Source organism: Tabrizicola caldifontis, from assembly GCF_004762095.1.
Classification (GTDB): Bacteria; Pseudomonadota; Alphaproteobacteria; order Rhodobacterales; family Rhodobacteraceae; genus Tabrizicola; species Tabrizicola caldifontis.
The window spans coordinates 1-55,086 of sequence record NZ_SIJH01000006.1 but is presented as its reverse complement, the minus strand read 5'-3'; the positions used below and the strand labels follow the sequence as shown (position 1 = coordinate 55,086).

The window sequence follows — 55,086 nt, the reverse complement described above, 5'->3', positions numbered from 1 at the left end:
GCGCCGTGAACTGATCGAGCGCGGGTCGATCTTCCAGTCCTCCTCGGACAGTGAATGCATCATCCACCTGATGGCGCGGTCGATTCAGAAGACGCTTGCCGAACGGATCAAGGATGCGCTGCGCCGGGTAGAGGGCGCGTTCAGCGTGGTCGCCATGACGCGCACCAAGTTGATCGGCGTGCGCGACCCGCTTGGCGTGCGCCCCCTGGTGCTGGGCCGGATCGGCGATAGCGGCTGGGCGCTTTCGTCCGAAACCTGCGGGCTCGACATCATCGGCGCAGAATTCGTGCGCGAGATCGAACCGGGCGAAATGGTGGTGATCGAAAACGACACTGTCCATTCCACCCGCCCCTTCGCCCCTGCCTCTCCGCGCTTCTGCATCTTCGAGAACGTCTATTTCAGCCGCCCCGACAGCATCATCGGCGGCCGTTCGGTCTATGAAACCCGCCGGCAGATCGGGGTGGAACTTGCGCGCGAGGCGCCGGTTGATGCCGATCTGGTGTGCCCGGTGCCGGATTCGGGCACGCCGGCCGCGATCGGCTTTGCCCATGAAAGCGGCATTCCCTTCGGCATGGGAATCATCCGCAACCAGTACATGGGCCGCACCTTCATCGAACCCACGGATCACATCCGCAACATGGGCGTGCGGCTGAAGCTGAACGTCAACCGCGCGCTCATCAAGGGCAAGCGGGTGATCCTGGTCGATGACAGCGTGGTGCGCGGCACGACCAGCCGCAAGATCAAGGACATGATCCTTGAGGCCGGCGCCGCCGAGGTCCATTTCCGCATCGCCTCACCCCCCACTGCCTGGCCCTGCTTCTACGGCGTGGACACGCCCGAACGGTCCAAACTCCTGGCCGCCACGATGAGCGAAGACGAGATGCGCGACTGGATCGGTGTCAACTCGCTAAAGTTCATCTCGCTCGACGGGCTTTACCGCGCTGCTGGCGAAACTGCCGGCCGCGATCCGAAAGCCCCGAAGTTCTGCGATGCCTGCTTCTCGGGCGATTACCCGATCATCCCCTCGGACAAGATCGAGGAGGGCTTCCAGATGAAAGCGGCAGAGTGAGCGGGCCTTCCCTTCCGTTCTCCATCACCGTGCCTTCCCTGTGCTGCCAACACATCGCAGCCGCAGCGCCTGAGACATGAATCGCATCCAGGGCGTGCGCAAGCGAATGAAAAGTCCGCCGTGTCCGAACCCCGGCGCCCCTTGCCCTTTCCTCTCTGCGCAAATATCCCACGGGGGTCCGGGGGTGTGAAACCCCCGGACCGACATCAGCCACAGGACCGGACATGACCCAGAAGATCGCCCTCGTCACCGGCGCCTCGCGCGGCCTCGGGTCTGCAATGGCCGAACAGCTGGCCCTGCGTGGCTGGCATGTGGTGGCGGTTGCCCGCACTGTGGGCGGCCTGGAGGATCTGGACGACAGGGTGAAGCGCGCGGGCCTGCCGGGCGCGGGCGGGCTGACCCTTGCGCCGATGGATGTGACAACCGACGATGCGATGCGCCATCTGTGCCGGTCGATCCATGACCGGTGGGGCGGGCTTGGCCTGTGGGTCCATGCCGCGATTCATGCCGCGCCTCTTGCCCCGGCGGGTCACATCGACCCGAAGGACTGGGACAAGTCCATCGCAACCAACACCCGTGCCACGGGGATGCTGATCCCTATGGTTGAACCGCTGCTGCGCGCCCATCGGGGCACGGCCCTGTTCCTTGACGATCCCCAGGCAGGAAAACCCTTCTTCGGCGCCTATGGCGCGACGAAAGCTGCCCAGATTGCCCTTGCACGCAGCTGGCAGGCCGAGACGGCGAAACACGGGCCCAGGGTCATGATCCAGACACCGGCGCCCCTGCCCACCGCCACCCGTGCCCGCTTCTTCCCGGGTGAAGACCGCGCAAGGCTCGCCGACGTCCAGGCAGAAGCCGCGCGTCTGCTCGACCTGCTCTGAGACCGGGGCTCTTCCGCCCTGACGGGCGTCATCGCCCGCGAGTAGGCCCCTCAGGGCCGAAGAGCGGCCCCTAGGGCAGCATCGATCGCCGACCACAGTGCCTCGACCGGTTCGATCCCGACCGAAAGGCGGATGAAACCCTCTGCCACTGCATCGCCCCAGCGCGCCCGGCGTTCCGCTGCCGAATGCGTGGCGCCGAAGCTGGTTGACTGAGCCAGCAACGGACAGGCCGCAAGGAAACGCTCCGCCAGCCCGGCATCGGCCAGCTCGAAGCCGATCAGAAAGCCGCCATTGGCCATCTGCCCGCCCACGGCCCAATGCGACGCATCGCCAGGCAAGCCGGGATAGCGCAGCCCCTGCACGGCCGGATGCGCCGCCAGCCGCCCGGCGATCACCGCGGCCGAGGCGCACATCCGTTCCAGCCGCAGCTCCAGCGTCTCGATCCCACGGTGAACCAGAAAGGCCTCGAACGGCCCCGGAATCGCACCCGCCATGCGCCGCCAGTCGCGCACCCGAGCCATGAGCGCGAAATCACGCCCCGCCACATGGCCGAAAAGCACATCTGAATGCCCCGCCGGGGCCTTGGTATCGGCGGCGACCACCAGATCACAGCCCAGATCCAGCGGGCGCTGCAACAGCGCCGTCATCGTGGTATTGTCGGCGATCACCCTGGCGCCTGCGGCCTTTGCCCGGGCCGCCACCTCGGCAATGTCCACCACATCCAGCCCCGGGTTCGATGGCGTCTCAAGATAGACCACCGCAGCGCCAGAGAAATCGGTCGTGGCATAATCGCGGGTGGCGATCTGCACGACCTCGATTCCCAGCGGCACCAGGAAGCCGTCGGACAGGATGCGCGTGACATAGTACCCGTCAGCGGGAATCACCAGGCGGTCCCCGACCTTGAGCGTGGCGAACAGTGCAGCCGCGATGGCCGCCATGCCGGAAGGGAATCCCGCAACCTCGGCCCCTTCCAGTATCGCAAGCTGCGCCTCGACTGCATCCCAGCTGGGGTTGCCATTGCGGCCGTAGAACTGCCCGCCAGACTGCACGGTGGGCAGATGGAAGGTGGCCGAGGCGACGATTGGCGGCACGATCGGGTCGCCCTGCCCCAGCGCCGGCTTGCGATGATGCAGAAGCCGCGCAAAGCGGGCGGCGGTGTCGTCGGTCAATGCCGTCACTCCAGCCGGGCCGGGAAGCCTGGGGCGCGCAGATCGGTGTGCAGCAGATCCTCCAGCAGTTTCGCAATCATCGGCGACTGCGCATCGCCGCCATAGGCCGCCCGGGCGGCGATGTAGGTCTGATTTGTCATGCTGGCGAGGTCGAGCGGAACACCGAATTCCTTGCCGAACTCCAGCGCAAAGCCCAGATCCTTCAGTGCCAGGTCGATATTGAAGGCGATGTCGTAGCTGCCGTTCAGGATCAGCGCGCCTTCGGTCTCGTGTACAAAGGAATTGCCGGACGAGGCCTTGATCGCATGCCAGGCCTGAGCGAGGTCAAGCCCCCCTCGCCTTGCCAGCATCAGCGCCTCGGAGGTGGCCTTCAGGTGGATGAAGGCCAGCATGTTGGTGATGACCTTGATGATCGACGCGCTGCCCAAGGGGCCCATGTGGAAGATCTTGTCGCCCATCGCCTGCATCGCGCCGTGATGCAGGTCGAACAGGTCGCGGTCGCCACCGGCCAGCATGGTGATCTTGCCCTGATGTGCCAGATGAACCCCGCCAGTCACCGGCAGTTCCATCATGCGCACCCCCGCTTCGGCAGCGATGGCGGCAAGGCGCAAGACCTCGTCTCGGCCAAGGGTGGACATCTCCACCCAGCTTGCCCCGGACTTCATGTGCGGCAGGATGTTGCGCAGCACCTTTTCCGAAACGGCCGGGGATGGCAGGCAGGTGATGACATGATCAACCGCCGCCGCCAGATCCTGAGCGCTGTCGGCCAGCGTCGCGCCTGCGGCGACAAGCGGTGCGGCAAGGGCGGGATTCAGGTCGAAGACCGTGACCTTGAATCCTGCCTTCACCAGACAGCCGGCGCATGCGGCCCCGAGATTGCCAAGGCCGATATATCCGTAATGCATGATGTCCCCGATCGGATGGGGGCGGGACCGGCCCGCCCCGTAATGGCCGGTCTCAGGCCTCGCCGTAGCCGACGATGCCCTTGACCTCACAGAAGTCGTGGATGCCCCAGTCGGCATATTCGCGTCCGTTGCCGGACTGCTTGTAGCCGCCGAAGGGGGCGAAGGTGTCCCAGTCGGGATAGTTCAGGTTTACCGTTCCGGCGCGCAACTTCCGCGCCACGGGCCTTGCTTCCTCAACCGGGCCAGCGATGTAGGCGGCAAGGCCATAGACCGTGTCATTGGCCTGGGCGATGGCGTCCTCGATGCTGTCATAGGGTTGGATCGCCAGCACCGGGCCGAAGATCTCTTCCTTCGAGATGGTCATCGAATTGACCACATCGCCAAAGACCGTGGGCCGCACGAACCAGCCGCGGTTCAGGTCGGCCGGCCGGCCGAGGCCGCCCGTGACCAGCGTGGCGCCCTCGTCGATCCCGGCCTGGATCAGGCGCTGGACCTTTTCGAACTGCAGCTTCGACACCAGCGGGCCCATCTCGGTAGCCTCGTCGCGCGGATCGCCGACCTTGATCTTGTCCGCAGCCTCCTTCGCGATCTTCAGCGCCTCTGCCTGGCGGTCACGCGGCACCAGCATCCGGGTCGGTGCGTCGCAGGACTGACCGGTGTTCGACATCACCGCAGTGACGCCGGCAGAGATGGCCTCGGCCAGATCGGCCGTGGGCAGGATGATGTTGGGCGACTTGCCGCCCAGTTCCTGGGCCACGCGCTTGACGGTAGGCGCGGCCGCCGCGGCAATCGCGGTTCCGGCGCGGGTCGAGCCAGTGAAGCTGACCATGTCCACTTCGGGATGTTCAGACATCCGCGCACCGACCTCGGGCCCCGCGCCATGAACCAGGTTGAACACCCCCGGCGGTACGCCTGCATCATGGCAGACCTGCGCAAAGAGCGTGCCCGAAAGCGGCGCGATTTCCGAAGGTTTCAGCACCATGGTGCAGCCGGCAACCAGGGCCGGGGCCACCTTGCAGGCAATCTGGTTCATCGGCCAGTTCCACGGCGTGATCAGCGAACAGACACCGATGCCTTCATGGATGATCCGCGTCGTGCCGCGGTTGTATTCCCATGCGAATTCCTCGGCCGCCTTGATCGTGCTTTCGATATGCACCTGCCCGGCCCAAGCCTGGGCATTGCGCGCCCATGTGATCGGGGCGCCCATCTCGGTGGACATGACCTGGGCGAAATCCTCGTATCGTTCGTTGTAGATCTCGAGGATGCGCTTCAACAGGGCGATGCGCTCTTTCACAGGGGTGTAGGTCCAGCCGTCAAAGGCGGCGCGGGCCGCGGCGATGGCGCGGTCGGCATCTTCGCGGTTGCCCATGGCGACTTCGCAGACGATTTCCTCGGTCGCCGGGTTTTCGACGCCCATCCGGGCCTTCGAAATGGGGTCCACCCACTGGCCATTTATATAGAATTTCAGCATGTTGGCGGGGATCATTCAGACCTCACTTGAAGTAGATGTTGAAGCGGGCGCGGATCGCGCGGTCGATCTCTGGGTCAACGCGGCAACCGGCTTTCGACAAGATATGGTTCTTCCGCGCAATGGCGGTGTCAAGCAGAAGCGGTTTGCCTGCCTCTGTCCATTCCTTGGGCGACATTCTGTTGGCCGTTTGCGGATAGATGTACTCGGTCTGCATCAGCCTCAGCGTCTGGTCCGACCCGAGGTAATGCCCGGGCCCGCCCAGACAGACCTCTTTCATCGCGTCGATGCTTGTGGTGTCAGGGGTCACGTCGATTCCCCGCACCAGCCGCATCGCCTGGCCCAGCAGGTCATCGCCCAGGATCAGGCTTTCCAGACAGAACCCCAGCAACGAGGCATGCATCCCAACCGCCTCATAGCACATGTTCAACCCCGCAAGGCCCGCCAGCGCGTTGGTGATGCCCTGCTCCCATCCGGCCTGCATGTCGGGCAGCTTCGAGTCGCTGATCCCGCTGGCTGCTCCGCCCGGAAGGCCATAGAACCGGTGCATCTGCGCGCATCCTGCCGTCAGCAGCGCCTGCTCGGCCGACCCGCCCGACATGGCGCCCGTTCTCAGATCGGAAACAAATGGCCAGGTTCCGAAGATTGCCGGCGCACCGGGCTTGATGGCGTTCACATAGACCACGCCCGCCAGGCATTCGGCCACCGCCTGCACGATGGCCAGCGCGATCGGCGCAGGTGCGGTGGCTCCGGCCTGCCCGGCCGACAGTAGCAGCATCGGCATACCCCGCCGGACACAATCTTCCATCGTGACGCAGGATTCCTCGGCGAATTTCATCGGCGGCACGACGAAGCAGTTGGAATTGCTGACAAAGGGGCGTTCAAGCCACTTCTCCTCGCCGCCCGCGACCATGTAGATCATCTCGAAACAATCGGCGACATGCGAGGGGTCGGAAAAACTGGTGCCCACATGCTTCACGGTGCCGGCCAGGCAGGCGTAAAGCGTATTCAGATCCATCTCTCGGTTATCCGCCACATCGCGGCAGACCATGGTGCGCTGGTAGAAGTTGATGTTGTCCAGGTTGTCCACCAGCCGCGCCGCATCATAAAGATCCTGCGCGGTGCTGTCCCGATACTCCAGCGTCACCGGATCGACGACATGCACCGCCGCACCTGCCGTGCCGTAATGCACGTTGCTGCCGGAAAGGTGAAGGTCGTGCCTCGGGTCTCGGGCGTAAAGCGTTATGTCGCGTGCCGCAATGGCCAGCATGTCCTCGACGAGGGCGCGGGGAAAGCGGATACGGCCATCCTCGCCCAGTATCGCGCCGGCTTCGGTCAGGATCTTCACGCCCGAGGCGGGGGCCTGACTGAGGCCGATCTGTTCCAGCGCATCCAGTGCCGCAGCGTGAATCTGCTGAACGCCCGCATCGGTCAGGGGCTTGTATTGCCCCCCGGGAAGGCCGGCACGTACGGGACGGATGTCCTCGGCCAGCGGCGCGGACCGCAGCGCCACGCGGGCCTGTCGGCCCCCGGCGCGGCGGGCGCGGGCCGGTTCGCAGGTCTCGCCCGGAAGGTCGGAGAGCTCGGTCATGCCTTTATCCTTTCAGAGTTCGGATCGTGCATCGGGACAAGCGAGGCGATGGCCTCGTGCCGCCGGCCTGCCACCTCGATTTCATAGCGCGACGACAGGATGTCGTCGTCGGTCTGGCCCTTGGCGGGCACATAGCCCATGCCGATGGCCCCGCCGAGGAAGTGGCCATAGTTGCCGCTGGTCACGGGTCCGACGATCCTGCCGTCGCGGACTATGGCCTCGTTATGGAACAGCAGGGCTTCGGGATCCTTCAGCCGGAACTGGACCATGCGCCGGTCAAGGCCCTGCTGTTCCTTGCGCAGGACCGCCTCGCGCCCGATGAAGGCGGGCTTCTTCCGACTGACGGTGAAGCCGAGGCCGGCTTCCAGGACATGATCCTCGTCGGTGATGTCGTGACCCCAGTGGCGGTAGGCCTTCTCGATCCGGCAGGAGTCGAGCGTGTGAAGGCCGCACAGCTTCAGCTCGGGCGCGGCCTCCATCAGGGTCTCGAAGACATGGGCGGTCTGGTCGGTCGGTATGTACAGCTCCCACCCCAGCTCTCCGACATATGTGACGCGGTGGGCGCGGGCGAGGCCCATGCCGATCTCGATTTCCTTTGCCATACCAAACGGATGCGCGGCATTACCGAAGTCGTTCGGAGAAACTCTGGACAGAACCTCCCGCGCCTTCGGCCCCATCAGGCACAGGACGGATTCGGCTGCCGTGACATCGGTAATCACGGCGAAATCCTCGCCCACACGGGCGCGCATCCAGGCGAGGTTGCGTTGCAGTGTGGCGCCCGGAACAACGGCAAGGAAGGCGGTCTCGGAAAGGCGGGTCACGGTAAGATCAGCCTCTATCCCCGCGCGATCATTGAGGAACATGGTATAGACGATGCGGCCTTCGGGCACATCCACCTGCGCCGAACAGATGCGGTTCAGGAAGCGGCAGGCATCGCGCCCTTCCACGCGGATCTTGCCGAAGCTGGTCATGTCGAACAGGCCCGCACCGGTGCGCACGGCCATATGTTCGGCGCGCTGGTTGTCGAACCAGTTCTGTCGCTTCCAGGAATAGCGGTATTCCCGCTCCTGCCCCGGGTTGGCGAACCAGTTGGCACGTTCCCAGCCGGCGACCTCGCCGAAGACCGCACCGCGCGCCTTCAGATGTTCGTGAATCGGGCTGCGCCGGACACCGCGAGCAGTGGCCATCTGCCGGTAGGGGAAATGGTCGGCGTAAAGCAGCCCAAGGGTTTCGCTGACCCTTTCCTTCAGATAGCGGCGGTTCTTCTGGAAGGGCTGGGCGCGGCGGATGTCAACTTCCCACAGGTCGAAGGGCGGCTCGCCTTCGGTGATCCAGTGCGCCAGCGCCTGACCGGCCCCGCCCGAACTGACGATCCCGATGGAATTGTATCCGGCGGCGATCCAGTATCCCTTCAGTTCCGGTGCCTCGCCCAGGTAGTAGCGGTCGTCGGGGGTGAAACTTTCGGGGCCGTTGAAGAAGGTGTGGATTCCTGCGGTCTGGAACAGCGGCATCCGGTGCGTCGCCATTTCCAGGATGGGCATGAAATGCTCCCAGTCCTCGGGCAGGGTGTCGAACTCGAAATCGGGCCGGATGCCGTCCATCCCCCAGGGCTTGGCCTTGGGCTCGAAGGCGCCCAGCATCATCTTGCCGGCATCCTGCTTGTAGTAGGCGCATTCGTCGGGCACCCTGAGAACGGGCAGCTCGCCCAGGCCCTCGATCGGTTCGGTGACCAGGTAGAAGTGTTCGCAGGCATGCAACGGCAGGGTGACACCGTTCTGCGCCGCAAGGTCGCGCCCCCACATCCCGCCACAGTTCACGACGATGTCGGTCTCGATATGGCCCGGTCCCTCGGCCGTTTCGTAATCCACCCCGGTGACGCGGCCATTGGCGGTGGTCACGCGCGAAACCCGCGTCATCTCGAAAATCTGGGCCCCCCGCATCCGGGCGCCCTTGGCCAGGGCCATGGCGATGTTGGCCGGGTCGCACTGGCCGTCCAGCGGCAGGGCGACGGCCCCGACAACGCCCTCGATGTTCAGATGCGGATAGCGCGACTTCACCTCTGATGGCGAAATTTCGTGCACCTCGACATCGAAGATTCGCGCCACCGTTGCCTGCCGCAGCAGTTCCTCATGCCGTTCGGCCGTCAGCGCCACCGAAATGGACCCCACCTGCCGCATTCCCGTGGCGACCCCGGTCTCGGCCTCGAGCCCGCGGTAGAGATCGGCAGAATATTTCGCCAGTCGGGTCATGTTGGCGCTGCCGCGCAACTGCCCGATCAGCCCCGCCGCGTGCCAGGTCGTGCCGCTGGTCAGCTTGCGTCTTTCCAGCAGAACCACATCGGTCCAGCCCGCCTTGGCCAGATGATAGGCCACCGAACAGCCGGAAACGCCACCACCGATGACAACGGCGCGCGCTTTCGAGGGGACGCTCATGGAAGTGCCTCCGAGGGAACAAGGACAAGTTTGCCGGGATAGCGCCCCGTCGCCAGATCGGCCTGCGCCTGGGCGATGTCGCGCAAGGGGTAGGTCTTCGAGACGACCGGCCGGACCCCGCCAGAGTTGATGATGGAAACAAGACGCGCGAAGACCTCGCGCGGCTGGTGGGTGGCGCCGAAAAGCGTGAGGTCGTTCAGATAGACGCTGCGCAGATCCCCGCTGACCAGGGGTCCGCCGACCGCGCCAGAAGTGGCATAACGGCCCCCGGGTCGCAGAGCATCAAGGCGCGCCTGGAAACCGTCGCCGCCGACGACATCGACCACAACATCGAAAGCCCGCGCCGGCGGCGTTGCCTCGCGCGGCAGGATGGCCGCCCCAAGCGCACGCAGCGGGGCCGATTTCGCCGGACTGCACTGCGCCGTGACTTCGGCCCCGCGCAGCAGCGCCAGTTGCACCGCAGCCAGCCCCACCCCGCCCGAAGCGCCAGTGACCAGCACGCGTTCGCCCCGGGCAACTTCGGCACGGGACAGAAGGTTTTCCGCCGTGCCATAGGCGCAGGGCATGGCGCCGATCTCGATGTCTGTCAGGGGTGAGGCCGAGACATCATGCAGATGGCGCGCCTTCACCAGGCAATAGTCGGCAAAGGCCCCGTCGAATTCTGATCCGATGGACGCAAAGTTGATCGGGTTTTCGCGGGTCGGCTCGTGCTGGTTCGTCGGGCAGATGACGCGGGCGCCCAGCGAAAGCCCCCCGACACCTGGCCCAAGCGCCACGATCCGCCCGCAGAGGTCTGAACCCTGGATGCGTGGAAAGACCAGTTCGCCCGCCCAGCCCGACTTGCGATCCCCACTGCCGTACCAGCCAAGCCGGGTGTTGATGTCGGTCATGTTGACACCGGCCGCCAGAACCCTGACCAGCACCTCGCCAGGGCCTGGCCGGGGCACGGGCAGGTCATCGCGCCACACAAGCATTTCCGGCCCGCCGTGACCAACGAGCTGCACAGCCGACATCGTGGCCGGAACCCCGTTCATGCCCGGATACGCTCGTTCTTGGCGTCCCAGGCCGTGCCGTCGGGCAGAACGGTCGCCTTCACCCTGTCGCCGAAGATCTCGACCTCGACCTCGGTCCCCGGCACTGCCAGATCTGCCCGGAGCATTCCAAGCGCCATCGAATGTCCAACCCGATAGCCCCAGGCGCCCGAGGTCGTCTCGCCAACAACCTGCCCCTGATGCCAGAGGGTGGACATGTAGGGCGCGTCGCATTCGCCGGCCTCGACCTTCAGGCTGACAAAGCGCTTCCTGACCCCCCGCTGCTTCTCGGCCAGCAGGGCCGCCTTGCCGGGGAAGTCGTGGTTCCAGTCGATGAACCGGTCAAGCCCGCCTTCCAGCAGGGAATAGTCGGTCGAAAGATCGCCCTTCCAGGCGCGATAGCCCTTTTCGATGCGAAGGCTGTTCAGTGCCTTCATCCCGAAGGGTTTCGCACCGCCAGCCAGCAGCGCATCAAAGATCGCGGGGGCATCAGCGCGGTCGCAGTGGATCTCCCAGCCAAGTTCCCCAGCGAAGGAGACGCGCACCAGCGCCACGTCCTTTCCTGCAACCTTCGCCTCCTGCACCGACAACCAGGGCAGTGTCAGATCGCCCTCGCTGATTGAGGCCAGCAGGTCGCGCGACTTCGGGCCGGTGACGATGAAGCAATGCACGCGGTCCGACCAGTCCTGCAACTCCACACCCTCGGGCAGGCCCTTGCGCAGAAGGTCGGCATCGTGGGACTGCGCCACTGCGGCAGTAATCAGCCCCACATCCTCGTCGCTGGCCGGAATGCAGGTCATCTCGGTCACGATGCGCCCGCGGTCATCGGCGAAGTAGATCAGCCCGATCCTCCCCGGCTGGGGCAGTCTGGATGCCGTCAGCCGCGCCAGATGCGCCCGCGCGCCGGGGCCAACAAGCCTGAGCCTGGTGAAGCCCGGCAGGTCGAGCACGCCGACCCCGTCACGCACCGCCTCGCATTCAGCGCGGATGCGCGGCTCCCACGGGCCTGCGCGGCCCCAGGTCTGGGTCGCCTCCCAGCTCGTGTCGTCGCCGGGAGCCGCGAACCATTCGGCGCGCTCCCAGCCGTTGTAGGGCGCGAACTGGGCGCCGAGCGCCTTGAGCCGGTCATGAACCGGCGAAAGCTTGCGGTCGGGCGCGGCGGGCCAGCGGGCCATCGGGAAATGCATGGCATATTCGTGGCCATAGACCTCCATGCCCTTCTGCACGCAGTAGTCGTGATCCTCCCAGCCGGTGAAGCGGCGCGGGTCGCAGGACCACATGTCCCATTCGGTGCCGCCTTCGGTCACCCATTCCGCCAGCACCTTGCCCGCTCCGCCCGCCTGGCAGATGCCGAATGTGAAGACGCAGGCCTCGAAGGCGTTCGGCACGCCCGGCATGGGCCCGATCAGCGGGTTGCCGTCCGGCGTATAGGGGATCGGGCCGTTGATGACCTTCTGCAGCGCCGCCTTCTGCAACAGCGGCACCCGCGCCATGGCATCGTTGATGTGCCATTCCAGCCGCTCCAGATCGTCGGGGAAAAGCTGGAAAGAAAAGTCCTCGGGCATCGGGTCGTCGGGCGTGGCCCAATGCGCGCGGCAGGGGTTCTCGTAGGGGCCGAGGTTGAAGCCCATCTTCTCCTGCCGAAGGTAGTAGGAGGAGTCCACGTCGCGCAGGAGAGGCAGCTTGTGGCCCACTTCCTTCGTCCAGGCCTCCAGTTCCGGGATAGTATCGAACAGCAGATACTGGTGGCTCATCACCATCATCGGCACGCGGCGGCCGAACATCGCCCCCACCTGGGCCGCATAGTAGCCCCCCGCGTTCACCACGTATTCCGCGCGGACCTCGCCCTTGGGGGTGGACAGGATCCAGGCGCTGCCGGTCCACTTCGCCGCCGTCACTGGGCAGAACCGTTCCACCCGCGCGCCCATTTGCCGGGCCCCCGCCGCGAGGGCCTGGGTCAGCTGCGCGGGGTCGATGTCGCCGTCATAGGGGTCATACAGCGCCCCGGTCAGATCGTGCGTCTCGACGAAGGGATATTTCGACCGGATCTCCTCTGGCGACAGGATGTCAAGATCCATCCCCTGATAGCGGCCCATGCCGACGACGCGGCGGAACTCCTGCAGCCGTTCCTTCGAGTGGCCCAGGCGCACCGACCCGGTCACATGGTAGTTCATCGGATAGTTCACCGCCTCGCCGAGGCCCCGGTAAAGGCCCGCCGAATAACGCTGCATGTTCATGATCGACCAGCTGGCCGAAAAGGTCGGCACGTTGCCCGCCGCATGCCAGGTCGATCCGGCGGTCAGCTCGTTCTTCTCCAACAGGATGCAGTCCGTCCAGCCCGCCTTGGCCAGGTGATACAGTGCCGAGGCCCCGACCGCCCCGCCCCCGATGATCGCCACCCGTGCAGATGCAAATTCCGCCATCGCCGCCTCCCCTTTGCGGCGCCACTATCCGCCGCAACTCGCCCGCTTTCAATTCGGTCGGAACCGGGCTATTGATCGGGAAAATCGATCAAGACCTCTTGCTGCTTTCCAAGACTCTCTGGGGGCTCGGGGGGCGAAGCGCCCCCAGGGGGCAGGCACAGGGCAAAACCGATGCAGATCGACCTTCTCGACACCTTCCTCGACCTTGCCGAAACCCGCAGTTTCCACCGCACGGCGGAACGGCTGCGGATCACGCAATCCACCGTCTCGGCCCGGGTCGCGGCGCTGGAACAGGCGGTGGGCTCGCGGCTTTTCGACCGGTCGCGCGCGGGCACGGACCTCACGCCCGAGGGCAAGCGCTTTGAGCCGCATGCCCGCGCCCTGCGCCATGAATGGAACGAGGCGCAGCGGCGGATCAAGATCCCGCAGGGCGCGCAGCATCTGTTGCGGCTGGGCATCCAGAACGACCTGGCGGCGGTCTATCTGGGCGACTGGGTGGCCGAGTTCCGCGCGGCCTTCCCCGAGACTGCCTTCTACATCGAGCCCGACTACTCCAACCAGATGTGCGCCGACCTGCTGACCGGCATTCTCGACTTTGCGGTGATGTTCTCACCCAAGCCGCATCCCGACCTGCATTTCGACAGCGTGGGCGAGGTGACCTACCGCATGATCTCGACCGAAACCCCGCGGCTGGCCGAGGTCAGGTCCGACCGCTTCGTCTTTGCCCACTTCTCGCCCGCCTTCGAGGAGATGCACCGCCAGACCACGCCGGACCTGGCGGGGGCGCCTGTCTCGGTCGGGCAGTCGGGGTCGGTCGTCTCGCTGCTGACGGCGATGGGCGGATCGGGCTATGTGCTGGCCAAGACGGCGTCGGATCTGATAGCGGGCGGCCGGTTCATGGCCGTCAAGGACGCGCCCGACCTGCGCCAGCCGGTCTTTGCCGCGATTCACATCCGCCATCGCACCCTGCCCCTGCATCGCCGGCTGACCCAGCTGGTCGCCCGGCATTTCCGCTGAACCGGCTCGGTGCGCAGTTGCGGGCCCTCGCCCAAGGCACCGGCAAAGACCGACCGCAGGGAAGTCATGAACGGCGGGTCAGAAGGTCATCTGCACCCGATGCCCCGGCGCGTGGGCCAGCCGCACCAGCGTCACCGGTCCCGTGGTGCCGTGCGTGGTCCGTTCGGCCACCAACAGCGGCGTGCCGGGCGCCATGCCCATCACCTCGGCCTCGCGTGGGGTTGCCGGTTCCGCAGTGAAGGCAATGTCGCCAGAAACCAGGCTGACGTGCGTGACCAGCCATTCGTTCGCGCTGACTGCGGCAAAATCGGGCGGGGGCGCAGGCAGAATGGCCGGGTTCAGCCATCGCGTCTCAAGCACGAAGGGGCGTCCCCCGGCAAGGTGCAGCGTCTCGAGATACCGCATTGCCGTGCCTTCGGGCAGGCCGAGCCGGGCGGTAACAGGGATGGGTGCGCGTTCCACGCGGTCGGCAAGCAGCTTGAAATCATAGGTCAGCCCCCGGCCCAGCACATCCAGCCGGATCACCGGAATTTCCAGGCGGGCGCGCCGCACCGGCAATTCCGCAACCCGTGTCCCGGCCCGCTTCTTGCGCTCTATCACCCCCGCCTCGGCCAGATCGCGCATTGCGCGGTTCACCGTGGCACGGGCGACACCGAACTCCTCGGCCAGCGCCTCCTCTCCCGGAATCAGGGCGCCAGGCGGCCATTCGCGCGCGCGTATGCGGCGCAGCACCTCGGCCCGGATCTCCTCCCAGCCCAGCGTCACAGCGCGTCCCTCAGGCGGCGCATGGTGGCGCGGAAACGCTGGGCCACGGCCTCGCGGGCGATGTGGTGCCCGCCCCGCACGACATGTCGTCCGGCGGACCAGAGGTCCGTGACCAGCCCGTCGCGCCCGGCGAAGATCACGGCATCCAGGAGCCGGTCGCCTTCCAGCCCCTCGAGCCGCAGATCGCCGGTGTCCAACGCCACCAGATCGGCCCATTCGCCCACCGCGATCACGCCGCGCCCGCGCCCCGCCGCCTGCGCGCCGCCCCGCGCGGCCTGGTCCCAGAGAAGCCGCCCGGTGGAACGCTCATCGGCCATCACCGCCCGCGCCCTGTGGCCAAGCCTCTGGGAATATTCCAGAAGCCGCAACTCCTCGGCCAGCGAGATGCGGACGTTGCTGTCGGTGCCCACCCCGAAGATCCCGCACGCCGCAAGCCAGCCCGGGCCGTCGAAGATGCCGTCGCCCAGGTTCGCCTCGGTGATCGGGCACAGCCCCGTGACCGCCCCGGTGCGGGCCAGCGCGGCGGTCTCGGCGGGCGTCATCTGGGTGGCATGGATCATGCACCACCGGGCATCGAGGGGCAGGTTCGCGCAGGCCCATTCCACCGGGCGCGCGCCCCAGGCGGTGCGGACCTCCTCGACCTCGGCCACCTGTTCGGCGATGTGCATGTGGATGGGGCCCTGCGTCATCCCGGCCACGCGGGCCAGCGTCTCGCGGCGGACCGCGCGCAGCGAATGGGGCGCGACGCCCAGCACCACGTCAGGCAAGTCGGAGAGCGCCCGCCCCGCCCCTTCCAGCAGCGCCGCAAAGACCTCGGGCGAGGAGCCGAAGCGCAGCTGCCCGCCCGTGAGGGCCCGCCCGTCCACCCCGCCCTGTTCGTAGATGACCGGCAGATGCGTCAGGCCAAGCCCGGTTTCCCGCGCCGCCTCGGCGATGCGGGCGGACATCTCGGCCGGGTCGGCATGGGTGCCGCCCCCGACCGGATGGTGCAGGTAGTGGAATTCGCAGACCGCCGAAAACCCGGCCTCGGCCATCTCGACCATAGCCTGCGCGGCGATGGCCTGCATGTCCTCGGGGGAAAGCCGGTCAAGAAAGCGATACATCAGCGCGCGCCAGGTCCAGAAACTGTCCTGCCCGGCGGTACGGCCTTCGGTCAGCCCGGCCATGGCACGCTGGAAGGTGTGCGAATGCAGGTTCACCGGAGCGGGCAGCAGGACACCGTGCCCCTGCCCCGGCACCCCGGCCGTCACCTCGGCAATGCGCCCCCCCTCCACGCGGATGCGGACATCCCGCGCCCAACCGTCGGGCAACAGGGCAGAGGTGGCGTGAAGGATCATGGTGACTCACTTGACTTGCATTATGTCTAGACATATTAACCATTATACCAGTCATAAGGCAAGACGCCGATGCTTCTGACCCATGCCACCCTTGCAACGATGATCAACGGCTATGGCCTGATCCCCGATGCCGCCGTGGCAATGGACGGCGACCGGATCGCCTGGGCCGGGCCAATGACCAGCCTGCCCGCGACCTTCCGCGCCCTGCCCGAGCACGACTGTGCCGGACGCCTGGTCACACCGGGACTGATCGATTGCCACACCCACACCGTCTTTGCCGGACACCGCGCGGTCGAATTCGAGCTGCGATTGAAGGGCGCAAGCTACGAAGAGATCGCCCGCGCCGGAGGCGGGATCCTTTCCACCGTGACCGCCACCCGCGCGGCGTCCGAGGACGATCTGCTTGCTGCAGCCCTGCACCGGATCGACCAGCTGATCGCCAGCGGCGCCACGACGATCGAGGTGAAGTCCGGCTATGGCCTCACGGTCGAAGACGAGCTGAAGATGCTTCGTGTTGCGCGACGCATCGCCGACAACCGGCCAATCACTGTAAGGACCAGCCATCTTGCCGCCCATGCGGTTGCGCCGGAATACTGGGGCAACCCGGGCAGTTACATCGCCGAGGTCGCCATTCCCTCGCTTCGCCTGGCCCGGGCCGAGGGGGTCGTCGATGCGGTCGATGCCTTCTGCGAGACCATCGCCTTTTCGGTGGACGAGCTTGCGCCCCTCTTCGTCGAGGCCCGCGCCCTGGGCCTTCCCGTGAAGATCCATGCCGAGCAGCTTTCCGACCAGGGCGGCGCCGCCTTCGCCGCCCGGCACGGGGCGCTTTCTGCGGATCATCTGGAATATCTCTCGCCCAAGGGCATTGCGGCAATGGCGGCGGCGGGCACGGTTGCGGTGATCCTGCCGGGCGCGTTCTACACGCTGCGGGAAGGCCAGCTGCCGCCCATCGCCGCCCTGCGCGCGGCGGGTGTCCCGATGGCGGTGGCGACCGACCTGAACCCTGGTTCCTCGCCCATGGCCTCGCTGACCTTGGCGATGAACATGGCCTGCACCCTGTTCCGCCTGACGCCGGAAGAGGCGCTTCTCGGCACCACGGCCCATGCCGCCCGCGCGCTGGGGCTGGGCGACCGGGGCCGCATCGCGCCGGGCCTGCGCGCCGACCTGGCGATATGGGAGGCCGACCATCCGGCGGAACTCAGCTACCGCATCGGCGCCACCGCGCTGCATCAACGCATATACGGAGGCCGTCTTGACGCCTGAAATCCTGATCCCCGGCCAGGTCAGCCTTGCCCAGATCGAGCGTATCTACAGGCAGCGCCTGCCCGCCCGCCTGCACGACAGCGCGCGTCCGGGGATCGCGCGCGCCGCAAGCCACATCGCGGCCGCAGCGACCGGGCGGGCCGCGGTCTATGGTGTAAATACAGGATTCGGCAAGCTCGCCAGTATAAAGATCGCGCCGGAAGATACTGCCACGCTTCAGAAAAACCTGATCCTCAGCCATTGCTGCGGCGTGGGCGTGCCCATGGCCGAGGACGTGGCACGGCTGATGATGGTGCTGAAGCTCCTCTCGCTCGGCCGCGGCGCCTCGGGCGTGCGGCCCGAGGTTGTGGCGCTGATCGAGGACATGCTGGCCCGGGGAGTGACCCCGGTCATCCCCGACCAGGGCTCGGTCGGCGCCTCCGGCGACCTCGCGCCTCTGGCGCATATGACCGCAGTGCTGATCGGCCATGGCGAGGCGATGGTGGACGGCCAGGTGAAGCCCGGCGCCGAAGCCCTTGCGCAGAAAGGACTATCGCCGATCACGCTGGGCGCGAAGGAAGGGCTTGCCCTCATCAACGGCACGCAGTTTTCCACCGCCTATGCGCTGGCCGGCCTGTTCCAGGCCTGGTCTGCCACGCGCGAGGCGCTGGTGATCTCGGCCATGTCCACCGATGCGATCATGGGATCGACCGCGCCGCTGGAACCCGAAATCCACACCCTTCGCGGCCATCCCGGCCAGATCGAGGCGGCGGCGACAATGCGCGCGCTGCTTGCCGGCAGCGAGATCCGCGAAAGCCACCGCGAGGGCGATACCCGCGTCCAGGACCCCTACTGCATCCGCTGCCAGCCGCAGGTGACGGGCGCGGCGATGGACGTGTTGCGCATGGCGGCGCGGACGCTTGAGATCGAGGCCAATGCCGCCACCGACAACCCGCTGGTCCTGTCGGATGGCCAGATCGTCTCGGGCGGCAATTTCCACGCCGAACCCGTGGGATTCGCCGCCGACATGATCGCCATGGCCATCGCCGAGATCGGCGCCATCGCGCAACGCCGCGTGGCGTTGATGGTGGACCCGACGCTGTCCTTCGACCTGCCCGCCTTCCTGACTCCGAAGCCCGGCCTGAACTCCGGCCTGATGATCGCCGAGGTCACCACCGCCGCGCTGATGAGCGAGAACAAGCACCTCGCCCATCCCACGGTGATCGATTCGACGCCGACCAGCGCCAACCAGGAGGATCACGTCTCGATGGCCGCCCACGGCGCGCGCCGCTTGGGCCGGATGGCCACGAATCTGCACGTCATCCTCGGCGTCGAGGCGCTCTGCGCCGCGCAAGGGGTGGAGTTCCGCGCGCCGCTGCGCACCTCCGCCCCGCTGCAGGCCGCGCTGCACGTGCTGCGGGCCGAGGTGCGTGCCCTGGAAGACGACCGCTACCTCGCCCCTGATCTTGCCAAGGCTGCCGCATTGGTGGCCGAGGGCGCGCTTGGCCGCGCCACGGGCGTCCCCCTTCCCGCCCTCGCCTGACTTCTTCCGTTCCCAAATATCCTCGGGGGGTCCGGGGGGCGAAGCGCCCCCGGGGCCTCCACCAGACCAGGAGCCCGACCATGACGAACCCCCGCCACAACCTCCGCGACATCTACCCGCCGACCGGCCCAGAGCGGACCTGCAAATCCTGGCAGACCGAGGCCGCGATGCGGATGCTGATGAACAACCTTCATCCCGACGTGGCCGAAAACCCGCATGAACTGGTGGTCTATGGCGGAATCGGCCGCGCCGCACGGACCTGGGACGACTTTGACCGGATCGTCGCCAGCCTGAAGGACTTGGAGTCGGACGAGACACTGGTCGTCCAATCCGGCAAGCCCGTGGCCATCGTCCGCACCCACAGCGACGCCCCGCGCGTGCTGATCGCCAACTCGAACCTCGTTCCGCACTGGGCCACTTGGGCGCATTTCAACGAGCTCGACCGCAAGGGCCTGATGATGTACGGCCAGATGACCGCCGGGTCCTGGATCTACATCGGCACGCAAGGCATCGTGCAGGGCACCTACGAGACCTTCGCCGAGGCCGGGCGGCAGCATTACGGCGGTAACCTCACGGGCCGCTGGATCCTGACCGGCGGCCTCGGCGGCATGGGCGGCGCGCAGCCCCTGGCCGCCGTGATGGCGGGCGCCTGCTGCCTGGCGGTGGAGATCGACGAGACGCGGATCGATTTCCGCATCCGCACGCGTTATCTGGACGCGAAAGCTCATACCCTTGACGAAGCCCTGGCCATGATCGCCGACTGGACGGCGAAGGGCGAGGCGAAGTCGGTGGGCCTTCTGGGCAACGCGGCAGAAGTCTTTCCCGAACTTCTCGCCCGGATGCGCGCGGGCGGGCCGCGCCCGGACATCGTGACCGACCAGACCTCGGCCCATGATCCGCTGCACGGCTATTGCCCGGCGGGCTGGAGCGTCGCCGAATGGCGCGCGAAGCAGGAGACCGACCCGGCGGCGGTGGAGAAGGCCGCGCGGCATTCGATGCGCGCCCATGTCGAGGCGATGGTGGGCTTCTGGAACGAGGGGATTCCCACGCTCGACTACGGCAACAACATCCGCCAGGTGGCGAAGGAGGAGGGTTTCGAGAACGCTTTCGCCTTCCCCGGTTTCGTCCCGGCCTACATCCGCCCGCTGTTCTGCAAGGGGATCGGCCCCTTCCGCTGGTGCGCGCTGTCGGGCGACCCCGAGGACATCCGCAAGACCGATGCGGCGATGAAGCGGCTTTTCCCCGACAACGCGCATCTGCACCGCTGGCTCGACATGGCCGGGGAACGCATCGCCTTCCAGGGCCTGCCAGCGCGGATCTGCTGGATCGGGCTGGGCGACCGGCACCGGGCGGGGCTGATGTTCAACGAGATGGTCGCCAGCGGAGAGCTGAAGGCGCCCATCGTGATCGGGCGGGACCATCTGGACAGTGGCTCGGTCGCCTCGCCCAACCGCGAGACGGAAGGCATGAAGGACGGCTCGGATGCGGTTTCCGACTGGCCGCTTTTGAACGCACTGGTCAACACCGCGAGCGGAGCGACCTGGGTTTCGATCCACCACGGCGGCGGGGTCGGCATGGGGTTCAGCCAGCACGCGGGCGTGGTGATCGTGGCCGACGGCACGCCCGAGGCCGCGCGGCGGCTGGAGCGTGTCTTGTGGAACGACCCGGCCTCGGGCGTGTGGCGGCATGCGGATGCGGGCTACGAGGCCGCGATCCAGTGCGCCAAGGAGCACGGGCTGCGGCTGCCGGGGATACTCGGTAACTGACCGGCACCAGTGTCGGGGGGCAACTGTTCCGGCGCAGATCCGGCTAGGCCAGCCGCTCCTTCAGGAACTGCAGCGTCACGCCCAGCCCATCGGGTGCGATGCCGTGGCCGGTGCCTTGCATGACGTGACCATATGTCGGAAAACCGGCCGCGACCAGCGCGTCTCCTGCCCTGGCCATGTCGGAAAACGGCACCACAGGGTCCTGATCGCCGTGGATCAGCAAAACCGGCGGCTTCACCAGCGCTTCCGCAGCCAGGGCATCGGGCCTGAGCAACCGGCCCGAGATCGCGACCACCCCGGCCACGGCCTCGGGGCGGCGGGGGGCGACCTCCAGGCTCATCATCGCACCCTGGCTGAAGCCGACCAGCGCCATGCGGTCGGGCATCAGCCCCTCTTCGGCAAGGCGCGCATCAAGAAAGCCGTTCAGATCCTTGACCGCGGCCGCCAATCCCGCTGCGGCGGCAGCTTCGGAAGACCCGTCGAGCCAGGGAATCGGGAACCATTGATAGCCGAAACCGCCCCCCGCGCAGCGTTCAGGTGCGTCCGGGGCAACGAAGGCCGTTTCCGGCAGGTGCGGCGCCAGGACATCGGCCAGGCCCAGAAGGTCGGCGCCATCCGCGCCATAGCCATGCAGGAACACGACCAGCGACCGCGCCTGCCCCTGCCCCGCGCCCTTCCGCCCGAACCGCAATTCCCGCATCAGATCACCCCTTCCCGTTCCCGTGCCACGCGGTAGTAGGCCCAAAGCACCCGCGCCGCAACCGAGCGCCAGGGCGACCAGGCCTCGGCCATGGCCCGCAGCGCCTTGTCGGTGGGCCGCGCGGGCAGGTCGAACAGCATCCGCGCCGCCTCTTGCAGCGCCAGGTCGCCGGGGGCGAAGACATCGGCCCGCCCCAGCGCGAACATGGCATAGATCTCGGCTGTCCAGACCCCGATCCCCGGCACTGCGACCAGAGTGCGGACGACCTCTGCATCGGGAATGTCGCGCAAGGCGTTGAAATCTATGCCCGCCTGCGCCAGCGCCCTGCCATAGCGCGCCTTCTGCCGCGACAGACCCGCGGCGCGCAGGTCCGCGTCCGAGGCCCGCGCCATCGCCTCGGCCCCGGTCAGCCCCGCGCCTTCCAGCCGCGCCCAGATCGCCCGGGCGCTGGCGACCGAGACCTGCTGGCCGACGATCGCACGCAGCAGGGCCGCGAAGCCGTCGGGCTCGCGGCGCAGGGGCAGCGGCCCGACCACGGGCAGCGCGCGGGCAAAGGCCGGCTCGCGCGCGGCGAGCCACTCCGCCCCTTCGGCCACGCAGTCCAGAGACGTGATGATCCGGCCCACCATGCCCCTTCCTGCCATCCGCGGCGCCCGGTCGCAACCCTGCCCCTTGCCCCTTGGCCGGCACAGGTCTACGCCTTGCCCCCATGACCAGCGACTCCACCGGCCGCCGCAATGTGATCGTCCTTGTCGCCGCCCAGGCGATCCTGGGGGCCCAGATGCCCATGATCTTCACCATCGCCGGGCTGGCCGGTTCCACGCTGGCGCCGAATGCCTGCTGGGCTACGCTGCCGATCTCGATGACGGTCATCGGCTCAATGCTGACCGCGACGCCGATCTCTGCCTTCATGCAGCGCCACGGGCGCCGCGCGGGGTTCGTGGCTGGTGCGCTTGGCGGGGCGCTGGGGGCAGCCATCGGCGCCTGGGGATTGTCGAGCGGCAGCTTCCTTCTTTTCTGCCTGGGTGCGCTGTTCACCGGTATCTACATGTCGGCGCAGGGCTTCTACCGCTTCGCCGCCGCCGACACAGCGTCCGACACTTTCCGTCCAAAGGCGATCAGCTGGGTCATGGCAGGGGGGCTGCTGTCGGCCATCGTCGGGCCGCAGCTGGTAAAGGTGACCGCGGACTATGCGGTGGTGCCGTTCCTGGGCTCATATCTCGCGGTCATCGGGCTTAATCTTTTCGGCATGTTTATCTTTGCCGCGCTGGACATTCCGAAGCCGAAGCCGCCTGAACTTGGGGCGCCGTCTGGCCGCTCGCGGGCAGAACTTATCCGCACCCCGGTGATTGCCGTGGCGATGATCTGTGCCACCGTCTCTTACGCGCTGATGAACCTGGTGATGACGTCCTCGCCCCTGGCAGTGGTCGGCTGCGGCTTCGATACGGGGGATGCGGCGGATGTGGTAACCGCCCATGTGCTGGCCATGTATGCGCCCAGCTTCTTCACCGGCCATCTGATCGCCCGCTTCGGGACCGAGCGGATCATCGCGCTTGGGCTGACCATCCTGGCCGCGGCCGGGGCGGTGGCGATGGCCGGGGTGCAGCTCGAGAACTTCTTCATCGCTCTGGTCCTGCTGGGAATCGGCTGGAACTTCGGCTTCATCGGGGCGACCACGATGCTGACCAACGCGCAGCGGCCGGAAGAACGCGGCCGGCTGCAAGGCCTGAACGACCTTGTCGTGTTCGGAGGTGTGACCTTGGCGAGCTTTTCGTCGGGCGGGCTGATGAATTGCGCCGGCGGCTCGACCCAGGCGGGCTGGCAGATGGTCAATCTGGCCATGCTGCCCTTCCTGGTGCTGGCGGGCGGCGCGCTGATCTGGCTCTGGCTGCGGCCGCAGGAAACGCGCGCCTGAACGGCCGCTCTTGGCCGCATTGCATGCGCTCATCGCTCGGTCCCGCGACGAGGCGACGCAACCGAACGAGGAGCAGCCCTTACCAGCGCCCGGTGACACCCTGCCGCAGAAGCAGCCACCGGCGCCGGAAGTCCGAAAGTCCCAGCGATGCTCTTTCCCCGGCCAGCGCCTGACGCAGCAGTGCTTCTGTCTGCCAGCCCGCCAGAAGCGCCGGGGCGACCCCCTTGGGCACCGACCGGCGCGCCTGGCGCGCAACCGTCAGCCTTTCCAGCCCCAGCCGCGCCAGGTCAGCGGCGCCGACGCCCTCGGGCAACGGCTGCCGGCCGCGCGCGACAAGCTCGGGCACGGCGCGCAGGTAGAAAGCCGCCGCCGTGGCCCAGCCATAGGCGCGCACCGCATGTTCCGCCCCCTCCGGCGCCCCCAGCGCCCTGGCGGCCAGCCACATCAGCCCCGCCCCGGTGTCGTCCAGGTAGGTCGTCAGCCCGGCGATCCCGTCATGCGGCTCGCGGTGGATGTCCCATCGGCGGGCAGCGATCAGGCGGTCCATGACCTCGACTGGCAGGCCGAAATCCCGGATCAGCGCGTGCAGCGGACCCGCGACCTCATGCGCGCGGGCAGCCCCCGAGGCCGCGTTTTCCACCACGTCGCGCCACCATTGCAGGCGCATCTCGGCGATCAGCGGCTCCTGCGTCACCCAGGGGGCGCGGGCGACTTCGAGGTTGAAGGCATAAAGCGGCAAGAGCTGCGCGCGCACCGCGACGGGGGCGGCCATCACCGCGAGGAAACGGTCCGGATCGCCCCGCTGCACCAGCCCGGCGCAGGCGTCGAGGCTCATGCCGCCGCCCCTTGCGGCTGGCCGAAGTCACGGATCAGTTTCCACTGGATCGCGTCCAGCAGCGCCTCGAAACTGGCGTCGATGATGTTGGCGCTGACCCCCACGGTGGACCAGCGGTGGCCCTGCCCGTCCTCGCTGTCGATGATGACGCGCGTCACCGCCTCGGTCCCGCCATTGGTGATGCGGACCTTGAAGTCCACCAGCTTCATGTCGTCGATGCAGGCCTGATAGGGGCCAAGATCCTTGGCCAGCGCCTTGGCCAGCGCGTTGACCGGGCCGCGGTCGCTGCCGGTCTCGTCCATGCTGTCGCTGACCGACATCATCTTGCGGTCGCCGATCTTGACCACCACCACCGCCTCTGAAAGCGAGATCATCCGGTCGTACTTGTTCTTCCGCCGCTCCACCGTCACCCGGTAGCGCTTCACCTCGAAGAAGTCGGGACACAGGCCCAGTTCGCGCCGGGCGACCAGCTCGAACGACGCCTGCGCGCCGTCATAGGCATAGCCCTGATCCTCGCGCGCCTTCACCACCTCGATGATCCGGCCCAGGCGCGGATCCTTCGGATCGACCTCGATCCCGGCCGAGGCGAGCCGCGCCCGCAGGTTCGACAGGCCCGCCTGGTTCGACATCGGAATCACGCGCTCGTTGCCAACAAGCGCCGGGTCGATATGTTCGTAGGTCGAGGGATCCTTCAGGATCGCGCTGGCGTGCAGCCCCGCCTTGTGCGCGAAGGCCGAGGCGCCGACGTAAGGTGCGCTGCGCAGCGGCACGCGGTTCAGGATGTCGTCCAGCATCCGGGAGGTCTTGAGCAACCCCGCCAACGCCGCGCGGCTGACCCCGGTCTCAAACCGGCTGGCATAGGGTTCCTTCAGCAAGAGCGTCGGGATCAGCGTTGTCAGGTTCGCATTGCCGCAGCGTTCGCCCAGCCCGTTCAGCGTGCCCTGCACCTGCCGCGCCCCGGCCTCGATCGCGGCCAGCGAGTTCGCCACCGCATTGCCGGTGTCGTCGTGGCAATGGATGCCCAGCCGGTCGCCGGGGATGCCGGCGGCGATGACCTCGGCCGTCACCCGGCCCACCTCGGCCGGCAGCGTGCCGCCATTGGTATCGCAAAGCACGATCCAGCGCGCGCCCGCATCCCGCGCCGCCGTCAGGCAGGCCAGCGCATAGGCCGGGTTGGCGCGGTAGCCGTCGAAGAAATGCTCGGCGTCGAACAGGGCCTCGCGGCCCCTGGCGACCAGATGCCGGATCGAGGAGGCGATGGCCTCGAGGTTTTCCTCCAGCGTCACGCCAAGCGCGGTGGTGACGTGAAAGTCATGCGTCTTGCCGACGAGACAGACCGCCGGGGTGCCCGCGTTCAGGACGGCGGCCAGCACATCGTCGTTCTCGGCCGACCGGCCCACGCGGCGGGTCATGCCGAACGCGGTGAGCGTGGCGCGAGTCTCGGGCGGTGCGGCGAAGAAATCGCTGTCCGTGGGGTTCGCGCCCGGCCAGCCGCCTTCGATGTAGTCCACCCCCAGCGCATCCAGCGCGCGCGCGATCTGCTGTTTTTCGGCGGTGGAGAACTGCACGCCCTGCGTCTGCTGCCCGTCGCGCAGCGTGGTGTCGTAAAGCCAGAGGCGCTTACGCCGGGCCGAAAAATTTTCGGACGAAAATTTTTCTTTCTCTACGGTCACTTGATCGCCTCCAGCCTTGCCGCATCGAAGCCGGGTCCGGGCACCAGCTCGACCCCCGCCTTCGACATGCGCACCTCGACCCCCGCCGCGACCAGCGCGGCCTTCAGGGCATCGACGGCGGAAAAATCCTTCGAGACCATTGCCTCGGCCCGAAGCGCGGCCAGCCGTTCCGCCTGACCCGACAGGTCAACCCGCGGCGCTGTGGCCCAAGCGCCCAGATGCTCGGTCAGAAGACCCATCAGCTGCGCCGAGGCCTTCAGCCCCGCCCAATCCCCCTCGCCCGCTGCGGCATGCAGCGCAGCCAGCGCGCCGGCGGTGTTCAGATCGTCGGCCAGCGCCTCGACCACAGCCGGCAGGGGCGACGATGCGGCAACCGACGCCGACGCCGCGCGCCACTTGCGCAGGGTCGCCTCGGCCGCGCGCGCCTTGTCCGCCGTCCAGTCCATCGGGCTGCGGTAATGCGTCATCAGGAAGACGAAGCGGATCACTTCGCCCGGAATGCCCTGGTCCAAGAGGTCGCGCACGGTGAAGAAGTTGCCCAAGCTCTTGGACATCTTCTTCCCCTCGACCTGCAACATCTCGTTGTGCAGCCAGTAATGCGCGAAGTCGCCGTGCGGATGGGCGCAGGCGGACTGGGCGATCTCGTTCTCGTGGTGGGGGAATTGCAGATCCAGCCCGCCACCGTGGATGTCGAAGGATTCGCCCAGAAGCTCATGCGCCATGGCGCTGCATTCGATGTGCCAGCCGGGCCGGCCGCGGCCCCAGGGGCTGTCCCAGCCGGGCTCGGCGGCCGAGGACGGTTTCCACAGCACGAAATCCATCGGGTCTTCCTTGAACGGGGCGACCTCGACCCGGGCGCCCGCGATCATGTCGTCCACGCTGCGCCCCGAAAGCTTGCCATAATCCCGGTAGCTGCGGACGCGGAACAGGACATGGCCCTCTGCCGCATAGGCATGGCCGGACCGGATCAGCTCCTCGGTCATCGCGATCATCTGGCCGATGTATTCCGTCGCCCGCGGCTCATGCGTCGGGCGCAGCGCGCCGAGGGCGTCCATGTCGGCATGATACCAGGCGATGGTCTCCTCGGTGCGCTCGCGGATCAGCTCTTCCAGGGTGCCCTTCGCGCCGGCCTGCTGCCGCCGCAGCGCCTCGGCGTTGATCTTGTCGTCAACGTCGGTGAAGTTGCGAACGTAGGTCACATGATCCGCGCCATAGACATGCCGTAGCAGACGGAACAGAGTGTCGAACACGACCACGGGGCGCGCATTGCCCAGGTGCGCCCGGTCATAGACCGTGGGGCCGCAGACATACATCCGCACATTGGCCGGGTCGATCGGAAAGAAGTCCTCCTTCTTCCGGGTCCTGGAGTTCGTCAGGCGGATCTTCACCATGTCAGTCCCTTCGACACGCGAGCCTTCGCCGCGCGGGTTCGGCTTCTTTCCATGGGGAATGACGAAGCGCCCGCGCGACCGAAGTCAGCGGGTAATGCAGCAGATGCGGATGTTGCGCAACGTCGTCATGGCATGGGCCTAGCATGCCAGCCCCCCCGCACGCAAGCCGCACGAGGGGGCAGAGCAGCCCTATTCCGCAGCCTTCACGCTGGGGTTGTTCGGGTGCGTCGTCCAGTTGGCATAATCCCCGACCTTGACGCCCGTCCTGGGATCGACCGCGCCCTTCGGCAGCTCGACCATGGTGATGCAGTTGTCCACCGGGCAGACGTTGACGCAGAGATTGCAGGCCACGCATTCCGCATCATTCACCTCGAACACCCGGCCAGGCTTCATCAGGATCGCCTGGTGGCTGGTATCCTCGCAGGCGGCATAGCAACGGCCGCACTTGATGCAGACATCCTGGTCGATCCGCGCCTTGGTGACATAGTTCAGGTTCAGATACTGCCAGTCGGTCACATTCGGCACAGCGCGGCCGACCAGATCCGACAAGGCGATCTGCTTGTCGTCCAGATATTGCGAAAGGCCGCTGATCATCTCCTGCACGATCTTGAAGCCGTAGGTCATCGCCGCCGTGCAGACCTGCACGTTACCCGCGCCGAGCGCCATGAACTCGGCCGCGTCGCGCCAGGTGGTCACACCACCGATGCCGCTGATCGGGAGGCCATGGGTCTCCGGGTTGCGGGCGATCTCGGCCACCATGTTCAACGCGATGGGCTTGACCGCCGGTCCGCAATAGCCGCCATGCGTGCCCTTGCCGTCGATCGATGGCTCGGGGCTGAAGCTGTCCAGGTTGACCGAAGTGATCGAGTTGATCGTGTTGATCAGGGAAACCGCATCTGCGCCGCCACGCTTGGCCGCTTCGGCCGGGCGGCGGATGTCGGTGATGTTCGGCGTCAGCTTCACGATGCAGGGCATTCGGCTATGCTTCTTGACCCAGCGGGTGACCATTTCGATGTATTCCGGCACCTGACCTACGGCGCTGCCCATGCCGCGTTCGGCCATGCCATGCGGGCAGCCGAAGTTCAGTTCTACCCCGTCGGCCTCGGTATCCTCGATCCGGGCCAGGATGTCTTTCCAGCTGTCCTCGTCGCAGGGCACCATCAGGCTGATGACCAAGGCGCGGTCCTTCCACTTGCGCTTGACCTCCTTGATCTCGCGCAGGTTCACCTCCAGCGGGCGGTCGGTGATCAGCTCGATGTTGTTCAAGCCGAGAAGCCGCCGGTCTGCCCCCCAGATCGCGCCATAGCGCGGCCCGTTTACGTTCACGACCGGCGGCCCCTCGGAGCCGAGCGTCTTCCACACGACGCCGCCCCAGCCGGCCTCGAAGGCGCGCTCGACATTGTACTTCTTGTCCGTCGGTGGCGCCGAGGCCAGCCAGAACGGGTTCGGCGACTTGATGCCGATGAATTCGGAAGACAGGTTAGCCATGGCAGACCTCCTTGGCGAAAGCAGAGAGCGATTGCTTGGCGCGGAGCTTTCCCCCGCACCCATTCAGAGCAGCGACCAGAGCCAGCCGATGATGTCGCCGCCGAACTGGCCGAGTTTCGGAATCAGGAACGCCCAGGCGATGCAGCCCAGCGTGTTCCAGAACATGAACCGCGGCAGGGTCATGCGGCTCATCCCGGCCAGCAGGAAGACAACGGGCCGGAAAACCGTGGCGAAATGCCCGATGAAGATGGTTGCGGGGCCATATTTCGCAAAACTCGCCTGCGCCTTTTCCACCATCTCGGGGTGGTCGCTCAGCGGCTTCAGCGCCAGCACCACGCCGCCATAGCGTCGCCCCAGCCAGTAGCTGAAGGTCGAGCCTATCAGTGCCCCGATCGTCGTGCCGATCCAGAGCGACCAGAACGGCACCGCCCCGGTCGCCACCAGCCCGCCGATGCCGACCAACACGACGGTCGATGGCACCAGGATCGACAGGAAGGCCGTGGTCTCGGCCGCGGCAAAGGTCATCATGATCAGCGGCAACCAGTCGCGGTTGCGCTCGACGAAGGCGATGAAGGTGTCGGTCCAGCCGTCCATGCTTCGCCCCTGATGGCGCGAAAGCCTTGGGCTGGCAAGGAAAATCGCCCCGCATCAGCCGGCCGTCAGCGCGGCATGGATCGCCTCGGCGGCGTCGCGGCCCTCGGCCACGGCCGTCACCGTCAGATCCTCGCCCCCGGCGGCACAATCCCCGCCCGCCCAGACCTTGCCCTGATGTCCCTTCAGCTTGCCGCCCTCGACAGCCAGCCCCTCGGGTGCCCCTGCCAGCGTCTGGCCGATGGCCTTGAACACCTGGTCGGCCTTCAACCGGAAGGTCTCGCCGGTGGGCTTCAGCCCCTCGGGGGTTTCCCGGGTGTAGGCGAATTCCACCTCGCGCACCGCGCCGTTGCCGTGGATGGCCACCGGCATCGCGTTGCAGATGATGCGGACGCCTGCGCTGGTGGCATGTTCCTGTTCGTAGGCCGAGGCAGACATCTTCTCCTGCCCGCGGCGATAGACGATGGTGACGTTTTCCGCCCCCAGCAGTTTCGACTGCACCGCGGCATCCACTGCGGTCATGCCGCCCCCGATCACCACCACGTCGCGCCCGATGGGCAGCGTGGACAGATCCGCGGTCTGGCGCAGCTCGGCAATGAAATCGACCGCGTCGCGCACGCCCGCCTTGTCCTCGCCAGGAGTGCGCAGTGCGTTCACGCCCGCAAGACCGATGCCGAGGAAGACCGCATCATATTCTGCCTCAAGCTGCGCCAGCGTCACGTCTCGGCCAAGCTCGACTCCGCAGCGGATCTCGATCCCGCCGATAGACAACAGCCATTCGACCTCTTTCTGCGCAAAGCCGCCCGTAGTCTTGTAGCTGGCAATGCCGTATTCGTTCAGGCCGCCTGCCTTCGGGCGGCGCTCGACCACCACGACGTCATGCCCGTGCATCGCAAGGCGGTGGGCGCAGGCCAGACCCGCCGGTCCCGCCCCTACGACGGCGACGCGCTTTCCGGTCCGCGGCGCCCGGGTGAAAGGATGCAGCCCCTTGGCCATGGCCACATCCGTGGCATACCGTTGCAGGCGTCCGATCTCTACCGGCTTGCCCTCGGCCGCCTCGCGCACGCAGGCCTCTTCGCACAGGGTTTCCGTGGGGCAGACGCGCGCGCACATGCCGCCAAGGATATTCTGGCTCCAGATCGTCGTGGCCGCGGCTTCGGGCGTGCCGGTCGCGATCTGGCGGATGAACAACGGAATGTCGATCGCCGTGGGGCATGCGGTGATGCAGGGCGCATCGTGACAGAAATAGCAGCGGTCGGCGGCGACGCGGGCCTCGTGCGCATCCAGCGGCGGCTCGTGATCGGCGAAGTTCCGGGCATAGGCGGCGTCCGGCAAGCGGCCGGCCACGATTCCGGGGGTAAACGGACTGTTCGACATCGGCTGTGGGCCTCCCTGGCTCATCTTTTGATGGAAGGCTGGCACAGGTCGAATTTTTTATCAAACGGTAAATTTTCAAGCAGCACAGGATTTTGCATCGTTAGCGCCAACTGCCCGGGGATCAGGCACGGATTCGCGGCTTTTCAGCCCCCGGCCGCTCGCGTATAAGCGCCCCACACGCGGCGGCGGGGGCGCACCCTGCCTTGAAGCCAATGGCGCAAAGCCAACAGAGGACGGCATGAGCAAGCAGACGACCGACACGGATGTGGCCTTCATCTCGGCACTGGCCGAGCTTCTGAACAAGAACGACCTGACCGAACTGTCGGTGAAGCGCGAATATGGCGAGGATGACAGCCTCGAGGTGCGCGTCGTCAAACAGGCCAATGTGGTGACGGTTGCCGCTGCGGCCCCTGCCCCCGTGGTCCACCAGGTCGCCTCGGCTGCGACAGCGCCGGCCGCTGTCTCAGCCCCGGCCGCGCCCGAAGACCCGGCCCAGCACCCCGGTGCGGTGACCTCGCCCATGGTCGGCACCGTCTATCTTGCCCCCGAACCGGGGGCCGCACCCTTCGTGACCGTGGGCTCGCAGGTCAGCGAAGGCCAGACCGTCCTGATCATCGAGGCGATGAAGACGATGAACCACATCCCCGCCCCGCGCGCGGGCACGGTAAAGCGCATCCTGGTCGAGGATGGCCACCCGGTCGAATACGGCGCCCCCCTCCTCATCATCGAGTGAGGCGCCCATGTTCGAGAAAATCCTGATCGCCAACCGCGGCGAGATCGCGCTTCGCGTCATCCGCGCCTGCCGCGAAATGGGGATCAAGTCGGTCGCCGTGCATTCGACTGCCGACGCTGACGCGATGCATGTGCGCATGGCCGACGAATCCGTCTGCATCGGGCCGGCACCCAGTTCGGAAAGCTATCTGAACAAGGCGGCAATCATCTCTGCCTGCGAAATCACCGGCGCCCAGGCCGTGCATCCGGGCTATGGCTTCCTGTCCGAAAACGCCAGCTTTGCACAGGCACTGGAGGATCACGGCATCACCTTCATCGGACCCAGCGCGGAACACATCCGCATCATGGGCGACAAGATCACGGCAAAGGAAACTGCAAAGGCGCTTGGCATTCCGGTTGTTCCGGGTTCCGACGGCGGCGTGCCCGACTTCGACACGGCACGCCGCGTCGCGGAAGGCATCGGCTATCCGGTCATCATCAAGGCCACTGCCGGCGGTGGCGGGCGCGGCATGAAGGTGGCCAGGAACGCCGAAGAACTGGAAATCGCCTTCCGAACCGCCCGCAGCGAAGCCAAGGCCGCCTTCGGCAACGACGAGGTCTATATCGAGAAATACCTTCAGAAACCGCGGCACATCGAGATTCAGGTGTTCGGTGACGGCAAGGGCCGGGCGGTCCACCTGGCAGAGCGCGACTGCTCGTTGCAGCGGCGCCATCAGAAGGTGTTCGAGGAAGCCCCCGGCCCCGCCATCACCCCGAAGATGCGGGCAGAGATCGGCACGATCTGTGCCAATGCGGTCGCAAAGATCAACTACATCGGCGCCGGAACCATCGAATTCCTCTACGAGGACGGCAGGTTCTACTTCATCGAGATGAACACCCGCCTTCAAGTGGAACACCCGGTCACCGAATACATCTTCGGCGTTGACCTTGTGCGCGAACAGATCCGCGTCGCGGCCGGGTTGCCGATGTCCTTCACCCAGGACGAGCTGGAGATCAACGGCCACGCCATCGAGGTGCGGATCAACGCCGAGAAGATACCGAACTTCTCGCCCTGCCCCGGAAAGGTGCGTATGTTCCATGCCCCCGGCGGCTTCGGGGTACGGATGGATTCGGCGCTGTATTCCGGCTATACGATCCCGCCCTATTACGACAGCCTGATCGGCAAGCTGATCGTCCATGGCCGCGACCGGCCCGAGGCGCTGGCCCGCCTGAAACGCGCCCTGTCAGAGCTGATCATCGACGGTGTGGACAGTTCTGTGCCACTGTTCCACATGCTGCTGGCCGAGCCCGACATCCAGAACGGGGAATACAACATCCATTGGCTGGAGAAATGGCTGGCCGAGCAGTTCGGCTGACACTCGATCGGGGTGCCCTTGCGGGCGCCCCACCGCAAAAGTTTTCAAGACTTTTGCAAAATCCTTCAAAGGATCTTGCGATGTCCGATCCGGTAGAGGAGATCACCCCCGAGATCCTGCTGCGCGCCTATGCGATGGGAATCTTTCCCATGGCCCAGACACGCGGCGACGAGACTATCCACTGGGTCGATCCGCGCCGGCGCGGCATCCTTCCGCTGGACGGTTTCCACGTCTCGCGTTCGCTGGCGCGCCGGCTGCGCCGTGCAGATTTCCGTGTCACGACCAACCGGGCCTTCGCACAGGTCGTGGAGGCCTGCGCCGACCGCCCGGGCGACACCTGGATCAGCCATCGGATCCAGCGCCTGTATCAGACGCTGCATGATCTGGGCCACGCCCATAGCCTTGAGGTCTGGCAGAACGAATGTCTGGTGGGTGGGGTCTATGGCGTCACGCTGGGCGCTGCCTTCTTCGGCGAAAGCATGTTCAGCCGTGTAACCGATGCCTCGAAGGTGGCGTTGGCGCATCTGGTTGCGCGGCTGCGGGCCGGCGGTTTCCGCCTGTTCGACACCCAGTTCCTGACCTCGCATCTGGCCAGCCTGGGCGCGGTGGAAATTCCCCGCGCCACCTATCACCGTCTGCTGGCCGAGGCGCTGCAGGGCGAAGCGACATTCGACTTGCCGGACTATTCGCCCGAAGGGCTGGCCTCGGGCAGGACGCAGGACAGCACCCAGACGTCATAACGCGGATGATCCAAAGCCGACAGCGCGGGCGAAGATGCCAGCATCCAGCCGCTGAACAGTTGTGCCTGAGTTGCCTCGTCGATCATGGTCAGATGGGCCTCGGCCTCGGACGAGGGGTTGCTCACCGGATAGCGGCAGTCGTCCAGCTGCACGATCAGCCGCCCGAACCTGGCCGCCTGTCCGACGCCCAGCGTCACATCGCCGGTCTCGCTGGTCAGCTTGTCCAGAAAACGCAGCGAGGCGCCAGGCGCTGACGCAAAGTCCTGCGCTGCGGCTGGCAGCGTCGAAAGCAGGCCGGCAATCAAGGCAAGCCGGGCAATCATGGCGCCGCAGGATCCGTGCTTTCATCGGGGGTAGCGGCTCCGCCAGCCTCGGCCCCTCCGCCCACGAATTTCAGCAGCAGCGAGATCACGCTGACCGCGCCCTGCGTGTCCTCGATCTCGTCACCGGGTTCCAGGGTTTCCAGCGCACCGCCGGGCAGAAGCTCGACAAAATTGCCGCCCAGCAACCCCTCGGACGAAATCAGGATGGTGCTGTCAACCGGCAGGAGGATGTCCTTGCGGATCGTGATCGTCGCATCTGCAAAGAAGGTCTCGGGATTCAGCCGCAGATCGGTGATGGTCCCGACCTTGACGCCCGCAAGTCTCACGTCAGACCCGATGCGCACCCCCTCGACAGACCGGAAACTCGCCGTCAGCGGATAGCTGTCGGGTTCCCGCACCAGTCCTGCGCCTTGCGCAGCATAGACCACAAAACCGATCGCCACGGCTAGAACGGCGGCCCCGGTCAGGATTTCGGCACGCTCGTAGGCCATCACTCGGGCTGCCAGGCCTCATAGTCGCGCCGGGCGACGGGTTTGGCACGCCGGATCGAGCCAGGCGGCACATAAGCCGCTTCGGTGCCGGTAAGGTTCTCCTGATGGGGCTTTTCCCAAGGCTTGTGCTTCAGCGGGGCCTTGGTTGGCGGTTCGTCCCAGGTGTGGTGCAGCCAGCCGTGCCATTCGGGCGATATGCGAGAGGCTTCCATCTCGCCGTTGTAGATAACCCAGCGCCGCTTGCCGTCGCGGGTCTGATAGAAAGTGTTCCCGGCCTCGTCCTGGCCGACCTTCACCCCCTTGCGCGCAGTGAAGATCTGGGTGCCGATGGTCTGGCTGTTCCACCAGGTCAGCAGACGTTTCAGGAAATTCATGTCGGGTCTCCGCTTCGCTTGGCCCTGATATGGCCCAAAGGTCTGCCAAGGTCTAGGGGAATGGGCACAGCTGGCGTCCTTGTCCGCTCTTCCCTTGCCGACAGTCCATTCGCGCCGTCCTCTTGGCTGGCAAGGAACGCTGTCGGGGCGAGATGATAAGCGGATCAAGCCTTGGCGGGCTCTTTCTTTTTGGTCTCGGTATAAACCAGCATCGGCTTAGCACCCGAGTTCACCGCCTCATCGTTCACGACGACCTCCTCGACACCATCCATGCCCGGCAGTTCGAACATGGTGTCCAGAAGAATGTCTTCCATGATCGACCGCAGTCCGCGCGCGCCGGTCTTGCGCTTGATCGCGCGCTTGGCGATGGCGGTAAGGGCATCAGGGGTGAAGGTCAGCTTGACGCCCTCGATCTCGAACAGACGCTGGTATTGCTTGACCAGCGCGTTCTTCGGCTCGGTGAGGATGGTGACCAGCGCCGCCTCGTCCAGGTCAGTCAGCGTGGCAATCACCGGCAGACGGCCGACGAATTCGGGAATGAGGCCGAACTTCAGCAGATCCTCGGGCTCAAGTTCCTTGAACAGTTCGCCCACGGAACGTTCATCGGGGCTTTTCACGTCGGCGCCAAAGCCGATGCCCGACCCCTTGTTGCGCTGGGCAATGATCTTTTCCAGCCCTGCGAAGGCGCCGCCGCAGATGAACAGGATGTTCGTCGTGTCCACTTGCAGGAATTCCTGCTGAGGATGCTTGCGGCCCCCCTGTGGCGGCACGGAGGCCACCGTGCCTTCCATGATCTTCAGAAGCGCCTGCTGCACGCCCTCACCGCTCACGTCGCGGGTGATCGAGGGATTGTCCGACTTCCGCGTGATCTTGTCGACCTCGTCTATGTAGACGATGCCGCGCTGGGCGCGTTCGACATTGTATTCGCTGGCCTGCAACAGCTTCAGGATGATGTTCTCCACGTCCTCGCCGACATAGCCGGCCTCGGTCAGCGTGGTGGCGTCGGCCATGGTGAAGGGCACGTCCAGGATGCGCGCCAGCGTCTGCGCCAGAAGCGTCTTGCCGCAGCCAGTGGGGCCGATCAGCAAGATGTTCGACTTCGACAGTTCGATATCGTTCTTCGAGGAATGGTTCAGCCGTTTGTAGTGGTTGTGTACGGCCACCGAAAGCACCCGCTTGGCATGCACCTGGCCGATCACATAGTCGTCCAGCACCTTGCAGATCTCGCGCGGGGTGGGCACACCGTCCGAGGATTTCAGACCGGTGGTCTTCGTTTCCTCGCGGATGATGTCCATGCACAGTTCGACACATTCGTCGCAGATGAAGACCGTGGGCCCCGCGATCAGCTTGCGCACCTCATGCTGGCTCTTGCCGCAGAAGGAACAGTAAAGCGTGTTCTTGCTGTCGCTGCCGGAGTTGTTCGCCATCCATTGCCCTCTGGACACTGTCCCTTGTCACTCGGCCGCTGCCCGGCCCCGGTCCCCCAAGCGCAAGTCTAGGACAAGCCCCTGGTCTCCACAATCCGAAAAACCCCCCGCCGGTAGCCCTTGCGGGAGGGGTGTGTCATCACTTCGACGTATCGTCCGCCTTGCCCCGGCTTTCCAGGATCTCGTCGATCAGACCCCAAGCCTTCGCATCCTCGGCCGACATGAAATTGTCGCGCTCCAGCGCACCTTCGACCGTCTCGTAGGTCTGGCCGGTGTGCTTGACGTAGATCTCGTTCAGGCGGCGCTTCAGCTTCAGCGTCTCCTGCGCATGGATCCAGATGTCGGTGGCCTGGCCCTGATAGCCGCCGCTGGGCTGGTGCACCATGATCCGGCTGTTCGGCAAGCTGTAGCGCATGCCCTTCTCACCCGCCGTAAGCAAAAGCGAGCCCATCGAGGCCGCCTGTCCGATCACCAGGGTCGAAATCTTCGGGCGGATGTATTGCATCGTATCGTAGATCGACAGGCCAGCCGTCACCACGCCGCCGGGGCTGTTGATGTACATGCTGATTTCCTTGGTCGGGTTTTCCGACTCCAGAAACAGCAGCTGCGCGCAGATCAGGCTGGACATCCCGTCATGCACCGGGCCGGCCAGAAAGATGATCCGCTCCTTCAAGAGGCGGCTATAGATGTCGTAGGCGCGTTCGCCGCGGCTCGTCTGTTCGACGACCATGGGGACGAGCGTGTTCATGTAGTGATCAACGGGATCGCGCATTCGGTGCCTGCCTGTGTCTTATCGCAAGAAATATCGCCGGAACTCTTAGCAGAGTCTTAGTGGGGTGCGCGGGGGGCTGCAAGGGCAGCTCCGGGAAAAGGCATCGAGAGGTGCGGCGACCTGCCGCCCTGCCTTGAAAGCGGGCAACCCTTTCCTAACCTTGACGCATGACCAGCCCGATCCCGACCCGCACTGCGGGGCTAGAGCGCCTGCACGCCTTCCTGCCCCGCGCGGGCCGTGATTATGCGCATTTCCGCAACCTCGACCTGCCCGGCCACCTGCACGTGTCGTGCCTTTCGCCCTGGCTGCGCCACCGTCTCGTCACCGAAGCCGAGGTCATTGCTGCCGCCCGTGGCCGGCACGGCTCTGCTGCCGACCGGTTCCTGGCCGAGGTCTGGTGGCGAACCTACTGGAAGGGCTGGCTGGAACTGCGCCCCGGCGTCTGGGCCGCCTATCGCCAGGGCCTGACCGCTGCGCTGAACCGGCTGGCCGTGGAACCAGGTCTTGCCGCGCGGGCAGAGGCCGCCATGCGGGGCGAAACAGAGATCGACGGTTTCGATGACTGGGCACGGGAACTGGTGGATACCGGCTACCTGCACAATCACGCCCGGATGTGGTTCGCTTCGATCTGGATATTCACCTTGCGTCTGCCGTGGGAACTTGGGGCCGACTTCTTCCTTCGGCACCTCATCGACGGCGACCCGGCGTCGAACACGCTGTCGTGGCGGTGGATCGCAGGGCTGCATACGACCGGCAAGACCTACCTCGCCACCGCGGATAATATTGCACAGAACACGCGCGGCCGCTTCCGGCCCAAGGGGCTCGCCACCAGCGCCCCGCCCCCTGCCGCGCCTTCCCACCCCGCCCCCCTGCCCCCACCCGCAGGTGACTGGGTTGACCCGGACCTGCCCACCCTGCTTCTTGTCACCGAAGAAGACCTTTGCCCGGAGTTCCTGCTGCACGCAGGCCTGCGCCCCAGCGCAGTGGCGGCGCTGAGCGATGTCTCGGGGCGCTCGCCGCTGGCGGTTGCCGCACCGGTCCATCGTTTTACCGAAGGCGCAATAGCCGATGCGCTTGCCCGCCTTGGCGCACCCGAGGCGCCGATCTTCCGGGGCGGCGAGACCGCCGCACTTGTGGCCCATGCCGCGCGTGAAGGCGTTCGCCAGATCGTCACCCCCTACGCGCCCGTGGGCCCAATCGCCGCCCGGCTGATCGAACTTTCCCGCTTTGCCGACGCCCAGGGAATCGCCCTGGTCCGCGCCCTGCGTCCGCATGACCATGCAGCCTGGCCCCACGCCACCCACGGCTTCTTCCGCTTCCGCGACGCGGTGATGGGCTGAAGGTCAAGGCTTGTCGCTGATTGTCTCACTCCTTGCCACCCGGCCGGGCCACAGGGGGAGGCAGCCCCTCACGATGGAGAGATCGGCTTTCCCGCCGTCAACGGAAGGTCCGCGCCGCCAGAAGAACCCTCGCCGCAGCAGTCACCAGGCACAGGAAACCGAAGACCCAGGCCGCCGGCACTAAAAGTGCAGGATAGAACACGATCAGCAGGAAGAACAGGATCGTCTCCGTTCCTTCCAGAAGACCGGCTGTGAAATACAGCGACTTCTCCCCCCGGCTTGCCGTCTCCATCCCCTGCCTTGCGGCCAGGATTGCGAAGCCCAGAAAGGTCGCACCGTTGATGTAGAACGTTGCAAGCAGGAAGGCACCGGCCGCACCGTTCGCGTCCGGATCGCGCAGAACGAAAGCCAGTGGGATCGCGCCATAGAAGACAAAATCGCAGCAGATGTCGAGGTAGCCGCCGAAATCCGACTTGCCCCGCGCCCGCGCCACGGCCCCGTCCAGCCCGTCGGCCAGCCGGCTGGCCAGAAGCGGTGCGGCGACCACCAGCCCCGACAGCCCTATCGCCAGCAGCCCCGCCGCGAACAGGCCCAGACCAAGCCCGACCAGAGTCACCACATTGGCCGAAGCCCCCCGGGCCGCCAGCCAGCGCCCGCCCCTGTTCAGCGGCGCATCGATCACGCCTCGCATTAGACCGTCCAGCATCTCGCCCGCCTCCCGATCGGGCATCCTTCTCGCAGAAGCGCCGAATTGAAAAGTCACGAATGCGCCGGTCCGGGCGACTTGCCGCGCAGCCGCAAGCCCGGACATTGTCTGGAACCCGCACGGGTTTCACACTTGCTTCCTGATTACGCCAGATTCTGGCCGCACTGCCGTGCCAGTCAGATAGTGCATCATCCTGCGGGGAAAGACATGATCACGCGCCATACCCTTGCAGCAACCGCCGCAGCCCTTCTGATCGGCCTCGGCCTGCCCGTGCACGCCTGCATCATGCCGCCAAACGCCAAGGCGCTTCAGCAGGAGGTGCTGGCCAACCTGAACGCGCAACGCAAGGCACATGGCCTGACACCCTTCAAGATCGCGCCCAAGCTTGAAAAGGCGGCTCAGGCCCATGCCTGCGACAATGCCCTTCGCCGCTCGATCAGTCACGATTCGTCGGACGGCGGCACACTGAAGACACGGCTGAAGCGGGCGGGCTACAACTTTCGCGCAGCGGCAGAAAATACCGGGCGCGGCTTCGGCACCGGTGCCCGTGCGGTGGACTGGTGGATGAATTCCCCGAAGCACCGCCAGAATATCCTGTTCCCGCGCGTAAAGGATGTCGGCATCGGCATCGCCCTCAGCGAAGCGCCGGACAACAAGCTGCACTGGGTGATCAACTTCGGCGCCTCGAAGTAGCCCTCAACGCGCCAGCATCAGATCCGCGCGCAGCCCCCCCAGCCGCGCACTGTGCCCAAGGCGCAAAGCACCTCCGTGGCTCAGCGCTATGTCAGAGGCGATCGACAGCCCCAGCCCGACGCCCCCGCCCCGATTGGGATCGCGCGAGGCGTCCAGTCGGGTGAATGGGCGCAGCGCCTCTTCCCGCTGCGCTTCGGGAATGCCGGGCCCGTCATCCTCGACTAAGATCCGTAGGCTGCGGTCGTCGAACGCAAGGCGAAGCTCGACCCGGTTGCCGAACCGGCAGGCGTTCGAGACCAGGTTTTCCACCGCGCGCGCGACGGCCTGCGGCCGCATCGACACGGGCTCGGCCCGGCCTTCGATCCCTGCCAGCACCACCTTGGGCCCAGCCCGTTCGACGATCCCGCGCACCAGTGCGACGGCGTCCGTTGGCACCGCGCCCTCCATCGCATCCCCGCGAACGAAGGCCAGGAACTCTTCCACCATCCGCTCCATCTGCCGCACGTCTTCCCGCAGCGCCTCTACCTCCGGGTCGTCCGGCAACATGGCAAGGCCAAGCCGCAGCCTGGTCAGCGGCGTGCGCAGGTCGTGGCTCACCCCCGACAGCATCAGGGTGCGTTGTTCGATCTGGCGCTCGATCCGCGCGCGCATGTCCAGAAAGGCCCGGCCCGCGGCCCGCACCTCCAGTGCCCCGCGCGGTCGGTAGGAAACGATGCGTCCCTTGCCGAAATCCTCGGCCGCCTCGGCAAGCCGGGTGATCGGCTTCAACTGATTGCGCAGGAACAGAAAGGCCACCCCCGTCATCAGCAGCGAGGTGAAGATCATCAGCACCAGCAGCTGATGCGGATTGGTGGCCGACATGCGCCTCCGCGTCAGCTGCGCCTGAACAGGGCCCACGGCGGTGTCGAATTTCAGGTTAACCACCCGATTCTCGTCGGAGACATCGGCTGCCACCAGCCCCGGAAGCCGTTCGCGCAGGGTATCGACGATTACCCGCCCGGACAGGTCCAGGAACAGGAAACGGTCTTTCATCGGCGCATCTTCCCCAGCCGGAATCGTCAGGGTGATCTCCAGATTGCGGGCCAGCGGGCCGACTTCGGCCATCGCCGCCTGGGGCGAACCGGCCGCCTCGATCTCGGACAATAGAAAGCCTAGGTCGATCGCCACGCCGTTCGTCATCTGCCGCGTCACGCCTTCGTAATGGCGCTGGATGAAGGCAGTGGACACGACCAGTTGAATCGTCACGATGGGCACGATCAGGATCAGCGCCGCGCGCCAGTACAGGCCTCTGGGAAAGATACGTTGCAGCACAGCCATCACCTGCCAGACTATGCGGCCCGGCCGGGCTTGGGAAGGCCATGACGGAACACCTCGGCCCCGGTCTGCGCCGGCTGCGCGCGCCCAATCCCTCGCCGCTGACCGGCACGGGCACCAACACCTACCTGCTTGGTGCGCAGGATCTTGCCGTCATCGACCCCGGCCCGGATCTCGACACGCATCTTCAGGCGATTCTCGCGGCCAGCCGTGGGCGCCGGATCGTGGCGATCGTCGTGACCCATGCCCACCGCGACCATTCCGCCCTGGCCCCGAGGCTTGCTGCCGCCACAGGGGCCGAGGTTCTGGCCTTCGGAAGTGCGCGGGATGGAATGAGCCCCCGGATGCAGGCAATTGCCGGTCTGGTCGCCACTTCGGGCGAGGGTCTGGATACCGCCTTCACACCCGACCGGCAGCTGGGCGAGGGCGACAGACTTTCCGGTGCCGACTGGGAACTTCACGCCCTGCATACCCCCGGCCATCTTGGCGGACACATCTGCCTTGCCATGGACGATCTTCTGTTCACCGGAGACCACGTCATGGGCTGGGCGACCAGCATCGTCTCGCCGCCCGAAGGCGACATGGGCGCCTACATGGCTTCGCTGCGGCGCTTGCAGGACGGCAGCTGGCGGCGCTTCCTGCCCGGACATGGCGATCCGGTAGAAGAGCCGGCGGCGCGGCTGGATACGCTCATCGCCCACCGCCTTGCGCGTGAGGCGCAGGTTCTGGCTGCACTCGAACGCGGGGCCGCCACGCCCGATGCCCTGACGGCCCTGATCTACCACGACACGCCGCAAGACCTGTGGCCGGCGGCCCGGCGCAACGTGCTGGCACATCTTCTTGATCTTCTATCCAGAAACCTGGTCGCTGCCGATCCCGTCCCCGGACCCGGGGCCCTGTTCCGTCGCCTGTGACAGAGCAAAAATTCCACCGATTTGCCCCTTGCCGCCCCCGAGAGGTCTTGCTATACGCGCCACCGTGTTCCGGCGTAGCTCAGCGGTAGAGCAGTTGACTGTTAATCAATTGGTCGTAGGTTCGATCCCTACCGCCGGAGCCAAAAATCCCTGAAATATCAGAGATTTGCGGCAGAACCTCTCGAGGTCCACGGCCGCAATCTGCCCCGGGGTAACGTTTGGGGTAACGGATTTTCCAATGAAAGAAGGCCCGCCGAGCTACCGACGGGCCTTTCGCTTTTTCCTGCTTCGAGGTGCCTACTTCACTCGCTTGTGCGTCGCGCACCGCATGATCGAGTCGCAACAGGCCCGCGAATAGCCGACGATCTCCCCAATCTGCCGAGCATTGAGCCCGACGGCCGCAAGCTCACGGATTCGCTTCACGGTCTCGGGCGAGCACCGGCGCCGGTGAGTGCTCGCAAGCCCTAGCCGACGAAGCTCCGCCGCAACGGCGCGCACGAGCACCTCGTCGATCGAGAGGGTCTCGGCGATCTTGGCATAGGCGCTCATACCGCCCCCTCACCTTCCGGCGATGCAACCTTGGCGAGAGGACTCCACCCCTCGACCTCGCGCACCTCGTTGATCGTCAGCACGCCCGCGTCGATCGCGATCTTGTGCGCCGCCCACCGCGCCGCATGATCGCCGCGGAGAAGGCCCGAGAGATCAACGTCGATCTCGTAGGTCTCACGCTCTTGCTCGGTGAGGATCGAACGGGAAAGCTCGGTCTCGAGCTTCCGCGCCCAATGCGCGAGCGTGGATTGTGCGAAGTGCCGCAACAGCGTCTCGGAGTTCGTGAAGCTGGCATGATCGAGGATACCCACCAGAGGCGCAGGCACGCCGAACGCCCGGGCGATCTCTTCGGTCGAGAACCGACGTGCAGCGAGGATTTCCGCGTCTTCCGGCGAGATCGTCGGGAACGCCTCGAACTTGAGCCCTTCCTCGAGCACCGCGGGTGCGCCCCGGTTCTCCCCGCCATAGCGAGAGACGAAGGACTCCTTGAGGCGCTCAGCAGCGCCCGCCGAGAGGTTCTTCTCGTGCATGAGCACCCCCGACGGGCGATCGGAGTTCCGCCACATCGACTTGCTATGCGCATCGGTCTCGACGGCATGGGCAGCGGCCGCCATAGCGCGGCGAAGGGGTGCGACGCCGATCACGCCGTCGTCGGTGCGGGCCTTGAGGTGCAGCACCTCGGAAGCGAGAAGGCGCCGCGTCGTGCCCATCGGAGCCGAGAGATCGTCGCCGGTCACGTGGTAGATCACGCGGCCCGGGGTCACGAGTTCGACGCGCACGAGCCCCCACCGGATCGGCCGAAGCTCGACGACGCGGCCCGAACGATCGGCGACGATCTCGGCGAGAGCGTTGCCGTGCAGAAGCGCGCTCGCAGCCATCCATTCAACGAAGTCGGGCCACGACTGCCACGGGTTCGGCCCGCGCCGCACAAGCCGCGCCAGAGGGTGCGAGGGCGTCTCGTGGCGGGTGTTCCCTTCGAAGTGGTAGACGCGCACCGGCAAGCCCGCCAACTGGCCGGAGATCACCGCGACGCAAGCGGCCGTTACGGCGAGTTGCTCGGCGGGAAACCTCGTGCCGGGTGTCCCGAGCCAATGCGCGCCAAGGGCGGCGAGCGTCTCATTCGAGCGGGTCTCGGCAGGGCGACGACGGAAGAGATCAGCGAAGCCCATGATAGCCTCCGAAATGGTCGAGGTAGCGCGCACGGCGTTCGGCCTCATTGATTGCGTCGAGCGAGCGCCGAGAGACGACGGTCGCGGGGTATGCGGGGGAAGGAGTCACCGTCACGTCGAGAAGCTCGACCTCGAGAAGCTCACGCTTCGCCGGTGTCCCCTTGTGCGACCAGCGATCGCGGATCGCGCGGAAGCCGAAACTCGCGCCGGTGATATCGCCACGGCCGACGCTTTCCAGCACGTCGCGCCCGGCCGTGGTGTTTGCCACGTCGAGCGAGAAGAAGAGGCCCTTGCCATCTTCCTTGAGCCGCAGCGTTCCCGACTTCGAGCGGCCGAGCACGGCGCGGGTGTCGTGGTGGAAAAGCGCAAGAACGTCGTCGCCCCGCGTGAGCGAGGCGGCAAAGGCACCGGGTGCGATCGTCTCGACGAAGCCGCCGAGATCATGGCTCGGCGAGTTGAAGACGGCGGCGTAACCCTCGATCCGGCCGCCTTCAACGGCGCGGAGTTCGAGGGCACGCCGCTCAATGTCGGCGTGCCCCATGTTCTTACGCCTTGATCTTGAGAAGCTTGATCGCCGCGTCGTCGGTGACGATCCCGCCCACTCGCTTCGACAGATAGAAGCCGGTGAAGCCCTTGCGCGTCACCTCGTCACGGATCAGGCGAACGCCGGTGCGATCCGCGATCGTGTAGCCCGCCTTGAAGTCGCCGAACGCGATCGGGAACGCGCCCGAGGCGATCGAGGGCATGTCTTCGGCGATTGCCACCGGATAGCCGAGAAGCCGCGCGGGTTGGCCAGCCGCCAAGGAGTCAGCCCACATGAAGCGGCCCTCGGCGTCCTTGAGCTTGTGGATCACGGCGGCCGTGGTCGAGTTCATGACGAACACACCGTTCGCCCGGTAGCCCGCGCGAAGCTTGTAGATCAGGTTGATAAGATCGTCGGCCACGATCACACCGGCCGCGGCGGTCTCGACGAATTGCAGAGCACCGGCAGTGCGGGTCGCGTCGGCGGCGGCCTCGGGGGTGACGGCGAGGAAGCCCGTCGGCTTGTCGGTGCCGTTGCCGTTTACGAAGGCCGCACCCTCGGCTTCCGAGAAGTCGCTCGCCGCATTGTTCACGATGAAGCCGCCCACGTCATAAGCGGAGTCGTCGAGCAGATGGTTCGACACCACGGGGAAAGCGTTCACCTCGCCGAAGGTCGGCTTGACCGGGCGGATCGTCGGGGTCGCAGTCTCGGGATTCCGATCGCCGCTCTCACCGGACCAGCGAGACGCCGAGCCGCGCACGTTCACCGGGATCGTGAAGTCGGCGCTCGAGACGTTGACGACGTTCGCGATCAGGCGGATCGGGCTGATATCCCGCACCCGGTTCTGAATCTGGCTCGCCAGTTGCTCGGGCACGATCGCGCCACCGTCGGCCGCAACAGTCATCGCCCTGGACTCGCCGCGGGCGATCGAGCGCCACTCGACGGCGCCTTCGGTCCCGGGCTCGGTCAGCGAGCGGCCCTCGGCGTTGCGCTCGATCTCGGCAAGGCGCTCGGCCCGCTCGATCTGCTCGCCAATGGCGCGGATTTCGGCGTCAACGGCGGCGAACTTCTCGGCGTCGTTGATGTGGGCGCGCGCCTCGTCGGTCTTTGCCTTGAGGGCGGCGCGGAGTTCGCGAACGGTTTTCATGGGTCTTCGTTCCTTCTGTGGCCCTTTTTGGCGGGCTTCTGGTTGAGCGCCGAGGCGCGGGTTAGGTCGTCGCGTCCCTCCCTCAGAGGCACATTCCGAGGTATTCGGGTTTGTCGTGCCATTGCCCCGAAGCCATCAGCGGTGAGCACGACAGGCCGCGCGACACGGCCGGGGAAGAGTTCAGGCGAGAGCCTCGGCGAGCGTGAAGCCGTCGAACACGAATGCACGGCCGCGCGGGCTGCCGCCGAAGGTCTTGGACTCGATCTCGACGTTCGAGCGATCGGCGCGAGCAACGAAGGCAACGAGAGCCCGGCCTTCGCCGTCGATCGTGAAGAGCGCTTCATCGAGGTGCGAGCGATCGCCTGCCTCGGCAAGCTCGATCAGGTTCGCCAGCATCGGCACCACGCCAGAGGCGCGGAGCGAGATCAGGAAGCTCATGGCGTCGGTGGCGATCCCTGCACCTACCCCCGCCATGACGAGCACGTGCTCGGCGAGAACGCGGCCCGAGAGGTTGTATCGCTGGCGCTTGCCCGAGCCATCGAGCACGCCGGTATCAAACCCAATGTCGAGCCCGGCGCGATAGGCGGGATCGGCCGAGAGCCCGAACGGTTCGGCGATCAGGTCTTTAAGTTTGCGAATTGTCAGCATGTCCGACTCCTTGCCCGATTGCGTCTCGGGTTCTCTTTCGTGTTGAAATGAGCATGAAGTATTCGCGTGCTCGCGGCCACGGTCTCGCCCCGTGCTCACAAGCCCATTCGCATCAAGGGATTTGCACCGATGGAAGATCGTCACGCCGAGTTTTTGAAAACCCACCCGCACCTGAAAGACTTCCTGCCCTTGCTCGAGACGCACAATCAAGAAAGCCCGCGCGGCGCGGTCTTGGTGTCATGTGCCTTTCTCGACGACCAGCTTCGGGAGATCATCGACGCTTTCTTGATCGCGGACTCTGCCCGCGACAAACTGCTTGAAGGCTTTAACGCTCCGATCGGCACGTTCTCTTCGCGCATTGTGATGGCGCATTGCCTCGGCCTGATCTCTGACAAAGAGCGCGACGATTGCGAGACCTTGAGGAAGATCAGGAACGATCTCGCACATGATCACAAGGCCGACTTTGCGAGCCAAAGGATCGCCGATCTCAGTGCTAATCTTCACCATTCGATCAAGCCGCATGACAAGAGAGTCCGACCATTCGATCACTTTTCGTCGGCGGCGATCGCGTTGATTCTGAGCCTCATCAATCGCGCTGCCTACGTAAAGAGAGCGCGCTTAGAGCGCCGAGAGTGGCCCACTTAAGCCCTTCCCAATCCATGCCGGGTGAGAGCATCCCAAGGATCGGGCACCGCGGGCTTCGGCTCGCGCACCGGCGGCGCCACCTTTGAGCGCGCCGTCGGCGTCATGCCGAGCGAGGCGAGCCCCCGGTGAAGGCACGATAGCTCGGCGGCCGTGATGCCGTCGGCCGAGCGCAGGCGGGCCAAGAGCCGCGCCACGATCTCGACGGCGATCCGATCGGAGTTCCCCGCCACCCCGGGCGAGAGGGCCTCGGCGATCTCGCGCCAAGCGGCAGCCGCGGCGGCAGGAAGGCACGACGGCGGATCGCCGAGCGGCCCGGTAGGTTCGGGTTCGTGGCGCCGGTTAGTGCGGGTGCGCGTGCCCTCGAGCTTGTGCAGATGCGTCGGTTTTCGCGGCCGTCCCGGCATGGCGGGTCCCTCTATGTTACAACATTACATTTCGACCACGGAGAAATTCGACTATCCCACGCGGTCGGCCCCCTTTAGCCCCGAGAGATTTTCTCGCTCAGGCGGCGAGCCCGTGTCGCACGAAGCCTTCGCCCTGCCCGAAGCAGTGCTCGACCCACTCGGGCGAGAGGCCCGCAAGGGCGCATACCTCGTGTCCATCAGCCGAGCGCAGCCATCGCACGAGTTGATCGGGCTCGTCGTTCTGGATCGCAAGCGCGACGACTGCGAGCCAAAGGTTGCGCTCGGGCGATCCGCCGAAGCTCGCTAGGCGTGGCACCGAGTGCCCGGTGAAGAGTGAGGTCGTTCGCATATGGGGCTCCTTTCCGAAGCTCTTGTTCTCTTTGCGTCGAGAGGCCCGGCTCGCCGAGCCCCTCGCGTTCTCTCAGTCGTCGAGGTGCGTTCGCTCGACCTCTACCTCGCACCCCTCGAGCGCCTCGGCCTCGAGTTCGGCCGCTTGTTTCTCGAAGTCGGCGGCGATCTCGCGAAGGCGATCGGCGGCGTGCAGCTTGTCGGTGCGTGTCATGTCGGGTTCCTTTTCGTTCATCCCGCCACCCATGAGATCGCCGAGGCAATCGGCCGTCGAGACGTAAGAATGTCACCACACGGTGCCTCACCGTGGCCCTCGCGGTAGGGTGCAACCCGCCCGAGCGGGGTGCCAAACCCTTGGGGTATAAGGGGTGTGCGAAAACAGGGGGGATGAAGGGGGGATGAAGGGGGTTCAGCACCCACTTCGGCACCAACTTCGGCAGGGGGGATGAAGGGGGTATGGTAGGAAGGCGCGAGCATCATTTCACCTCGGCAATGCGGGTCGCACCCTTCGAGGGCGGCCCGTATTTCTCGACGCTGATCTTCCCACCGGCGAGAAGCGTGCTCATTGCAGCACCGAACGCCCGCTTTGTCACGCCCTCGGATTGCGGGTGCTCGGCGAACACCTTCGGCGCGTAGTAGCGCCCGCCCGCGTGGTTCACCGAACGGCCCTCGGCCGTGAACTGGCGGAGAAGCGAGAGGAAGACGCGCTCGGCTTTGGCGCTCGCCGCCATGCGATCAAGGCCCGTCGGCGCCGTTTCCGCAACGAAGACCCCGGCTTGCCAGCGGATCGCGATCTCATCGCCGGTCGGCCCGTAGTTCGCCTTCTTCGTGGTGAGCTTGCGAGCGTCGGGATCGGGCTCATAGCCCTCTTCCTTTACGCGATCGAGGTAGAGCCGCGAGCGCACCGATCCATTCCATGCCGTCGATCCCGAGAGCCCCGAGCCGCTCGCCATGCCAGACAGAGAGGGGTGAGCGAGAAGCACGACGGCGCACTCGTGTCGGATCGCCAGAGCACGCAAGAGCCCGATGAATTGGCGAGCATGGGCTCGGTTATTCTCTTCGCCTGAATGCAGGTCGGCCAGCGTGTCGAGGAAGACGGCCGTCGGCCTGATCTCGCCGATCGCGTGAGCGAGGGCGTCATAGAGCGGCGTGCGGGCGAGTGCCCCCGTTCCGCGATCCAAGACGGCAAGCAAGGCGTCTTCGCCCGCGAGAGACCGGATCAGCAGGCCGCCGAGATCGGATAGCCCGAGGCCCTCGGCGGTGCATATATCGGCGAGGCGGCGGTGCACTTCGTCGAGGTCGTCTTCGGCAGTCAGGAAGAGCGCGCGCCCCGGCTTCTCGATCGGTCGGTGTAGCCATGCCCTTCCCGTCGCAGTGCCCACCGCGAGTTGCAGCGCCAAGAGCGACTTGCCGGTGCCACCGTCCCCGCCGAGAAGGGTCACGGTTCCGTCGGGCACGAGGTCGCGCACGAGCCAAGAGCGCGGTGCGATCGGCTTACCAGCCAAAGCCGAGGCGGGCGTAAAAAGAGGCCCTTGAGGCAATGCCTGGACTCGCTCTTGCGGCCTCTCGGGTGCGGCACGAGGCTCGGCGGCACCGGCTGCGAGGCCCGAGGCGATCGTCTGCCCGATCTCGTGCTCGTCAAGGCCGATCGCCCGGGCGGCGCGAGAGAGTGCTTCGACGACGCGATCGCGCTCGAGGCCCCCGCCTGCCACGATCTGCCCGAGCGCGAAGGCGGCTCGGTTGAGGGTATGATTTCTGGCGCCCGCGGCGGCGACGGCAACGCGCCCGACCTCGGCGGCTATGGCTTGCTCGGCCCATGCGTTGCCGCCGGGCTCGGAGGTGCGCAGGGCCGCAAGTTGGCGGGCCATGACGGCAAAGGGAAGCTCGACGACGTTCTGATCGGCCGCGGGCGGTGCCGCTTCCGCCGGGCTCTTTCCGGCCCGGATCGCCGCGCGGAGCTTGGCGGGCACCGGCGGCGGGTCGAGGTCGAGGATCGACGGCCCGAGCCACTCATAGCCCGGCGAGCCCGCCGCGACGACGAAGCCGCCGGTGCCGCGGGTGTCGATCCCCTCGCCGAGCTTGCCCGCCGAGTTGTCGAGGCCCTCTTCTGCGCGGAAGAAGACATGACGCCCGCCCGAGCCGGTGCGCGCCATCGGTGCGCCCTCGAAGCATTCGGTGAGCCCGAGCCGATCGGCCGCCGCTTCGCCGGTCGCCTCGCCCGTCGCTTTGTCGATATCGAGATCGACCACGAAGAGCCCGGAACGCTCGCCAGTGACGAGCGCGACGCCCGCCTCGGGCCAGCGGTCATACCATGCGTTGATCGTCACCGGGTCGGTCGAGGCGGCGTCCTTCCACTTCGTGAGCGGAATCTTCCCGCGCACGGGGTGCACGGGAAAACCGGCGGCGGCGTAGGCGAGCGCCTTTTCGCGCGGGGTTCGGTTCGCCGCAGGAAGCGACGACACAGCATTGTTATTCATTGGCTTTTTCGCTCGTTCTTATTGGCGCTTGTGCGCATTCATGGTAGGGTGTGCCTGCCCGGATCGTTCGCCGGGCTTTCGCTCGATATGCCGCCGCGTGGTCGCCAGCCGCGCGGCGGTCTCGCTTAGGCGGCGACGCGGTTGCGCTCCATCCAGTCGCGAAGCTCGCTCGGGGCATAGTAGAGGCGCCCCCTGATCTTCACGCCGGGCGGAAAGCCGAGCGACGGGTCTTGCCGCCAACGCCACATCGTCATTTCGGACACTCCGAGAATCTCGGTGCGAGCGCGGGCGGCGGGCATGTATTCCGGTCGGGTCATTCTGGTTGATCCTCTTGCTCTTGGCCGGGTTGCCCGGCGTGAGAAGGATCATGCAGAGTTCAGATGCCTCGTGATAGCCTTTGAAACCCGGCGCTCACACGTCCATTTCCGAACGTGCGCTCTCGTCACTTCTCGTCACACCTCGTCACAAGGATCGGTGCTTCACAGCAACATGCACGAAAAACGATTCCGCGCCGATCGAGCACTTAGGCCCGAATCGGAACCACGTTGTCAGCCTTCCCTTCGACGATCGAGACGACAAACCGCGCCCATGAGTCGAGCGCGGCTCGCTTCTCGTCGGCGTAGTCGTGGCGCTGATAAACCGCGACGATCCCGCCCCCCGTTCCCGACACGTGATTGAGCACGGCCTCGGTGACGCGAACGGGAATGCCGAGCCGGGCCATGCCTGTTGCGGCCGTGCGGCGAAGGTCGTGGAAGGTCCAATGCGGGATCGCCACGGGCTCGCCGCGTTCCTTCTCGGCGATCTCGGCCATCTTCGAGGCGACGGCCTCGCGCCCCCGGTGGAAGTTGGAAAGTGCCGAGGCGCCCGTTGTCGTGAAGAGATAGCCCGCGCCCTTGATCTTCGTCGTGCCCGCCAGCACCTCGAGCACGGCTTCGGAGAGCGGCACGTCGTGCGCCCGGCCGTTCTTGGTGCGCTTGGCGTCGAGGTGCCACGTTGCCCCGGCAATCTCGGCCTCGCGCATTCCCGCCACCTCGCCAAGCCTCTGCCCGGTGAGCAACAGAGTCCTCGTGAACGGCCCCCAAAGATCGAGATCGTCGCACGCTTGCCAAAGCCAAAGGATTTCGTCGTCGGAGAGCACGCGCTCGCGGCTCGTCTCTTTGGCGACGCGCTTCACCCCGGTCGCTGGGCTCATTGCGAGGATATCGCGCTCGACGCACCAGTTGAGGAACGTGTTCAGGTAAGCGCGCACGCGGTTCGCGCTGACAGCCCGTCCGCTTTCGGCGATCCCGTCGAGAAGGTCGATCACGTCGCGCTTCGCGATCGAATGGATATCTCGCTCGCCCCATGCAGCCACGACGAACCGATCGAGTTCCCGGCGCACCGTCGCACGGCTCTTAAGGTGCTTGAGCCGGAGCTTGTCGTATTGCCCAATCAGCGTCTTCACTTTGTCACGTGCAGAGAGATCGGTGTCGAGTTTCGCGGCCTTGGCGGCCCTCTTCTTCTCCGCCGGATCGTCGCCAGCCTTCACGGCCTCGAGCGCCGCGGCCGCCGAGCCCCTCGCCTTGGCGAGCGACATTGCGGGCCATAGGCCGAGCGTGAGCTTCACGGGCTTCCCCTCGGCCCTATAGCGAAGAGCCCACGACTTCGCGCCTGAAGGTTGCACGATCAGGAAGAGTCCATCCTGCCCGCCGTCGCTGATCTCGCGCCGGTTCGCGCCCGGCTTGGCCGCCTCAATTGCCGTAGCGGTGAGTGCTTTCGCCATGCCCTTCGTGACCTCTTGACTGCGGAGCGGGCGTTACCCCGAGCGGTTTCGGGGTAACATTTTCGCCGATTTGGCTCGTTACCCGATGTTGCGCAGTGTTAGAGATTTGCCGCGTAACCGCAAGCATTTCTTGCCTTTTTGTCGAGTTGACCGTTATGCATTGTTAGGCCCTGATAGCCCTCTTATCTCGACTGTTAATCAATTGGTCGTAGGTTCGATCCCTACCGCCGGAGCCAACAAAATCAAGCAGTTACAATGAGTTGTGAGCGGCCTTAGGGGCCGTTTTTGCAACGCTTTTGCAACAAGCGTTTAAACGCGCTGCTGTTTCGCACGCATGCGCCCAATTCACGCCCTGATCGCTTGCCACGCTCGAACACGAGGCAGAATCAGGAGGTTACATGGACGACGAGTATTTTGTTCCGCGAAGGAAAAAGAACCCGAGCCTGCTGACTCCCGAACAGCGTCGTGCGCGTGCTGAAGCGCGCGAGGAGTCCGAACGTCAGGAAACCGAAGAGAAGCGAAAGGCGCGTGAGAAGGCCTTTGACGAGTACCGCGCCCAATTCAAGCACACGCAGACACACCTGTTCGGGGACAACGATCATTGGATTCCGCCACGTGATCCGCTCATGATCTTCTTCGGGTCAGAGGACGGCAAGGCTATCGACCGTGTCGACGAAAACGGTCGCCTGTTCTTCGGCCACCGCCCCGTCAGCGCCGCGCATGTGGAGCAGTACTGGGAGCATCTTCGCGAGATGAGGCTCGACGATCCCGAAGCGTTCAAACGCCTTTGCGCGCGCTACCAGCACATAGAAGACGCATATATCGAGAAGCTCAAAGACAGGGCCGACCGGCGGCGGGAGCGCCGCGAGAAGTGGGAAGCCAAACGCGAACACGTAGCACGCAAGATTCGGCTGACCGGCCTCTGACTTGGTAGCACCCGATGTTTGAAGTTCTCCATTCCGCCATGCAAAAGGGCCGCGTCGAGTTCATCGACGATGCCTTTTTCACTTTCACCGACAATGGTGATCACGTCAGCAGCACCGCGTTCTTTTCGCTCAACGACGCCGCCACCCTGAACCTGATGGCGCGTCTTGAACGCATCGCGGGCGGGCGGCGCGTCAGGATCAGTCTGCACGAGACCGCGCCCGAAATCGCTGTGCTGGCGTCGCGCGGATATGCGAACACCGGCGCGAAGGGTGCGCTGCAATACTGGGAGAAGGCCGATGCTTCTGGCCATGCGTGAAGCCGCCGACAAGGGGTGGCTGTTCATCGTCGACGGTGGCCTTTGCGAATTCCGCCTGCGCCGCGACAACCAGATCACGATCTACACCATCGTTTCGGCGAAACCGGGCGTCGGCACGCAACTGCTCGAACGCCTGCTCGAATACGGGCGCGAGCACGAGGCGACGTTCATCCAAGCCAAGTGCCCCGCTGACCTCCCGTCCAACGCGTGGTACGAAAAGAAGGGTTTCGACCTGTTCGAGGTCGAGCCCACGAAGCGGTCGGGCCGCAAACTGAACGTGTGGCGCTTGCCGGTCGCACCGCAGGCGCAGCACAGCGCGTCTCCGCGTCGTCTCTGACAGCCTGACGCCGCGCGCACCCTGCACGCGCAAGATGACAGTGAACGCGGCGCTCCGCGCTCTGCTGCGCTTAGAATCGAATGTCGCGCGCTAGGATGCCAAGGAACTTGTCCCGCGAGACCTTGGCATTGGTGCCGAGTGCTCGACCACGATGCCAACGCAACACGTTGTCGACCGGCACAACGAAGACGTCGACGACTGGGAAGCCCACGATGTCGGACAAGATGAAACCCTTGATCCCGGACAGCTTCGCCTGGAAACCGTCCTCGTTGAACACGCGCCCAGACCCGACCTGATTGCTCGGGTTGAAATACACGCCCTGCCGCGTGATCGAGCGCACCTCCCACATGCCGCCGTCGGGGTCGAGCAGGTCGTAGCCAGCACCCTCTGACGGTGCGAGCTTCCAGCCCGGGTTTTCCCACATCAATCTGCGTTCGATGATGAACGAGACGCGCCGACCATCGGTCAGATACTCACGAACGTCCTTCGTCGTGACCTTGAATGCTCGGGCGAGTTCTTCCTCGTCCCACCGCAGTTGAAACCGCTTCTCCACAAGATTCTCCCTTTGGGATCAATCCCAAAGGTTTCTCAGGCGTGGACGCCTTGGTCAATGCCGTTGAAGCAGCACGATCCGATTGGTGTTGGTGCCCTTGGACCCATTGTCCACGCCCCAACAGTTGGCCGTCTTGGTGAACGCTTGGTCGTTGATCATGACGCCCAGCCGCGCGAAGGGCAGGCCCTCAGCGGCCTTCCATACGAGCCGCTCAAGCAGCACCTTGCCATTGCGCACCTCGCCAACTTCGAACGCAACATAGCCGCCGGGGCGAAGAATGCGTGCTTGCTCGGCCAAGACTCGATGCACCATCGCGGTCCAAGCCTCTTCCGTCCGGTGCATGTCGATGGCGACGGAATTAGGGTCGATGCCAGCGAACCAGCAGCGCAACCAGTTGTCCGACGCATAATGCACGATGTCCAAAAACGGCGGTGACGTAACGGTGAGATCGACCGAAGCATCAGCGATGCCCGGCAGGTCCCAAGCAGCGCCTGTGTGAAGGCTTGCGCGCACCTGACTTTCAGCGCAGCCGTCCTTCAGCAGTGTTTTCGACTTCTTGACGATGACGGCGGCCACGTCACGCTCGGGCGGCGACACGCCCAGTTTCTCGTTGATCTTCAGTTGGGCCTTCACGGAGACGGCTTGGTTGGGCGGCATCGAACGGCCCGAGAAGAAGCCCGGCGAGTGCCCCGAAAGACGATTGATCGCGACCATCCGAATCCAGTCTGCCACAGGGTCAACATCGTCGGAACCGAGTGGTGCGCGTTCGGCGAGCCACGCGCGCAGAGCCTCCAGTTTCTTGAGCGTGGCGGGATGGTAGAAGGCGAGAAGGTCCTCGCGCTCGATCTCACCACGCGACCAGTCCACTGACTTGAGTGCGGACGACACGGCCTGCAACGTGATCGGGCGCAATCGCGGGCGGGTCAGAAGGACGGATAGCGGATTGATGTCGTTTCCGAACGCCTGCCGCTGCATCAGCGCGGCCTGCACGGGGGTCGTGCCCCGCCCCATGAACGGGTCGAATACGACGTCCCCAGGTCTCGTTAGGCGGCTGATGAAGAACTCCGGCAACTGCGCCTTGAAGCAAGCACGGTAAGAGACCTCGTGAATGGAATGCGCCTGTCGTTGCCCAGCCGTCCAAAACTCGTTGATCAGATACGGAATGCCTTCGACGGTCTCAGTTGCGGTCGTCTGCCCAAAGTCATCGAACGCCATCAAATCGTCGATGAACGCGCCCGATGTCGGCGCGAAATTGACTTGGTCAAACATGGATAGCTGGTTCATCGGGGCTTTCGTTCGCGCGCGTCAGGGTTCCGTCATGACTACAACACTTGGTGGCCACCGTCCATCGTATTGGCAGTGCTAGGGTCAGGACCCATTGATTTTGTAGACTTGGCCTGATTCAATCTCCGAAAGGAGACTGGAGCATGAGCAACCTTTTCTGGCTGACCGACGCGCAGATGGCGCGGCTGAAGCCCTTCTTTCCCAAGA

Annotated in this window: 54 protein-coding genes and 1 tRNA gene (1 of these 55 only partly in view); 18 read left to right on the top strand and 37 right to left on the bottom strand. The window is 65.8% G+C overall.

All coding sequences use genetic code 11. The features are described 5' to 3' along the window. Together purF and EYB42_RS06395 are read left to right on the top strand one after the other, a co-directional pair. Positions 1-1,069 carry the 3' portion of an amidophosphoribosyltransferase gene (gene purF, locus EYB42_RS06400; RefSeq protein WP_135449039.1) on the top strand. 395 nt of this gene lie to the left of the window's left edge, so only the last 1,069 of its 1,464 coding nucleotides appear in the window; the start codon falls outside the window, past its left edge; it ends in the stop codon at positions 1,067-1,069. A 224-nt stretch (positions 1,070-1,293) separates the two neighbouring features. Next, positions 1,294-1,950 carry an SDR family NAD(P)-dependent oxidoreductase gene (locus EYB42_RS06395; RefSeq protein ID WP_135449038.1) on the top strand — a complete coding sequence of 219 codons (657 nt, stop codon included), beginning with the start codon at positions 1,294-1,296 and terminating at the stop codon, positions 1,948-1,950. 50 nt (positions 1,951-2,000) lie between these two features. On the opposite strand, the gene EYB42_RS06390 is transcribed toward EYB42_RS06395, so the two are convergent. Genes EYB42_RS06390 through EYB42_RS06360 form a run of 7 tightly spaced genes read right to left on the bottom strand, consistent with a single transcriptional unit; the run spans position 2,001 to position 12,969 of the window. After that, entirely contained in the window at positions 2,001-3,119 is a 1,119-nt protein-coding gene (locus EYB42_RS06390; RefSeq protein WP_135449037.1) for a cystathionine gamma-lyase, read from the bottom strand. Positions 3,120-3,124: 5 nt separating this feature from the next. After that, positions 3,125-4,024 (bottom strand): NAD(P)-dependent oxidoreductase, encoded by a 900-nt coding sequence (locus EYB42_RS06385; protein ID WP_135449036.1) that lies wholly within the window; start codon positions 4,022-4,024, stop codon positions 3,125-3,127. A gap of 52 nt (positions 4,025-4,076) precedes the next feature. After that, positions 4,077-5,510: an aldehyde dehydrogenase family protein gene (locus EYB42_RS06380; protein ID WP_135449035.1), complete on the bottom strand. Its 1,434-nt coding sequence runs from the start codon at positions 5,508-5,510 to the stop codon at positions 4,077-4,079. A gap of 7 nt (positions 5,511-5,517) precedes the next feature. Beyond that, entirely contained in the window at positions 5,518-7,083 is a 1,566-nt protein-coding gene (locus EYB42_RS06375; RefSeq protein WP_135449034.1) for a trimethylamine methyltransferase family protein, read from the bottom strand. After that, positions 7,080-9,515, bottom strand: coding sequence for a GcvT family protein (locus EYB42_RS06370; RefSeq protein ID WP_135449033.1), 2,436 nt, complete (start codon positions 9,513-9,515; stop codon positions 7,080-7,082). Before EYB42_RS06370 ends, EYB42_RS06375 begins: the two co-directional genes overlap by 4 nt. Beyond that, the gene (locus tag EYB42_RS06365) at positions 9,512-10,549 is read right to left on the bottom strand and encodes a zinc-binding dehydrogenase (protein ID WP_135449032.1); all 1,038 of its coding nucleotides are present in this window, start codon (positions 10,547-10,549) and stop codon (positions 9,512-9,514) included. The genes EYB42_RS06370 and EYB42_RS06365 overlap by 4 nt, the downstream gene beginning before the upstream one ends. Further along, the gene (locus EYB42_RS06360; protein WP_135449031.1) at positions 10,546-12,969 is read right to left on the bottom strand and encodes a GcvT family protein; all 2,424 of its coding nucleotides are present in this window, start codon (positions 12,967-12,969) and stop codon (positions 10,546-10,548) included. Before EYB42_RS06360 ends, EYB42_RS06365 begins: the two co-directional genes overlap by 4 nt. 171 nt (positions 12,970-13,140) lie before the next feature. Between EYB42_RS06360 and EYB42_RS06355 the strand changes: the two genes are divergently transcribed. Further along, on the top strand, positions 13,141-13,986 hold the full coding sequence (locus EYB42_RS06355) for a LysR family transcriptional regulator (RefSeq protein WP_135449030.1): 846 nt from the start codon (positions 13,141-13,143) through the stop codon (positions 13,984-13,986). A 78-nt stretch (positions 13,987-14,064) separates the two neighbouring features. Here the strand turns inward: EYB42_RS06355 and EYB42_RS06350 are convergent, their stop codons facing one another. Both EYB42_RS06350 and EYB42_RS06345 read right to left on the bottom strand, forming a co-directional pair. Continuing rightward, positions 14,065-14,751: a GntR family transcriptional regulator gene (locus EYB42_RS06350; protein WP_135449029.1), complete on the bottom strand. Its 687-nt coding sequence runs from the start codon at positions 14,749-14,751 to the stop codon at positions 14,065-14,067. Next, complete coding sequence (locus EYB42_RS06345; RefSeq protein ID WP_135449028.1) at positions 14,748-16,088, bottom strand: formimidoylglutamate deiminase; 1,341 nt, start codon at positions 16,086-16,088, stop codon at positions 14,748-14,750. Before EYB42_RS06345 ends, EYB42_RS06350 begins: the two co-directional genes overlap by 4 nt. Positions 16,089-16,157: 69 nt before the next feature. Here EYB42_RS06345 and hutI point away from each other — a divergent pair, with 69 nt between their 5' ends. The 3 genes from hutI (at position 16,158) to hutU (ending at position 20,639) form a co-directional block, all read left to right on the top strand. Further along, positions 16,158-17,351 (top strand): imidazolonepropionase, encoded by a 1,194-nt coding sequence (gene hutI, locus EYB42_RS06340; RefSeq protein WP_135449027.1) that lies wholly within the window; start codon positions 16,158-16,160, stop codon positions 17,349-17,351. Next, positions 17,341-18,873 (top strand): histidine ammonia-lyase, encoded by a 1,533-nt coding sequence (gene hutH, locus EYB42_RS06335; protein WP_135449026.1) that lies wholly within the window; start codon positions 17,341-17,343, stop codon positions 18,871-18,873. Before hutI ends, hutH begins: the two co-directional genes overlap by 11 nt. Before the next feature lie 80 nt (positions 18,874-18,953). Further along, entirely contained in the window at positions 18,954-20,639 is a 1,686-nt protein-coding gene (hutU, locus tag EYB42_RS06330) for a urocanate hydratase (RefSeq protein WP_135449025.1), read from the top strand. 43 nt (positions 20,640-20,682) lie between these two features. Here hutU and EYB42_RS06325 read toward each other — a convergent pair whose 3' ends face one another. Together EYB42_RS06325 and EYB42_RS06320 are read right to left on the bottom strand one after the other, a co-directional pair. Next, entirely contained in the window at positions 20,683-21,342 is a 660-nt protein-coding gene (locus EYB42_RS06325; RefSeq protein WP_135449150.1) for an alpha/beta hydrolase, read from the bottom strand. Then, on the bottom strand, positions 21,339-21,968 hold the full coding sequence (locus EYB42_RS06320; protein ID WP_135449149.1) for a DNA-3-methyladenine glycosylase family protein: 630 nt from the start codon (positions 21,966-21,968) through the stop codon (positions 21,339-21,341). Before EYB42_RS06320 ends, EYB42_RS06325 begins: the two co-directional genes overlap by 4 nt. Before the next feature lie 80 nt (positions 21,969-22,048). Here EYB42_RS06320 and EYB42_RS06315 point away from each other — a divergent pair, with 80 nt between their 5' ends. Next, entirely contained in the window at positions 22,049-23,254 is a 1,206-nt protein-coding gene (locus tag EYB42_RS06315) for an MFS transporter (RefSeq protein ID WP_135449024.1), read from the top strand. Between the two features lie 79 nt (positions 23,255-23,333). Here the strand turns inward: EYB42_RS06315 and EYB42_RS06310 are convergent, their stop codons facing one another. From EYB42_RS06310 to EYB42_RS06285, 6 genes are all read right to left on the bottom strand, one after another. Then, positions 23,334-24,089, bottom strand: a complete 756-nt coding sequence (locus tag EYB42_RS06310; RefSeq protein WP_135449023.1) for a phytoene/squalene synthase family protein — start codon at positions 24,087-24,089, stop codon at positions 23,334-23,336. After that, positions 24,086-25,762 carry a citramalate synthase gene (gene cimA, locus EYB42_RS06305; protein ID WP_135449022.1) on the bottom strand — a complete coding sequence of 559 codons (1,677 nt, stop codon included), beginning with the start codon at positions 25,760-25,762 and terminating at the stop codon, positions 24,086-24,088. The genes EYB42_RS06310 and cimA overlap by 4 nt, the downstream gene beginning before the upstream one ends. Further along, positions 25,759-27,153 carry a cysteine--tRNA ligase gene (cysS, locus tag EYB42_RS06300; RefSeq protein ID WP_135449021.1) on the bottom strand — a complete coding sequence of 465 codons (1,395 nt, stop codon included), beginning with the start codon at positions 27,151-27,153 and terminating at the stop codon, positions 25,759-25,761. The genes cimA and cysS overlap by 4 nt, the downstream gene beginning before the upstream one ends. Before the next feature lie 189 nt (positions 27,154-27,342). Next, the gene (preA, locus tag EYB42_RS06295; RefSeq protein WP_135449020.1) at positions 27,343-28,641 is read right to left on the bottom strand and encodes an NAD-dependent dihydropyrimidine dehydrogenase subunit PreA; all 1,299 of its coding nucleotides are present in this window, start codon (positions 28,639-28,641) and stop codon (positions 27,343-27,345) included. Positions 28,642-28,704: 63 nt separating this feature from the next. Continuing rightward, the gene (locus EYB42_RS06290) at positions 28,705-29,235 is read right to left on the bottom strand and encodes a DedA family protein (protein ID WP_135449019.1); all 531 of its coding nucleotides are present in this window, start codon (positions 29,233-29,235) and stop codon (positions 28,705-28,707) included. A 54-nt stretch (positions 29,236-29,289) separates the two neighbouring features. After that, a complete protein-coding gene (locus tag EYB42_RS06285) occupies positions 29,290-30,609 on the bottom strand; it encodes an NAD(P)-dependent oxidoreductase (RefSeq protein WP_135449018.1) in 1,320 nt (439 codons plus the stop codon). Between the two features lie 238 nt (positions 30,610-30,847). Between EYB42_RS06285 and accB the strand changes: the two genes are divergently transcribed. The 3 genes from accB to aat all read left to right on the top strand — a co-directional run bounded on the left by accB (position 30,848) and on the right by aat (position 33,436). Continuing rightward, on the top strand, positions 30,848-31,342 hold the full coding sequence (gene accB / locus EYB42_RS06280; protein ID WP_135449017.1) for an acetyl-CoA carboxylase biotin carboxyl carrier protein: 495 nt from the start codon (positions 30,848-30,850) through the stop codon (positions 31,340-31,342). Positions 31,343-31,349: 7 nt separating this feature from the next. Next, positions 31,350-32,696 carry an acetyl-CoA carboxylase biotin carboxylase subunit gene (accC, locus tag EYB42_RS06275; protein WP_135449016.1) on the top strand — a complete coding sequence of 449 codons (1,347 nt, stop codon included), beginning with the start codon at positions 31,350-31,352 and terminating at the stop codon, positions 32,694-32,696. A gap of 80 nt (positions 32,697-32,776) precedes the next feature. Continuing rightward, a complete protein-coding gene (gene aat / locus EYB42_RS06270) occupies positions 32,777-33,436 on the top strand; it encodes a leucyl/phenylalanyl-tRNA--protein transferase (RefSeq protein ID WP_211195375.1) in 660 nt (219 codons plus the stop codon). On the opposite strand, the gene EYB42_RS06265 is transcribed toward aat, so the two are convergent. The 5 genes from EYB42_RS06265 to clpP all read right to left on the bottom strand — a co-directional run bounded on the left by EYB42_RS06265 (position 33,379) and on the right by clpP (position 36,823). Beyond that, complete coding sequence (locus EYB42_RS06265) at positions 33,379-33,759, bottom strand: DUF2155 domain-containing protein (protein WP_135449014.1); 381 nt, start codon at positions 33,757-33,759, stop codon at positions 33,379-33,381. The two genes, aat and EYB42_RS06265, sit on opposite strands and share 58 nt — an antisense overlap. Further along, entirely contained in the window at positions 33,756-34,250 is a 495-nt protein-coding gene (gene mlaD / locus EYB42_RS06260) for an outer membrane lipid asymmetry maintenance protein MlaD (protein ID WP_135449013.1), read from the bottom strand. Before mlaD ends, EYB42_RS06265 begins: the two co-directional genes overlap by 4 nt. Next, positions 34,250-34,624 carry an NADH:ubiquinone oxidoreductase subunit NDUFA12 gene (locus EYB42_RS06255; protein ID WP_135449012.1) on the bottom strand — a complete coding sequence of 125 codons (375 nt, stop codon included), beginning with the start codon at positions 34,622-34,624 and terminating at the stop codon, positions 34,250-34,252. Before EYB42_RS06255 ends, mlaD begins: the two co-directional genes overlap by 1 nt. 164 nt (positions 34,625-34,788) lie before the next feature. Further along, a complete protein-coding gene (clpX, locus tag EYB42_RS06250; RefSeq protein ID WP_135449011.1) occupies positions 34,789-36,051 on the bottom strand; it encodes an ATP-dependent Clp protease ATP-binding subunit ClpX in 1,263 nt (420 codons plus the stop codon). Positions 36,052-36,190: 139 nt separating this feature from the next. Continuing rightward, a complete protein-coding gene (gene clpP, locus EYB42_RS06245; RefSeq protein WP_135449010.1) occupies positions 36,191-36,823 on the bottom strand; it encodes an ATP-dependent Clp endopeptidase proteolytic subunit ClpP in 633 nt (210 codons plus the stop codon). A gap of 167 nt (positions 36,824-36,990) precedes the next feature. On the opposite strand from clpP, the gene EYB42_RS06240 reads away from it, so the two are divergent. Then, positions 36,991-38,163: an FAD-binding domain-containing protein gene (locus EYB42_RS06240; RefSeq protein WP_135449009.1), complete on the top strand. Its 1,173-nt coding sequence runs from the start codon at positions 36,991-36,993 to the stop codon at positions 38,161-38,163. Positions 38,164-38,260: 97 nt separating this feature from the next. Here the strand turns inward: EYB42_RS06240 and EYB42_RS06235 are convergent, their stop codons facing one another. Further along, positions 38,261-38,869 carry a CDP-alcohol phosphatidyltransferase family protein gene (locus EYB42_RS06235; protein WP_135449148.1) on the bottom strand — a complete coding sequence of 203 codons (609 nt, stop codon included), beginning with the start codon at positions 38,867-38,869 and terminating at the stop codon, positions 38,261-38,263. Positions 38,870-39,076: 207 nt separating this feature from the next. Here EYB42_RS06235 and EYB42_RS06230 point away from each other — a divergent pair, with 207 nt between their 5' ends. Next, the gene (locus EYB42_RS06230; RefSeq protein WP_135449008.1) at positions 39,077-39,562 is read left to right on the top strand and encodes a CAP domain-containing protein; all 486 of its coding nucleotides are present in this window, start codon (positions 39,077-39,079) and stop codon (positions 39,560-39,562) included. Between the two features lie 3 nt (positions 39,563-39,565). On the opposite strand, the gene EYB42_RS06225 is transcribed toward EYB42_RS06230, so the two are convergent. Next, positions 39,566-40,882 carry an ATP-binding protein gene (locus tag EYB42_RS06225; protein WP_394346485.1) on the bottom strand — a complete coding sequence of 439 codons (1,317 nt, stop codon included), beginning with the start codon at positions 40,880-40,882 and terminating at the stop codon, positions 39,566-39,568. A gap of 38 nt (positions 40,883-40,920) precedes the next feature. Here EYB42_RS06225 and EYB42_RS06220 point away from each other — a divergent pair, with 38 nt between their 5' ends. Next, positions 40,921-41,790: an MBL fold metallo-hydrolase gene (locus tag EYB42_RS06220; RefSeq protein ID WP_135449007.1), complete on the top strand. Its 870-nt coding sequence runs from the start codon at positions 40,921-40,923 to the stop codon at positions 41,788-41,790. Positions 41,791-41,858: 68 nt separating this feature from the next. Continuing rightward, positions 41,859-41,933, top strand: a tRNA-Asn gene (locus EYB42_RS06215). Positions 41,934-42,087: 154 nt separating this feature from the next. Here EYB42_RS06215 and EYB42_RS06210 read toward each other — a convergent pair. The 5 genes from EYB42_RS06210 to EYB42_RS06190 form a co-directional block, all read right to left on the bottom strand. Beyond that, positions 42,088-42,339 carry a hypothetical protein gene (locus tag EYB42_RS06210; protein WP_135449006.1) on the bottom strand — a complete coding sequence of 84 codons (252 nt, stop codon included), beginning with the start codon at positions 42,337-42,339 and terminating at the stop codon, positions 42,088-42,090. Beyond that, complete coding sequence (locus EYB42_RS06205; protein WP_167850943.1) at positions 42,336-43,508, bottom strand: phage portal protein; 1,173 nt, start codon at positions 43,506-43,508, stop codon at positions 42,336-42,338. Before EYB42_RS06205 ends, EYB42_RS06210 begins: the two co-directional genes overlap by 4 nt. Next, entirely contained in the window at positions 43,495-44,049 is a 555-nt protein-coding gene (locus EYB42_RS06200; protein ID WP_135449004.1) for an HK97 family phage prohead protease, read from the bottom strand. Before EYB42_RS06200 ends, EYB42_RS06205 begins: the two co-directional genes overlap by 14 nt. Before the next feature lie 4 nt (positions 44,050-44,053). Then, entirely contained in the window at positions 44,054-45,178 is a 1,125-nt protein-coding gene (locus EYB42_RS06195) for a phage major capsid protein (RefSeq protein WP_135449003.1), read from the bottom strand. A 180-nt stretch (positions 45,179-45,358) separates the two neighbouring features. Then, a complete protein-coding gene (locus EYB42_RS06190) occupies positions 45,359-45,826 on the bottom strand; it encodes a hypothetical protein (protein ID WP_135449002.1) in 468 nt (155 codons plus the stop codon). Positions 45,827-45,955: 129 nt separating this feature from the next. On the opposite strand from EYB42_RS06190, the gene EYB42_RS06185 reads away from it, so the two are divergent. After that, positions 45,956-46,471: an MltR family transcriptional regulator gene (locus tag EYB42_RS06185; RefSeq protein WP_135449001.1), complete on the top strand. Its 516-nt coding sequence runs from the start codon at positions 45,956-45,958 to the stop codon at positions 46,469-46,471. On the opposite strand, the gene EYB42_RS06180 is transcribed toward EYB42_RS06185, so the two are convergent. The 6 genes from EYB42_RS06180 to EYB42_RS06160 form a co-directional block, all read right to left on the bottom strand. After that, complete coding sequence (locus EYB42_RS06180; RefSeq protein WP_135449000.1) at positions 46,468-46,875, bottom strand: terminase; 408 nt, start codon at positions 46,873-46,875, stop codon at positions 46,468-46,470. The genes EYB42_RS06185 and EYB42_RS06180 overlap by 4 nt on opposite strands. 97 nt (positions 46,876-46,972) lie before the next feature. Beyond that, the gene (locus EYB42_RS06175) at positions 46,973-47,191 is read right to left on the bottom strand and encodes a hypothetical protein (RefSeq protein ID WP_135448999.1); all 219 of its coding nucleotides are present in this window, start codon (positions 47,189-47,191) and stop codon (positions 46,973-46,975) included. Between the two features lie 105 nt (positions 47,192-47,296). Next, a complete protein-coding gene (locus tag EYB42_RS17305; RefSeq protein WP_167850942.1) occupies positions 47,297-47,458 on the bottom strand; it encodes a hypothetical protein in 162 nt (53 codons plus the stop codon). Between the two features lie 241 nt (positions 47,459-47,699). Then, a complete protein-coding gene (locus EYB42_RS06170) occupies positions 47,700-49,700 on the bottom strand; it encodes an AAA family ATPase (protein ID WP_135448998.1) in 2,001 nt (666 codons plus the stop codon). 125 nt (positions 49,701-49,825) lie between these two features. Next, positions 49,826-50,017, bottom strand: a complete 192-nt coding sequence (locus EYB42_RS06165; RefSeq protein WP_135448997.1) for a helix-turn-helix domain-containing protein — start codon at positions 50,015-50,017, stop codon at positions 49,826-49,828. 206 nt (positions 50,018-50,223) lie between these two features. Next, a complete protein-coding gene (locus EYB42_RS06160; protein ID WP_135448996.1) occupies positions 50,224-51,462 on the bottom strand; it encodes a tyrosine-type recombinase/integrase in 1,239 nt (412 codons plus the stop codon). A gap of 398 nt (positions 51,463-51,860) precedes the next feature. Here EYB42_RS06160 and EYB42_RS06155 point away from each other — a divergent pair, with 398 nt between their 5' ends. Genes EYB42_RS06155 through EYB42_RS06145 form a run of 3 tightly spaced genes read left to right on the top strand, consistent with a single transcriptional unit; the run spans position 51,861 to position 53,042 of the window. Beyond that, positions 51,861-52,388 carry a hypothetical protein gene (locus EYB42_RS06155; RefSeq protein ID WP_135448995.1) on the top strand — a complete coding sequence of 176 codons (528 nt, stop codon included), beginning with the start codon at positions 51,861-51,863 and terminating at the stop codon, positions 52,386-52,388. A 14-nt stretch (positions 52,389-52,402) separates the two neighbouring features. Next, positions 52,403-52,705 (top strand): hypothetical protein, encoded by a 303-nt coding sequence (locus tag EYB42_RS06150; protein ID WP_135448994.1) that lies wholly within the window; start codon positions 52,403-52,405, stop codon positions 52,703-52,705. Then, entirely contained in the window at positions 52,686-53,042 is a 357-nt protein-coding gene (locus tag EYB42_RS06145) for a GNAT family N-acetyltransferase (RefSeq protein ID WP_135448993.1), read from the top strand. Before EYB42_RS06150 ends, EYB42_RS06145 begins: the two co-directional genes overlap by 20 nt. A gap of 70 nt (positions 53,043-53,112) precedes the next feature. Here EYB42_RS06145 and EYB42_RS06140 read toward each other — a convergent pair whose 3' ends face one another. Both EYB42_RS06140 and EYB42_RS06135 read right to left on the bottom strand, forming a co-directional pair. Then, positions 53,113-53,595: a hypothetical protein gene (locus EYB42_RS06140; RefSeq protein ID WP_135448992.1), complete on the bottom strand. Its 483-nt coding sequence runs from the start codon at positions 53,593-53,595 to the stop codon at positions 53,113-53,115. Between the two features lie 54 nt (positions 53,596-53,649). Then, positions 53,650-54,879, bottom strand: a complete 1,230-nt coding sequence (locus EYB42_RS06135) for a DNA methyltransferase (protein ID WP_135448991.1) — start codon at positions 54,877-54,879, stop codon at positions 53,650-53,652. Positions 54,880-55,086: the final 207 nt, after the last annotated feature.

What these genes read in the sequence shown, in the direction of transcription:
- EYB42_RS06395 (WP_135449038.1), top strand. Translation starts at nt 1,294, where the DNA reads ATGACCCAGAAGATCGCCCTCGTCACCGGCGCCTCGCGCGGCCTCGGG.
- EYB42_RS06385 (WP_135449036.1), bottom strand. Translation starts at nt 4,024, where the DNA reads ATGCATTACGGATATATCGGCCTTGGCAATCTCGGGGCCGCATGCGCC.
- EYB42_RS06380 (WP_135449035.1), bottom strand. Translation starts at nt 5,510, where the DNA reads ATGATCCCCGCCAACATGCTGAAATTCTATATAAATGGCCAGTGGGTG.
- EYB42_RS06375 (WP_135449034.1), bottom strand. Translation starts at nt 7,083, where the DNA reads ATGACCGAGCTCTCCGACCTTCCGGGCGAGACCTGCGAACCGGCCCGC.
- EYB42_RS06370 (WP_135449033.1), bottom strand. Translation starts at nt 9,515, where the DNA reads ATGAGCGTCCCCTCGAAAGCGCGCGCCGTTGTCATCGGTGGTGGCGTT.
- EYB42_RS06365 (WP_135449032.1), bottom strand. Translation starts at nt 10,549, where the DNA reads ATGAACGGGGTTCCGGCCACGATGTCGGCTGTGCAGCTCGTTGGTCAC.
- EYB42_RS06360 (WP_135449031.1), bottom strand. Translation starts at nt 12,969, where the DNA reads ATGGCGGAATTTGCATCTGCACGGGTGGCGATCATCGGGGGCGGGGCG.
- EYB42_RS06355 (WP_135449030.1), top strand. Translation starts at nt 13,141, where the DNA reads ATGCAGATCGACCTTCTCGACACCTTCCTCGACCTTGCCGAAACCCGC.
- EYB42_RS06345 (WP_135449028.1), bottom strand. Translation starts at nt 16,088, where the DNA reads ATGATCCTTCACGCCACCTCTGCCCTGTTGCCCGACGGTTGGGCGCGG.
- hutI (WP_135449027.1), top strand. Translation starts at nt 16,158, where the DNA reads ATGCTTCTGACCCATGCCACCCTTGCAACGATGATCAACGGCTATGGC.
- hutU (WP_135449025.1), top strand. Translation starts at nt 18,954, where the DNA reads ATGACGAACCCCCGCCACAACCTCCGCGACATCTACCCGCCGACCGGC.
- EYB42_RS06320 (WP_135449149.1), bottom strand. Translation starts at nt 21,968, where the DNA reads ATGGTGGGCCGGATCATCACGTCTCTGGACTGCGTGGCCGAAGGGGCG.
- EYB42_RS06315 (WP_135449024.1), top strand. Translation starts at nt 22,049, where the DNA reads ATGACCAGCGACTCCACCGGCCGCCGCAATGTGATCGTCCTTGTCGCC.
- EYB42_RS06310 (WP_135449023.1), bottom strand. Translation starts at nt 24,089, where the DNA reads ATGAGCCTCGACGCCTGCGCCGGGCTGGTGCAGCGGGGCGATCCGGAC.
- cysS (WP_135449021.1), bottom strand. Translation starts at nt 27,153, where the DNA reads ATGGTGAAGATCCGCCTGACGAACTCCAGGACCCGGAAGAAGGAGGAC.
- preA (WP_135449020.1), bottom strand. Translation starts at nt 28,641, where the DNA reads ATGGCTAACCTGTCTTCCGAATTCATCGGCATCAAGTCGCCGAACCCG.
- EYB42_RS06290 (WP_135449019.1), bottom strand. Translation starts at nt 29,235, where the DNA reads ATGGACGGCTGGACCGACACCTTCATCGCCTTCGTCGAGCGCAACCGC.
- EYB42_RS06285 (WP_135449018.1), bottom strand. Translation starts at nt 30,609, where the DNA reads ATGTCGAACAGTCCGTTTACCCCCGGAATCGTGGCCGGCCGCTTGCCG.
- accB (WP_135449017.1), top strand. Translation starts at nt 30,848, where the DNA reads ATGAGCAAGCAGACGACCGACACGGATGTGGCCTTCATCTCGGCACTG.
- accC (WP_135449016.1), top strand. Translation starts at nt 31,350, where the DNA reads ATGTTCGAGAAAATCCTGATCGCCAACCGCGGCGAGATCGCGCTTCGC.
- aat (WP_211195375.1), top strand. Translation starts at nt 32,777, where the DNA reads ATGTCCGATCCGGTAGAGGAGATCACCCCCGAGATCCTGCTGCGCGCC.
- EYB42_RS06265 (WP_135449014.1), bottom strand. Translation starts at nt 33,759, where the DNA reads ATGATTGCCCGGCTTGCCTTGATTGCCGGCCTGCTTTCGACGCTGCCA.
- mlaD (WP_135449013.1), bottom strand. Translation starts at nt 34,250, where the DNA reads ATGGCCTACGAGCGTGCCGAAATCCTGACCGGGGCCGCCGTTCTAGCC.
- EYB42_RS06255 (WP_135449012.1), bottom strand. Translation starts at nt 34,624, where the DNA reads ATGAATTTCCTGAAACGTCTGCTGACCTGGTGGAACAGCCAGACCATC.
- clpX (WP_135449011.1), bottom strand. Translation starts at nt 36,051, where the DNA reads ATGGCGAACAACTCCGGCAGCGACAGCAAGAACACGCTTTACTGTTCC.
- clpP (WP_135449010.1), bottom strand. Translation starts at nt 36,823, where the DNA reads ATGCGCGATCCCGTTGATCACTACATGAACACGCTCGTCCCCATGGTC.
- EYB42_RS06240 (WP_135449009.1), top strand. Translation starts at nt 36,991, where the DNA reads ATGACCAGCCCGATCCCGACCCGCACTGCGGGGCTAGAGCGCCTGCAC.
- EYB42_RS06235 (WP_135449148.1), bottom strand. Translation starts at nt 38,869, where the DNA reads ATGCTGGACGGTCTAATGCGAGGCGTGATCGATGCGCCGCTGAACAGG.
- EYB42_RS06230 (WP_135449008.1), top strand. Translation starts at nt 39,077, where the DNA reads ATGATCACGCGCCATACCCTTGCAGCAACCGCCGCAGCCCTTCTGATC.
- EYB42_RS06220 (WP_135449007.1), top strand. Translation starts at nt 40,921, where the DNA reads ATGACGGAACACCTCGGCCCCGGTCTGCGCCGGCTGCGCGCGCCCAAT.
- EYB42_RS06210 (WP_135449006.1), bottom strand. Translation starts at nt 42,339, where the DNA reads ATGAGCGCCTATGCCAAGATCGCCGAGACCCTCTCGATCGACGAGGTG.
- EYB42_RS06205 (WP_167850943.1), bottom strand. Translation starts at nt 43,508, where the DNA reads ATGGGCTTCGCTGATCTCTTCCGTCGTCGCCCTGCCGAGACCCGCTCG.
- EYB42_RS06200 (WP_135449004.1), bottom strand. Translation starts at nt 44,049, where the DNA reads ATGGGGCACGCCGACATTGAGCGGCGTGCCCTCGAACTCCGCGCCGTT.
- EYB42_RS06195 (WP_135449003.1), bottom strand. Translation starts at nt 45,178, where the DNA reads ATGAAAACCGTTCGCGAACTCCGCGCCGCCCTCAAGGCAAAGACCGAC.
- EYB42_RS06190 (WP_135449002.1), bottom strand. Translation starts at nt 45,826, where the DNA reads ATGCTGACAATTCGCAAACTTAAAGACCTGATCGCCGAACCGTTCGGG.
- EYB42_RS06185 (WP_135449001.1), top strand. Translation starts at nt 45,956, where the DNA reads ATGGAAGATCGTCACGCCGAGTTTTTGAAAACCCACCCGCACCTGAAA.
- EYB42_RS06180 (WP_135449000.1), bottom strand. Translation starts at nt 46,875, where the DNA reads ATGCCGGGACGGCCGCGAAAACCGACGCATCTGCACAAGCTCGAGGGC.
- EYB42_RS17305 (WP_167850942.1), bottom strand. Translation starts at nt 47,458, where the DNA reads ATGAACGAAAAGGAACCCGACATGACACGCACCGACAAGCTGCACGCC.
- EYB42_RS06170 (WP_135448998.1), bottom strand. Translation starts at nt 49,700, where the DNA reads ATGAATAACAATGCTGTGTCGTCGCTTCCTGCGGCGAACCGAACCCCG.
- EYB42_RS06165 (WP_135448997.1), bottom strand. Translation starts at nt 50,017, where the DNA reads ATGACCCGACCGGAATACATGCCCGCCGCCCGCGCTCGCACCGAGATT.
- EYB42_RS06160 (WP_135448996.1), bottom strand. Translation starts at nt 51,462, where the DNA reads ATGGCGAAAGCACTCACCGCTACGGCAATTGAGGCGGCCAAGCCGGGC.
- EYB42_RS06155 (WP_135448995.1), top strand. Translation starts at nt 51,861, where the DNA reads ATGGACGACGAGTATTTTGTTCCGCGAAGGAAAAAGAACCCGAGCCTG.
- EYB42_RS06150 (WP_135448994.1), top strand. Translation starts at nt 52,403, where the DNA reads ATGTTTGAAGTTCTCCATTCCGCCATGCAAAAGGGCCGCGTCGAGTTC.
- EYB42_RS06145 (WP_135448993.1), top strand. Translation starts at nt 52,686, where the DNA reads ATGCTTCTGGCCATGCGTGAAGCCGCCGACAAGGGGTGGCTGTTCATC.
- EYB42_RS06135 (WP_135448991.1), bottom strand. Translation starts at nt 54,879, where the DNA reads ATGAACCAGCTATCCATGTTTGACCAAGTCAATTTCGCGCCGACATCG.